Origin of the sequence: Pseudomonas sp. CCC4.1, assembly GCF_035019225.1 — a bacterium.
Lineage (GTDB): Bacteria > Pseudomonadota > Gammaproteobacteria > Pseudomonadales > Pseudomonadaceae > Aquipseudomonas > Aquipseudomonas bubulae.
This window is the reverse complement of sequence record NZ_JASJWL010000016.1, coordinates 1-57,671: the sequence shown is the minus strand read 5'-3', so window position 1 is coordinate 57,671 and position 57,671 is coordinate 1. Positions and strand designations below refer to the sequence as shown.

Below are 57,671 nucleotides of genomic sequence, written 5' to 3'. Positions count from 1 at the left end.
CGGGCGAAGACGTTTTTCAGCTCTTCACGGGTGGTCGGCTTGACCGCGTAGCCCACCGCGCCCATATGCATCGCGGCCTCGACCCGATCCTCGACGGAAATCACATGCACCGGTATATGCCGGGTCGGCGCAAGGGCCTTGAGGCGCTGCAACACGGTGAGCCCCGAGTGGTCCGGCAGGCGCATGTCCAGCAGGATGGCATCGGGAATAAACTGTGCGGCCAGGCTGAAACCTTCGTCGGCACCGTGGGCAACCAGGCAACGATAGCCGAGTTCATGTGCAAGATCGAAGAGGATATGCGCAAAGTTTGGTTCATCTTCAATTACCAGGATGCAACGCGTGGCGAACGGCGCCTGCTCGCGATCATCCATAAAGCGCGCAATCTCTACCGGTGGCATAACGACGGGTAACGGCTGAGACCTGAGGGCCGCGGGTGCTGGCCGTGGCGCGGCAGTGGCGGACAGTTGCGCCAACTCCTCGGCCGACTCCACATATTGCTCCGGCAGCACCAGGGTAAAGGTGCTGCCCTGCCCCGGCTCGCTGCTGACCGTGATCGAACCACCGAGCAAGGTCGCCAGGTCGCGGGAGATCGACAGGCCCAGGCCAGTTCCGCCGTAGCGGCGGTTGCTGGTGCCATCAGCCTGGCGGAAGGCTTCGAAAATGCTTTCCTGCTGATCCGCGGCGATGCCTATGCCCGAATCGGTCACAGCAAAGGCCACTCCTTCTCCCGGCTCACGGGACACGACCAGGCTGACCTGGCCTTTCTCGGTGAATTTGACCGCATTGGACAGCAGGTTTTTCAGGATTTGCTCCAGACGCTGACTGTCGGTGTAGATCATCGGCGGCGTGCCGGGTTGAACTTGCACGTCAAAGCCCAGGGATTTTTCACCTGCCAGTGGCTGAAACATCCCGCGCAAGCCTTCAACCACACGCCCGACGCTGGTGTTCTCGGGGCGCACTTCAAGCTTGCCGGCTTCGACCTTGGAAATATCCAGAATGTCGTTGATCAGGTTGAGCAGGTCATTGCCCGCCGAGTAAATCGACTCGGCAAACTTCACCTGCTCTGCGCTAAGGTTTTGCTGCGGGTTCTCGGACAGCAGCTTGGCCAGAATCAGCGAGCTGTTCAACGGCGTGCGCAGCTCGTGGGACATGTTGGCGAGGAACTCCGACTTGTACTTGCTGGAGCGCTGCAACTCATCCGCGCGGTCTTCAAGCTGGATCTGGACCCGATTCAGCTCGGTGTTCTTGCGATCCATCGCGTCACGCTGGCCAGCCAGCTCTTCGTTGGTCTGCTCAAGTTCGGCCTGCTGGGTTTCGAGGCTGGTTTGCGACTCTTTGAGGATGCGCGACTGCTCTTCGAGCTCTTCGTTGGCGGTTTTCAATTCTTCCTGCTGGACTTGCAGCTCCTCGTTGAGCTGCTGGGTTTCGGCCAGCACTTCCTGCAGGCGCTGACGATAGCGGGCAGCTTCGATCGAGGTGCCGATATTGTCGGCAATCAGTTCGAACAGCTCGATATCGCGCGCGCTCAGCGGGCGCAGAAACCCCAGCTCAATCACCCCGTTGACCCGGTCATCATCACTGGTCGGTACCACCAGCACACTGTGCGGGCTGCCCTGGCCCAGCCCGGAGGTTACTTTGAGGCTGTAGTCGGCAGGCACATTGTCCAGACGAATCAGCTTGTCCTGCTGCGCGGCCTGCCCGACGATGCCTTCGTCGTTGTGAATCAGTTGGTCCTGTACCTCTTGCTCACGGGAAAAACCGTAGCTGGCCACACGCTTCAGGCCGCCATGATCTTCACGCACGTAAACCGCCGCCACCACCGACCCCAAATACTGGGCGCAGAATTGCAAGATATTGCGCCCCAGCATATTCAGGGTCAGACGCCCCAGCACCTGTTCGGCCAGTTCAGTCTGACCGTTGCGTAACCACGCCTGCTGCTCCAGGCGCTGCGCAGTCTTGATCTGCGACTCGAAGACATTGTTGTAACTATTTGAAAGCTCTATTAAATCTCGACGCCCTACATAGGCCAGAAAGCCGCTCAAGCCCAGTACAAAACACAGGTACAGGGCGATACAGATAATCGTGGTACGGCTGACGTCTTCACTGCGCGCCATGCGCAGCTGCTGCTCCATTTGAATAAAATCGTCATATTCCTTACGGATTTCATCACTCAGGCGCTTGCCGCGTCCGGCCTGCACTGCCGAACGGTAGTCACCGTCCTGGCGGCGCAGGTCGACCATCGACTGTGCGTAGACATTCCACTCATCCTGCAACGCTTCAAGACGCTTGAGGCGGTCAATCTGCTGGGGGTTATCGCTGACCAGCTCCTGCAAACCTTTTAATTGCACATTGATTTGCGGCTTGGCGACGGCATAGGGGTCGAGGAAATGCTCATCACCGGTGATGAGAAAACCGCGCATGCCGGTTTCGAGGTCGACGGTCAGGCGCACCGCGTCATTGGCATTGCTGATGACCCGATCACTGTGCTCGACCCACCTGATCACCGACAGCAAATAGCTGACCATAACCACAAACAATGCAGCACTGAGCACACCGACGGCCAAAGGCAAACCGACGTTGCGACTCAGGAGCTTGCGAAAGCTTCGCTCGTCGATTGATGCAGGTGCGTTCATTTTCAGGCCCGTGACAGTCATAAAAAACTGGAGTTTGCCGGATTATCGAGCAATAGTTCTAATTTCTTACCTTTAAATACGTTTTTACACACATAGGGAGGCAGGTGAAGGCTATGCTTACTCGCTGTGGCAACTGCGCTTAAATTTTTATCGAGATCATGATTATGTCCGCAACACCCTCCACCATCCTTGTGGTCGAAGACGACGCCATTGTTCGCATGCTGATCGTTGATGTACTGCAAGAACTGGAGTTCAGCGTGCTTGAAGCCGATGGCAGCGAGCGCGCTCTGGAACTGCTTGAGGACACAGCCCGTAACATTGACCTGCTGATGACCGACGTTGGCCTGCCGGGAATGGACGGCCGCACATTGGCTGCCAAGGCCCGCGAACTGCGCCAGACATTGCCAGTGCTGTTTGCCAGCGGCTACGCCGAGACCCTGGAGATTGCAGAAGGCATGGCGGTGATCGGCAAGCCTTTCTCCATTGACCAACTGCGCGCAAAAGTCAAAAGCATGCTGATCAATGCATGAGAAGTCTGTGGGAGCGGGCTTGCTCGCGATCGCGTCACTGCGGTGCCCCTGAAAGACCGCGTTACCCGCATCGCAGGCAAGCCACACACATGAAAATCAAAAGCCAGGCATACCTCTGCAATTGACGGCCCCACAGGGCTGTGGTTTCCTACACATCTTGTATCAGGTGCCCTTCACAGGGTGAAACGGGAAACCGGTGCGTCAGGCTTTTGCCCTGACAAGTCCGGCGCTGCCCCCGCAACGGTAAGCGAGAGAAACATCACGTCCACTGTGCCACTGGCATGGGAAGGAGATGTTTGCAGGTTCAGCCCATGAGCCCCTCGCAAGCCCGGAGACCGGCCTGATTATTTCGAATAACAAACCCGCGGTGGGCGGGCGCTGTTAAACCCTGCGAGCTTCGTTCGCGGGGTTTTCTTGCGCTTTGCTGCCCGTCGTCCGACCCGAGGCAAGCGCCATGTCCATCAGCACCAGCCGTACCCACTCCGCTGCGAGTAGCACCACCCAAAGCCAACGTATCGTGGCCGCTGTCGGCGCTGCCGTACTGGGCGCTTTCCTCGTTTACTTCGCCGGTTTTTCGCATATCGATGCCGTGCACAACGCAGCTCATGACACCCGTCACAGCTCCGCCTTTCCGTGCCATTGAGACTGCCTGCCATGATCACGCGTATCGCTCGAACGGCAGGCTTTACCGGCCTGCTTTCCGCCCTGCTGCTGACCCTGCTGCAAAGCTTTTGGGTTGCCCCGCTGATTCTGCAGGCCGAAACCTACGAAAAGCCCGCAGCTAGCGAAGTGCACGAACATGCCGACATGGCCATGCCTGCACATGAGCATGACGCCGAGGCCTGGGAGCCGGAAGATGGCTGGCAACGTGTACTGTCGACAACCGGTGGCAACCTCGTGGTCGCCGTCGGTTTTGCCCTGATGCTGGCGGGCCTGTACACCCTGCGCGCACCCGCCCGCACATCCCAGGGCCTGCTCTGGGGCCTGGCCGGCTATGCCGTGTTCTGCCTGGCACCGACCATGGGCTTGCCGCCTGAACTGCCGGGCACTGCCGCGGCGGATCTGTTGCAACGCCAGCTCTGGTGGGTCAGCACTGCAGCCTCGACGGCCGTGGCCATTGCCTTGCTGGTATTTGGCAAGCATTGGGCACTCAAAGTGCTGGGTGTGGCGATTGTGCTGGTGCCGCATCTCTTTGGCGCGCCGCAGCCGCTGGTGCATTCAAGCCTGGCACCTGAGGCACTGGAGTCGCAGTTCAAAATTGCCGCGCAACTGACCAACCTGGCCTTCTGGCTGGCCCTGGGCGTGATCAGCGCCTGGCTGTTCCGCCGCAAGCCTGAAGGTCAGTACTCGGCATGACAGCGACCGGCGCAGCGCCAAGCCTGGTGATTGGCCTGGGTTGTCGCCAGGGTTGCAGCGCACAAGCGCTATTGGCGTTGATCGAAGACAGCCTGAGCCAGGCCGGCATTGCACTGAGTGCGATCCGTGCCCTGGCCAGTATTGACCTCAAGCGCCACGAGCCCGGGCTGCTGCAACTGGCAACAGAGCTAAACCTCGAACTGGAACTGTTCAGCGCCGCGCAAATGGCCGAGTTTTCACCCCGGCTCAGCCATCACTCGGCTACCGCGTTCGCTCAAACCGGTTGTTTTGGCATTGCCGAAAGTGCTGCCCTGGCCCTGGCCACACAGCTGGCCGGGGCACCGGCGACTTTGTTGATCACACGTAAAAAAACCTCCATGGCCACCTTTGCGTTAGCCTGCGCCCGGTAAAACCCGCGATAATCCCCCGCCTCACTATGAGCGTTGTTCACGAACAGCTCTATCTCGACCTTTTCAAGAGACTGCCATGACCGTTTATTTCATCGGCGCCGGGCCCGGCGATCCAGAGCTGATTACTGTCAAGGGCCAGCGCCTGATTCGCAGCTGCCCGCTGATCATTTATGCTGGTTCACTGGTGCCGCAAGCGGTCCTGACAGGCCACCAGGCCGAGCAAGTGATCAACAGCGCCGAGCTACACCTCGAACAGATCATCGAGCTGATCAAGGTGGCCGACGCCAAAGGCCAGGATGTGGCCCGCGTACACTCCGGCGACCCGAGCCTGTATGGCGCGATTGGTGAACAGATACGCTGCCTGCGCGAGCTGGGCATCGCTTTTGAAATCATTCCGGGAGTGACAGCCACGGCGGCCTGCGCAGCCATTTTGGGGGCGGAACTGACCCTGCCTGATATTTCCCAGACCGTGATCCTGACCCGCTATGCGGAGAAAACCGTGATGCCCGCCGGCGAAGAACTGGCCAGCCTGGCACAGCACAAGGCAACCATGGCGATTCATCTGGGGGTCAAGAATCTGGACAAAATCGTTGCCGAGCTGATCCCGCACTACGGTAGCGACTGCCCTATTGCCGTGATTCACCGTGCCAGTTGGCCAGATCAGGACTGGGTGCAAGGTACGCTGGCGGATATTGCGGCCAAGGTTCAGGCCAAGGGCTTCCGGCGTACCGCGCTGATTCTGGTGGGCCGGGTGCTGGCCAATGACAGTTTCGCCGAGTCGTCGCTGTACCGGGCGGGGCATGCACACTTGTATCGACCTTGAGTGCGGCCTGAGGGCTTTTAAACAACCATAAAAAAACGGTGCTCACGGGGCACCGTTTTTTCTTCAGCTTCGCAGCGAACGCCCTGTTAGTAGTAGGCGTTTTCTTTCTGCGAGTGGTCGGTCACGTCACGTACGCCTTTGAGCTCCGGCACACGCTCCAGCAAGGTGCGCTCGATGCCTTCACGCAAGGTCACGTCCGCCTGGCCGCAGCCCTGGCAACCGCCACCGAACTTGAGCACCGCGATACCATCTTCAACCACTTCAATCAGGCTGACCTGACCACCGTGACTGGCCAAACCGGGATTGATCTCGGTTTGCAGGTAGTAGTTGATGCGCTCGTTGATCGGGCTGTCGGCGTTGACCATCGGCACTTTGGCGTTTGGCGCCTTGATGGTCAGCTGACCACCCATACGGTCCGTTGCGTAGTCCACCACGGCATCGTCCAGGAACGGCTCACTGAAAGAATCGATCCAGGCCGTGAAGCTTTTCAGGCCAATGGCGGTGTCTTCAGGTTTGACTTCAGCCGGCTTGCAGTAGGCAATGCAGGTTTCAGCGTACTGAGTACCGGGTTGGGTGATAAAAACGCGGATACCGATACCCGGGGTGTTCTGCTTGGACAGCAGATCAGCCAGGTAATCGTGGGCAGCGTCGGTAATCGTTATGGCGCTCATGGAATCTCCTCGCAGACATGGGACGCAGTTTACGCCAATCGGCGCGCCTGACAAAGTCCTAGTATTTTTGTCAGGAAAGCTGCGTCCCATTCGTTCAATTTCAACCGCCCCTTTACAGGTTTTCGTAGCGGTTCATGTCCAGTACGCCCGCTTCAACCGGGTCGGTTTCGTTGATGTACTGGCCTATATCATGGAAGTACTGCCAAAACTGCGGGTGGCTGCGGCGGATGCCCCAACGCTCGACGATGGTGTCGAACGTTGCCTGATCCTTGCATTGCTCCATGGCCTCGACAAAGGCTTCGACCTGATCCGCAGGGATGTTGAACATGAAATTGGGGTAGCTGCTCAGCACTCCCGGGTAGATGGTCAAGGTGTCCAGCCCCGGCTCCAGGCGGTATTCCTCGCCCAGCATAAAGGCCACGTTGGTGTGAGCACGGTTGCGCAACATGCTGTACATCTCGCGCTTGCCGTCTGCACCTTCGATACGCAGCATGGTGGCTTCAGGCAATTGATTGATCACGTCCAGCCCGGCAGCAGGCCGCGAGGTCAAACGGCTGAGCGCTTGCTCGGTGTATTTGAATTCCTGCGCAATATTGGGCCGAGAGCAGTATGCACCCGAGCAGCGGTTGATCGGGTCGGGGCGCGCATTCAGGGTGCCGGTGCGCTCAATCAGCTTGAGGGCGAAGTCACGCTTGGGGTCGGCCGGGTCGAGCTTCATGCCGGTCGGGGTGTCTGTGTCAATTTTCTGGTAGTCCATCCACATCTTCAGCTTGCCGCTGTTCTGATACCAGTCGCTGAGGATCGACGCTCTGGAATCGGCGGGCATCAGGCGCAGGAAGTTGACTTCGGCACCGTTGCGGATCAAGTCAAAGTACAGACGGGTCTGAGCCTGGTGCGAGACATTGCCGAATACGTCGAAGTTGACTGCCAACTGGTAGTAGGTGCGCTCCAGCAACGGGTAGTCGAACAGCCACATGGTTTGCGGGATCTCGCCGATCAGGCCCTTGCTGACACTGGCGCTGTCAAAGTGGCGGAATACCGTCAGCAAAGCATTGTCGTTGCCCGCCCACAGGGTCGACCAGCTTGGAGGCGGCATATCGGCATAGGCCTTTTGCCGCAGCTTTTCATAGTCGTTACGCTTGTCGCGGTAGTTGTGCCACAGCGAAATAACGCTGCCAACGTCGTCGATCTGCCCGGGCATTGCCAGCAAGGGCGTTGCCAGGCCGCGATACACCGCGTCGGTGACATAACGGTCGCGGGCAGGCTCCTGAAACACGGTCCAGAAGTTGTCGCGGATTACATCGGTGGCAATTTGACCACGGCATACCGGCCCGCGGATAAAGGTGCGCACAAAGTATTCAGCGTTATCGAGCATAAATTGATAGCGCGCGACTGCCGGGATAGCCTCAAAGGTTTCAAACGGATTGGCACGCCCGCGTGGCCCGTAACCCGGCAGTTTGGTGGCATGCCAGTCGCCGCTGTAGAACAGCTGCTTGACCCGCGCCAGCTTATGCGCCCCCATCGGGTAGGTGATATGGGTCTTGTGCACGATCACGCCCTGCACCGGCTGCAAGCGATAGTAAAACGCCGTGCCCGGGTCATCGTTGGGACGACGCGTGGCGATCAGATCAACAGGTTGCCCGCTGGGCGTGCGCGAGCGCACCCATTGGAAATAATGCCCCGGCACACCGTTGTCAAAATAGGTATGGGCAAGAAACAGATGCTCGTACAACCAGCGCGCCACCAGTGCTTCGGTGGAACCCGGACGGTTGAACAGCTCTTCCCACTCGGCAATTTGCGCAGCCTCGATCGGTGTGGGCTTGATGGCCTGCTGATCAACTTTAGCGCCCTGCGCCAGCCAGGTCTGCACGGTGCTGTATTGCTGGTCGGTCAGGCCGGTAACGGCCAGCGGCATACCCTCCCTGGGATGGCTCTGGGCATAGGCATTGAACTCACCGGGTGCGGGGCAGACGTTTTCGCGGTTCAGGCCCAGAACGATGTCTTCGGGCAATTTGGCATTCGGGGTCAACGGTGTGCTATGCCCCAGCTCCAGCATGCGGGCCATCAGGGCTGCTTGAGCGCCCTGGGCGTCGAGCACCGAGTAAAAACCTTTGTTGCGCCATTCATTTGGGCCGCTGGCATCGTAGAAAATCCGCGTCGGCGCAACAGCATCCACCCGGTCGCCCTTGTAGACCGGTACCTTGCTGGCACCGCGGGTCGCGCCCTCTGCACTGCCCAGGTTGAGCTGGCAGGCTGCGTCATTGCAGGCGTGGCAGGCTACGCATTTTTCGGTAAGGATCGGCTGGATGTCCCTGGTGTAGGAAATAGCCGGGCTGACCAACGGGGTCTGTGCCAACGCTGTACTGCACACCACCAGCGTCACGGCGCTGGTGAGTAGGCGAAAAAACATGTGCCATTGTCCTGATATCAAAAATATGTCGCGATTCTACCCGTCGAACAAAGGCCGCAACATGAATCAAATTCATGTAAATCAGCAGACGCTCAAATCCCACGCAGGTTTGTTATGATTTCGCATCTTTTGCATGGCTCTAACAGGTAGTCCTATGTCTGACCGCAGCGCTCGTCTCCAAGCACTTCAGCAAGCCCTCAAAGAGCGCATTCTGATTCTCGATGGCGGCATGGGCACTATGATCCAAAGCTACCGTCTAGAGGAACACGACTATCGTGGCACACGCTTCGCCGACTGGCCGAGCGACGTCAAGGGTAACAACGACCTTCTGGTGCTCACCCGCCCCGACGTGATCGGCTCGATTGAAAAGGCCTATCTGGATGCCGGTGCCGATATTCTCGAAACCAACACCTTCAATGCCACCCAGGTTTCCCAGGCCGACTACGGCATGCAGGCACTGGCCTACGAGCTAAACGTAGAAGGCGCCCGCCTGGCGCGCAAGGTGGCTGATGCCAAAACGCTGGAAACCCCGGACAAACCACGCTTTGTTGCCGGTGTACTGGGCCCGACCAGCCGCACCTGCTCGCTGTCCCCGGACGTAAACAACCCCGGCTACCGCAACGTGACCTTCGATGAGCTGGTGGAAAACTACACCGAAGCCAGCAAAGGCCTGATCGAAGGCGGCGCCGACCTGATCCTGATCGAGACCATCTTCGACACCCTCAATGCCAAAGCCGCGATTTTCGCCGTACAGGGCGTTTTCGAAGAGTTGGGTGTCGAGTTGCCGATCATGATTTCCGGCACCATTACCGACGCCTCCGGGCGTACCCTGTCGGGCCAGACCACCGAAGCGTTCTGGAACTCGGTGGCCCACGCCAAACCGATTTCCGTGGGTTTGAACTGCGCCCTGGGTGCCAGCGAACTGCGCCCGTACCTCGAAGAGCTGTCGAACAAGGCCAGCACCTACGTCTCGGCGCACCCCAACGCCGGCCTGCCCAACGAATTCGGCGAGTACGACGAACTGCCAGCCGAAACCGCCAAGGTCATTGAAGAGTTCGCCCAGAGCGGTTTCCTCAACATTGTCGGCGGTTGCTGCGGCACCACGCCGGGGCATATCCAGGCCATCGCCAACGCCGTAGCCGGTTATGCTCCGCGCCCGATCCCGGACATTCCAAAAGCCTGCCGTCTCTCCGGGCTTGAACCGTTCACCATCGATCGCAGCTCGTTGTTCGTCAACGTCGGCGAGCGAACCAACATCACCGGTTCTGCCCGCTTCGCCCGCCTGATCCGCGAAGACAACTACACCGAAGCCCTGGAAGTGGCCCTGCAACAGGTTGAAGCCGGTGCGCAGATCATCGACATCAACATGGACGAGGGCATGTTGGACTCGAAGAAGGCCATGGTGACCTTCCTCAACCTGATCGCCGGCGAGCCGGATATCAGCCGCGTACCGATCATGATCGACTCCTCCAAGTGGGAAGTGATCGAAGCGGGCCTCAAGTGCATCCAGGGCAAGGGCATCGTCAACTCGATCAGCATGAAAGAAGGCGTCGAGCAGTTCATTCATCACGCCAAACTGTGCAAACGCTATGGTGCCGCCGTGGTGGTGATGGCTTTCGACGAAGCCGGCCAGGCCGACACCGAGGCGCGCAAAAAAGAAATCTGCAAACGCTCCTACGACATTCTGGTAAACGAAGTGGGCTTCCCGCCGGAAGACATCATTTTCGACCCGAACATCTTTGCCGTGGCCACCGGCATTGAAGAACACAACAACTACGCTGTGGACTTCATCAATGCCTGTGCCTATATCCGCGACGAACTGCCCTATGCCCTGACCTCGGGCGGTGTATCCAACGTGTCGTTCTCGTTCCGTGGCAACAACCCGGTTCGTGAGGCGATCCACTCGGTGTTCCTGCTGTATGCGATCCGCAACGGCCTGACCATGGGTATCGTCAACGCCGGCCAGCTGGAAATCTATGACCAGATCCCGGCCGAGTTGCGCGATGCCGTGGAAGATGTGGTGCTCAACCGCACCCCGGATGCCACCGACAACCTGCTGGCGATTGCCGACAAGTACAAGGGCGATGGCAGCGTCAAGGAAGCCGAAACCGAAGAGTGGCGCAGCTGGGACGTCAACAAGCGTCTGGAGCATGCACTGGTCAAGGGCATTACCACCCATATCGTTGAAGACACCGAAGAGTCGCGCCTGTCGTTCAAACGCCCGATCGAAGTGATCGAAGGCCCGCTGATGTCGGGCATGAACATCGTCGGCGACCTGTTCGGCGCGGGCAAAATGTTCCTGCCCCAGGTGGTCAAGTCTGCCCGCGTGATGAAACAGGCCGTGGCCCACTTGATCCCGTTTATCGAACTGGAAAAAGGCGACAAACCGGAAGCCAAGGGCAAGATCCTGATGGCCACGGTCAAGGGCGACGTGCATGACATCGGCAAGAACATTGTCGGCGTGGTGCTTGGCTGTAACGGCTACGACATCGTTGACCTGGGCGTGATGGTGCCGGCAGAGAAAATCCTGCAGGTCGCCAAAGAGCAGAAGTGCGACATTATCGGCCTTTCCGGCCTGATCACGCCGTCGCTGGATGAAATGGTGCATGTTGCCCGCGAGATGCAGCGTCAGAACTTCCACCTGCCACTGATGATCGGCGGTGCGACTACATCCAAGGCGCACACCGCAGTCAAGATCGAACCCAAGTATCAGAACGATGCCGTGATCTATGTCACCGACGCTTCTCGCGCCGTGGGCGTGGCCACGCAATTGCTGTCCAAGGAACTGAAACCGGCCTTTGTTCAGAAAACCCGCGAAGAGTACGTTGAAGTCCGCGAGCGCACCGCCAATCGTAGTGCCCGCACCGAGCGCCTGAGCTACCCGGCATCGATCGCCAAAAAACCGCAGTTCGACTGGGCCGGCTACCAGCCGGTCAAACCGACCTTCACCGGTGCCAAGGTACTGGACAATATCGACCTCAAGGTACTGGCCGAGTACATCGACTGGACGCCGTTCTTTATTTCCTGGGATCTGGCTGGCAAATTCCCGCGCATCCTCACCGACGAAGTCGTCGGCGAAGCGGCCACGGCGCTGTATGCCGATGCCCAGGAAATGCTCAAAAAACTGATCGACGAGAAGCTGATCAGCGCCCGGGCAGTGTTCGGTTTCTGGCCGGCCAATCAGGTTAACGATGACGACCTGGAACTGTACGGTGACGATGGCCAGCCATTGGCCAAACTGCATCATTTGCGCCAGCAGATCATCAAGACCGACGGCAAGCCGAACTTCTCCCTGGCCGACTTTGTCGCGCCCAAGGACAGCGGGGTGACCGACTACGTGGGCGGTTTTATCACTACCGCAGGCATCGGTGCCGAAGAAGTGGCCAAGGCGTATCAGGACGCGGGGGACGATTACAACTCGATCATGGTCAAGGCCCTGGCCGATCGTCTCGCCGAAGCCTGCGCAGAGTGGCTGCACCAGCAGGTGCGGACCCACTACTGGGGCTACGCCAAGGATGAGCAGTTGGCCAATGAAGAGCTGATCAAGGAGCAATACAGCGGTATCCGCCCTGCTCCCGGCTACCCGGCTTGCCCGGACCACACCGAGAAAGGCACCCTGTTCAAGCTGCTGGATCCGGAGGCCGAAGAGATGCGTGCGGGCAAAAGCGGCGTGTTCCTGACCGAGCACTACGCCATGTTCCCGGCGGCAGCGGTTAGCGGCTGGTACTTCGCACATCCGCAAGCGCAGTACTTTGCGGTGGGCAAGGTCGACAAGGACCAGATCGAAAGCTACACGGCGCGCAAAGGGCAAGATTTGAGCGTGACCGAGCGCTGGCTGGCGCCAAACCTGGGGTATGACAACTAACAGGTAGCAACGCTTCCGACACCCTGCAGTCGCTGCCGGATGCGATCGATGACCAATCGATCGCAATGTCCGGCAACGACGACAGTCACTATGGGTTAATCAGGCTGCGTGGACAGCGTTGCGAGAATCTCTCCCGAGAGACGCTCACGCAAAAGTTGCTCTTCGCTGCGCTTGCGCTCATCCAGAGCGCCAAGCTCCTGTTGATACACCTCCCCGAGATCGGCATGTCGGTCTTCCAGCGCTCTATGCTCCACTTCAAAACGCTCCTCCAGGGCCAGGAATTCCTCTGGATACTGGCGCTTGAGGTAATTGATCCAGTAGCCCTGCAGGATCAACTGTTCCATAAAGGCCGGCGAATTTTCGGCTGCCTTTATTTTCAAATAAGCACTTTCAATCTCTTGCTCAGTGACTTTCGCCGCATGGCTGTATTGCATGCCCCTGGGCTGCGCAGGCAGGTCGAGGCGCTCGCTCAGGCTAATGCGATAGGCCAGTCGAACCTCCGCAGCGTCCGCTCCACGGCGTGATTGATAGGCAAATTGCGCGACCTCCTCCACTTGCCCCAAGCGAAACAGGCGCCGGCCCAGCTCGAGCAACGCAGGCCCCTCCTGGCCAGGCACCACTGAGCGCAGGGCATTGAACTCAAACACCTTCACTTCCAGATCGCTGAACAGCAGGATTCGACCATCGCCACAGGTCACATCGGAATGACCGATGATAAACAGCTCGTCGCGTAACTGGCTATCGGATGCAGCTGCCTGCAGCACATTCCAAACCCGCCGGGTCAGGCCCGGTCTGTCCTGGATATAGTCCTGGGTGAATTGCAGCTGATCCAGCAAATAGAACAGCCCCCTGCTCTCCTTTTGCGCCAGCAGGTCGTCCCAGATCACTGGCCTGGGCGAGCCTTGCGGCTCCCCCACACACCAGCGGGCCTTTTGCTCGGCCAGTTGCTCGGGTGTCAGGTGCTCCAGATGATCGAGGTTTTCGTCGACACCACCGGCCCCGTACTCAGGCTCATCACTGCTGAGCGAACCGTTATCGGAGAAGGCCAGGCCGTCTTCGATCTCCTCAAGGGAGCATCCGAGGTCATTGCCCGAAAAGCTCCTGTAGTCTCTTAAGGTTGCATAGCCCGATGTGGAGAGCAGGTTATGGGACAAATCAGTATGAGCCATCAATGCGTCGTTATCGCCCTCAAACAGCTCAACAGGGATCGTATCGATCTGGTTGTTGCTCAGGTTGAGGGTCCTGAGGGTCGGGGTTGTGAGTACCCGGGTCGGCCAGCGCACCAGCCTGTTCCCCCTCAGGTTCAGGGTTTGCAATTCGCTCATGCCAGTAAGGTCAAATGTGTCGAGCCTGTTGTAGCTCAGATCCAGCCACTCCAGGTGCGCCAGTGATTGCAACTGGCGACTCAAGCCCTCCTCGTCCTGCAAGCGGTTGTGGGCAGCCTCCAGTCGGGTGAGGTTTTCAAGCGAGCCGATACCCTCCGGCAAACGGGTCAGCTCATTATTATTGAGGTGCAAGGTGCGCAAGCCGGGAAATTCGCGGATAAACGCTTGCGCGCCCCCGGCAGTAATGCGTACACCGCTGAGGTTCAGTGTGGTGATATGCGTCTGGGGCACATTCAACGGCGGCATATCCCCCAGGCACAGGTCCGAGAAGTCCAGGGTATGCACAGACTCGGGCTGTGCCGTTGTGACGGCCTCCAGTCCATCGCGCCAGGCCTGCATGATCCTGTCAGCCGCGCGCCTGCGATCGACGGCACTGATCCAGCGTCCGTTTTCCCTGTGGCCCGGAATATTGATCCAGCCATTCAGCCGCTGGACCAGAGCGTCGTACTGGTGATTCCACTCGGCAAGCCGGGCGTCGATTTCCAGCACACCCATGCCACGGGTCTGCAGCTGTTCAAGGTATTGCACTGCATCATGCAGGCTCAGATCGGGATGGACCCTTTGCAGCAGGGTGGTCCGGTTCAATTCCGGGGCACCGGGCTGAAATATCGGGGATGGGGTCAACAAGACTTCATCCGTCTTCAGCACTGGAGCGGCCGCCAACAACAGGTCAGGCCTGTCAGCGACAATGGCAGGGAAAAACTCGGGCGTTCCCCCGGTCCTGCGTGCTGCCAATAACCCGATCGCTATATTGCCTGCTGTGTCGCGTCCCGAACGCTGGGCATAAGCCAGCAAATCGGCACAGCTTTGCGCATCCAGCTGGCAACCATTCAACTGCACCCCCTGCATCAGTGCTTCATGACCCACGAGAGCCGTCGCAGGGACCGTCCTGACTGCGCTGTTGCTCATATCCAGAAACCGCAACAGGGGTAGATCAAAAACCCCGGTTGGCCAGCTGCGAATGGCCGTATGACTGAGATCAAGCGACTCCAGCTTGGTCAGCGCCCCGATATCCAGCGCTGTCACCCGGTTGCCCTGCAGATTCAAGCGCACGAGCCCACGCAGGCCACTCAACTGCATCTGCAACGAGGGGCTTATCACCAACTCGTTGTGCGCCAGGTTAAGGTCAGTGAGCTGGCGCAAATCACCCAGAGCATTTGGCAGCAAATCCAGGCCGTTGCGGCTCAGGTCCAACTCCCGGAGCTGGCCGAACGCCTGAAGAAATCGATCCACTTCCTCGACAGCCACCTCCAGCTCGCTCAAGTTAAGGCGATGGACGTGGGCAAACGCCTGCCCCCCCGGCACAGGTGGCAGGGCACTGATTATTTCGCCTGCCAGATCCAGTTCCTGATTTACAGTACTGACCCGCCAGGAAGGCCCGGCGCCGGCATCCTCCAGCCCCAGTCGGGGTGAAATTCCAGCACGCCAGCAGCGCTGAATCTTGTCAGCCGCTTGCCTGCGCAACAGCGTTTGCGTCGTCTCAGGATCCTGAGACACCCAGGCCTCCAGAGCCTCGGCAAACCTGTAGTGCTCTTCATGCAAGCCATTAACGCGCCGCATCAGCTCAGCCACGGCTTGTTCGTCAAGGGACCACCGCGTAATTACCGTACTGGCAAACAGTCGGTCATGGGGCATGAAACGGGTCAGGCAACCTGTGCAGTAAGCGATTGTCCATTTCTCCAGATCCACCGTTCGCACAGGATGGGTACGCAGGCGCTCGTAGGCTCTCATGGCCGTTGACGGCTCAATGCCTGACCAATCCAGAAGCAAGCCCGCCCATAACTGCTGATGTCCGGTGAACAGCTCATCGGGCAACGTTGTTATCGAGGTTCCAAACAGGTCCAGGGTTTCAAGATCAGTGAGATCCAACAGGCCTGCTGGCCACTGAACAAGTCGTCCTTTGACCTGCAATTGCCGCAGCCGCGGCCAGCCACTGACATCCAGCGTTTCCAGTGCCCCCTGCACAGACAGGCATTCGATCTGCCCAAGGGTTGTCAGCCGGTCCATGAACTCACGGGTCAAGCCCTGCCAGTCGGCTTCCAGTGACAGCTCGCTGACCGTGGGCAACTGCGCCAATGCATCGGCAACGGGCATCATCTGTGATCGCTGAAGGCTTATTTCCAGGCGCTCCACGCTGGGGAAGCGCTTGACAAATCCGGCATCGGGCTCGCTCACCATCAGGTCGGCGCTCAGCCGCAATGTCCGCACATGGGAAAAGTCAGCGTCCAATACAGGAAATTCACTCGCCCAGCTAAGGTCAAATTCAAGATCCAGATAAGCAAAAGGTTCAATACGACTCAGTACACCCTCCCGCCAACAACCTACCAGCCGGTCAGCCGTCAAGCGCCGCATCCGTTGGTTAAAGGGCCCGTTGGCTGCGCTCGACCACTGTTCCAGTGTGGTACGCAATGTGTCCAGCTCACGTTGGCGACTGGCTAGAAAATCGAATATATGCTGGGCAGACTCTCCGTCGTCGATGCGCTTGCGCACATAGGCCTCGGCCTGTTCGTCGCTGATCTGCGGGCAAATATCGCGCACACGGCTAATCAACGACGGACTTACGTCAAAGGCTGCCCCTTTGCCCGACAAGGCATAGCCGATCCGACCATTGATTCTCTGCAAGGCGGGTCTTGCTGCCACAGGATGCAATTTCAGCGTGTGGGCCATTTCCCTGCGATGCGAAGTGGCGTAGCGAGCCACTGCAGCCGGGCTGACGACGTCTTGACTGGCGCTCAGGTGCAACATTGCCTCAATGGCCAGACGCTCACTGTCGACATTCGCCAGCCCCGGCACATACAGGCCGGCCAGCGCCCGGTTCAAACGGCCCTGTTGCGCGTACTCACGCGCCAGCCGATCCAGCCGCCTCGACCCCCGACCTGTCCGGCGCAGGCGTGCCACATCATTCTCACCGGCAAGCTCAAGCACTTCCTGAGCCGCAGACTCAGACAGCATGGGAAATCGTCGACGTACTAATTCGACATTCGCATGAGCCGTCCGGCCTGTGCCGGTCAGACGGGCAAGCAGTGCGTGCTTGCCCGCTCTTGTGCCATCGACCAGCATGCCCAGCTCCCGCTCAACCCGCCATTGTTGCAATGTGTCCCTCAACAAAGCAGGCACGGGCAGGCAGTCCACATGCACCCTGCGCAAGGTTGCGTCGCTGACCCCACTGATATCGCCGATCTGCCCCAGTTCTTCATCACCAAACATCCGGGTCACGTGCCCCAGTCGACGCAGCAAGGTCGGGCGCTCCCATTGCAAGGGCTGTTCATGCTCGAGACGCCAGGCTCCTTCATGGTTATGCATGAGGATTGGCTGATAAGCATTTTCGTCGCTCGGATGCTTTATCCTCCAGGCATTAAGCTGCTGATCGAAGGCCTGCTCGTAGAACTGTCGGCCCACCTGGACCCAGGTTTTTCCGTCTGCCCGATACTGGCCCAGAGCATTGGGCTCAAGCCGGGTATTGAGCGGCAACTGGCATTGATAGGCCTCGATTTCGGGCCGCCACAGACGGGTTTCACCGTTGGGCAAGACGATTTGCCTGAACCTGTCGATCCCGGCGGGGTCAGTCGCCAACCTGCCACTGGCTACGTGGCCTGCAACCCCTGTTGCACCACTCAGCACGATATTCAGCGCAACGGACTCCACATGCGACCAGGCATCCTCGACATCGCCTGCCTGCCACGACTCGATGCCCTGGTAGATGTCCATACTCATCTGTAGAGCCATCACTGCCATCATGACCTCCCCTGCACCGGGGATTAAAAACGCTGCCACGTTCAACACATCAAGACCAAGGCCAAGGTAGTCATCAAGACGCTGCTGCAAGCGCTTGCTGTCGGCATCGGCTGTGGGCACTGCAAGTGCCCGGGCATTGGCTTTGAGCCTGTCCAGATGAAGGGTATTGAGGGCCGTGAACAGCCCTGTTGATGACGTTTCGATGCTTACCAGCTCCAGCTTCAGGTCCACCTCATCAACATAATCTGCTGGCTCGATACCTCTCGGATCAGGCGTGGTCTTGTACAACTGATGATTCAATCGCTGCAAAAAAAGTGCGGCGTTTCCTTGGGGGACCAGACTGGCAAACAGCTGCTGATACGCGGGCAGACGCAAATTCAGACCCAGCTCATACTGAAATGCTTCCAGCGAGGGGTATTCTTTGAGTGCCGAGAACGGTGCCCCCGGGATATAGACCACCACGGGTTCAACCTCAGGTTTTTTCATCAGCGGCACACCGCTCAATCCGGTGCGCTCCCATTCCAGAACCGGCCACCTGGAACGATCCGGGCCGATAATCAACACCTCGTCCAAGACCTGGCCATAGAGCTGGAGCTGGCTGAACACTACAGGTTTTGCATATAACGACACGCGCGGTTGCTCCTCCAGCAACGCACTGATCATGGCAAAACCAGAGTCAGTGATATGCCGTTGCAGCAGTGCCCGATGCAAGCGTACGGCCAGCAGTGCTTTTTGCGCCCGGATCATCAGGGCGCGCACCGCTGGTGGGGCAAAAACCCCCTGCAGATGGGCCTGGTACTGCTGCCCCAAATCCAGGGATCTGCACAGCTGTGAGAACACTTCGGGTGACATGGGTAATGTTTCGCGGTAAGCAAAACCGGGAACCGGCCGAAGACTTTCCCACTCCTGTCGGAATCTGTGTGCCACGACCCCAGAACCATGCACCAGGGTGTCCGACACAATGGCCAGTTGATCAGGGCCCTTGTCTGGCTGGAACCGTTCGACAGGTAAAGCGCCCTGCGGCGCCAACGCGCTAAGTTGTCCTGCGACCCTTTGGGAAAAATCTTCACTGGCGTCAAAGTTGAGCAGCGCAGCCTGTAACAGGCTGTGTTGGCGCACGGGCTGATTGCGACGCAGATAAAACAGCCGGTCTGTGTTGACGTCCATTACCCGGCCTTGGCCAAGGTGACTGTGTAATGCCTCCTGCAAGCGGGGCTCGGCAAACTGGGTGATCCCCTGCAGGCCTTTCAGTGCCTTGGCCAAGGCCTGATTGGCAGCCCGGCTGCGAGCCTGGCTGTCGAGCAGGGCCTGACGCAGCCACCGTGGTGCGCGGCCGAGCCCATCGGCTGCTCCAGTCTCTGAAGCATGCGCCGGAAACAATCCCGGCTTGAGGCGTTTGATATCTGCCACAGCGCTGTGTTTGACCCAGGCGGGTATTCTGGATTTTATGAAGGCTGCGTGGGGCCCCGGCCCCGAGACAATGTACGAACTTTCCATGACCGGCTTCTTCCTGAAACGCGTGTGAATGAGCGCCTCAGTACAACCGACAGTGCCCGGGCATGGGTGGTAGATAGTTAATGGGCCTTGAAGTTGACTACGCTATGGGATGTAGCCGTTCCAACCTCAGACAGCCGAGGCATCTATGAACGATCCTGCCGACAACAAGCCGCCGAGCTTCTGGCAAATGCTGCACAGCGTCATGGCCGCTGCCTTTGGCGTGCAAAGCGGAAAAAACAGGACTCGGGATTTTTCCCACGGAAAAGCCTCCCACTTCCTTATCATGGGGCTGCTATTTACCTTGGTGTTTGCCTTGACCCTGTACGGGATCGTCACGCTGGTGGTTCATCTGGCGGGGGTTTAGGGACGCAAATTGGCAGCGCGTACCTGAGTGCCGGGCACGCAAAGGCCTGGGGGGGCCATGCACAACGTTGGCATTGTTGAGCATGCCAACGGCAGCGAGGGCGGCACCAGGTAATGTCGACAAGCTCTTTAGCGGCTACATCCGCCTGATCAGCCTCGACCTTGCACGCTTGCTACTGGTGGCTGACCCAGTACACGGCAGTAGAAACCACCAGAATGATCAGAAAGAAAATGGCCCATGCATCGACCTTGCTGTCGCTTTTACGCGCTTTGACTGGAGTACTCATCGCATCGCCTTTTTTCGGTTTTATGGGTGATTGCTTGAAGTCCTTAAAACAGTTAAGTCCAGCAATGCCCTTCCCACAAGTAAGGGATTGAGAATCAAACGCTTATAGTCGTTTTGGTTCTTTGCATATGCTTAAACATCACTTTTGCGCATAACTACAAACTGGTATCGTGCCCCGCTCCTTGGGGAGTGCGCGGCCGTGCGCGCAGATAAGCTGTTAGCAGCCTGAGAACAGGACCTATATGTACGTATATGACGAGTACGATCAGCAGATCATCGAGGACCGCGTCAAGCAGTTCCGGGATCAGACCCGACGCTATCTGGCAGGTGAGCTGAGCGAAGAAGAGTTCCGCCCCCTGCGCCTGCAAAATGGCCTTTATGTTCAACGCTTTGCCCCAATGCTGCGGGTCGCTGTGCCTTATGGCCAGTTGACTTCGCGTCAGGCGCGAATGATGGCCAAAATCGCTCGTGACTATGACAAGGGCTATGCCCACATCAGTACCCGCCAGAACGTGCAATTCAACTGGGCTGCGCTGGAAGACATCCCGGACATCCTGGAAGAACTGGCCACCGTGCAGATGCACGCCATTCAGACCAGCGGCAACTGCCTGCGCAACGTCACCACCGACCAGTTCGCCGGTGTTGCGGCGGATGAACTGATCGATTCGCGCCCTTGGTGCGAAATCGTGCGTCAGTGGACGACTTTCCACCCGGAATTCGCCTACCTGCCACGCAAATTCAAAATTGCAATCAACGGTTCGACATCTGACCGTGCAGCCATTGAAGTGCATGACATCGGCCTGGAGCCGGTGCTCAACGACGCCGGCGAAGTGGGCTTCCGTGTACTGGTAGGTGGCGGCCTGGGCCGTACCCCGGTAATCGGTGCCTTCATCAATGAGTTCTTGCCGTGGCAAGACCTGTTGAGCTACCTCGAGGCCATCCTGCGTGTCTACAACCGCTATGGCCGTCGTGACAACAAGTACAAGGCGCGGATCAAGATTCTGGTCAAGGCGCTGACGCCTGAAGTGTTCGCCGAGCGTGTTGAGGCCGAAATGGTTCACTTGCGCGGCGGTTCGAACACCCTGACCGAAGCCGAAGTGCAGCGTATCGCCAAGCACTTCGTCGATCCTGACTACAAAGCCCTGCCCGACTTCGGCGCCGAACTGGCCGAACTCGACAAGCAGCACCCGGGTTTTGCCCGTTGGCGCGTACGCAACACGTTGGCCCACAAAAAACCGGGCTATGTCGCCGTTACTTTGTCGCTCAAACCTACAGGTGTAGCCCCGGGCGATGTGACCGACAAGCAGTGGGATGCCATCGCCGACATGGCCGACCGTTACAGCTTTGGCCAACTGCGTACTTCCCACGAGCAGAACATTATCCTGGCCGATGTCGAAGAGAGCCAGCTGTTCACCATGTGGGGCGAGTTGCGCGAAAATGGGTTCGCCACGCCCAACATCGGTTTGCTGACCGACATGATCTGCTGCCCTGGTGGTGACTTCTGCTCCCTGGCCAACGCCAAGTCGATCCCGATTGCCGAATCGATCCAGCGCCGCTTTGAAAACCTGGACTACCTGTTCGATATTGGCGAACTGGACCTGAACATTTCCGGTTGCATGAACGCCTGTGGTCACCACCACGTCGGGCATATCGGTATTCTCGGCGTAGATAAAAAAGGCGCCGAGTTCTATCAGGTATCCCTGGGTGGCAGTGCCAGCCGTGATGCCAGTCTCGGCAAGATTCTGGGCCCGTCCTTTGCCCAGGACGCCATGCCGGATGTGATTGAAAAGCTGATCGACGTCTATGTTGAAAAACGTACCGAAGACGAACGTTTTATCGATACCTACCAGCGTATCGGCATTGACCCTTTCAAGGAGCGCGTCTATGCAGCGAATAATTAAGAACAACCAGGTCATCGATGAAACCTGGCACTTGCTGCCCAAGGAAACCAGCTTTGACGAAATCTCCAATTGCGACGACCTGATCGTGCCTTTGGTGATGTGGCGCGAACACGGCCACGCACTCAAGGCCCGCGACGGCGGCCTGGGCGTGTGGCTGGACAGCGACGAAGAAGCTGAAGAGCTGGGCGAGGACGTGGCGAACTTTCAGGTTATTGCCCTGAACTTCCCGGCTTTCACTGATGGCCGCAGTTATTCCAACGCCCGTTTGCTGCGTGACCGCTATGGTTATAAAGGCGAACTTCGCGCCATTGGCGATGTTCTGCGCGACCAGTTGTTCTATCTGCATCGCTGTGGCTTTGACGCATTCGCCATCCGTGCCGATAAAGACCCTTACGAAGCGCTGGAAGGCCTCAAGGACTTCTCGGTGACCTACCAGTCTTCAACCGACGAGCCGATGCCGCTGTTCCGTCGTCGCTGATGCTGTGGCTGGCCCTGGTTACCCAGGGCCAGCGCCTGCATAACCCTGCGCAGGGTCAAGATTGCTCCTGCTCGAAAGGGTGTTTTTCAACTTCTTCACGGGTCAACTGGCTGATCAGTTCTTGCCTGGCCAGCAAACGACTTTCCCCTACAGCTTGGGTTTTCGACACATACTCCTGACTGGACAGCCTCTCCCTAGCCAGGTAAAGCCCCTGCATGCGTTCATGCAGCGGTGAGTCAACCGACTGAAAATGCTCGGGGTATTTCTTCTCCAGAAAGCGCTCCCAGAACCCCTGCTTTTCAATGTAAGCAATCCTCGCTTGCGCTGTATCCTCAGTCAAAACATACAGCTTGGCGGCTTCAAGCTGCTCGAGCGTGACATTGGCGACTCTTTCAAAAATCATGCTCTTGGGCCGCGCCGGCAAGCCAAGGTCAGCAGCCAGTTTGACCTGATAAAACATCTGTATCTCCAGCGGATCAACCTTTGCAATTCGCGCCTGCAAATCAGCCGGGCTGAGCCTCTGCGCCAGACGCAGCGCTTGTGCCGAACCCAAACGATAGGCCACACCCTGTTGTTCCTCCGCCGTCATGTTCGCCAAGGGCTCAGATGCAAAATCCGGGCTGACCTCATCGATCAAGCCCTGCAATTGGCGCACGTACTCTGATTGCTCGGCATGGACTGCAGCAATTCGCGCCTCAACAACCCCCTGTACATGTTTATCCAGCAGTTCGATCCGCAGAAGTCCTTGTGCCAGTTGCAGCAGCTCTGCTTCGGCATTGACCGAGCTTTGCGCAATAAAGATCCGGTAACGAAGTTCAAGATCCGAAAAAATCATCGGAATCCCATCGGCGCAGGTATTGGGATTGGCTGAAACCTCAAACAGCTGGTTACGTAATTCGCTGAAATCGTGCATGGCATTGAGAACTTGCCAGACCCGTTGGCTTAAACTTTCACGTCCATGCAAATACTGGGAGGACGCACTGAGGTCTTCCAGCACGCGAAAAAAATCACTCGACCCGGCGATATCCCTCAAGCTGTTCCATACACGCGTCTCTGAGAACGTTGGCCGGGACGCCCAGTGAAAGATGCCGCGTACCTGGTCAACATGCCGACGTCGCGGAGCAATACCAAAACTGATGCCGTACTCTCGCCGATAATTCTCAAGGCGGCGTAACGAGTCGGCACTCAAAGGATTGTCATGCAGGTGAGTAACACTATTGATCGCTGTTCTGCCAGGTGACAAAACCTCCAGTGGAATGCGACTAATATTGTTGTCACGCATATCCAGGGTCTGCAGGTGGCTGAGCGACTCAACCCCTTCAGGCCAAGTCAGCAGACCACTGTAGCGTAGATACAAACGCTCAAGGTCAACCATGCGAGTCACCGAAATACGCCTGCCCAAGGGATTTCCCGTTAAATTCAAAGATTTCAACCGGGTCAGTCCCGCCAGAGCCGAAGCGGTTCGCCCGCTCAATACAATATGATTGTCCTGCAAGTTCAAGTTGACCAATTCGGACATACCGGCAATTTCCACGGGCAACTCACTGAGCTGGTTACTTTTCAGGGACAGGATGCGTAAGTTGGGAAACTTTTCCAAAAATGAACCGGGAAACTTTCCATTGGGTGAGTTGCTCAAGTGCAGTGCACTGACATGGGAAAAATCTGCCGATATCTCAGGCAAGCAATCAACTGGCCAACTATTGAGGTTCAGCACATATCCGGTGTGCTCACCCACGCTCACGGTTGCGGTCTGTCGGCGCCAGACATGGAGCAAAGCCTGGCTGATTGCACGCTTGTCCTGGGTCGTCACCAGTACCCGCGGGCCATTGCGCCGCTGACTCCAGACCGGCGAGTCCACCCAGCGCTCAAGATCGCTACGCAAGGTTTGAAGTTCGGCCTTGAACCTGGCCAGTACCCGGGTTTTCAACGCAGGTGAAAGTTCAAGATGGTATAAAAACTGGCTGACCGTTTCCTCACTCATCAACGGAAAAAGATCCATCACAAGATCCTTTATCACCAATGGCCTGCTCGCTTGCGCGGCATGGCCTGAGCGACCGCTGAGCCTGTAGCCTGCCCGCCCATCGGCCAGGCGCATGGGCGATTTGAACCAGGGTTTAACCTGCTGCATCCCCAGCGCATTGGCACTTTGCGCGCGATGACCGGCCGCATGGGATGCAATTTTCCAGCTTAAAAACACCCCCGGGTCAGTGTCGGGAAGCCCAAGTGACATACGCGCGGAAGACGGCAAGGCTTTGGCCACACATCTGCAAAGATAAGGGCTGCTGTATATATCATCTGTCGCGAGGCCCAAAAAATGGTACTCGCCCGCGCTTTTAAAAATCTCCTGGCTGTATCTGGACAACGGATTACCTACGGAGCTCAGTACTTGACCTGTGGCTCTGTCGCGCAATACCAAGCGCTGACTGGTCGGCCAATCAGGCAAGTGGGTAAGGGTTTGCCATGCCAATGTATTGCTATCAACGTTACTTAGAGCCTCGAAATAGAGTCCCTCCAGTGCCCGGTTCAAACGCAATACCTGCGTGTAGCTGCGCGCCTCTTCCAGAATATGCAGCGGCAGGCGCCCGGTGCTCTGCACTGTTGCCATTTCGGCCGGGGCAAGTTGATCCATCAACTCGCCCATCACACTTGCCGGCAAACTCGGAAACTGTTTTTGCAACAGCTCCATCCGGGCTGTCACCACCTCGCCCCGTTTATACAGATGCGAGAACAGGTCAGACTTTGTAGCTTGGGCAAAGCGACCCAACTGGCGCGCCAATGCCTGTTCCTGTTGCTCAAGGCTATCGACAGATTGCCCCAACAAAACCTCGATTTGCGCCGAGGAGAAAGACTCCAGCGTGGTCTTGAGCAATTCTGCGTTCTTGATCTGGGCTTCGGTAACTTGCAGGCGGGGATGCGAAGACTCCACTTCAGGCCCGTACTCCATGACCATGGACCCGCGCATGTTCACCACGCGTAAAACTCTGTCCGCAGGCCAGCCCTCAAGACGAGTCAACAGCTCCAGTTGCAATTGCGCAGTATCGGTAGACACTTTGCCCCCCTGCTGCATTTGTACGATGAAGCGTTCGATCATTTGACTCAACTGCACGCGCCTCATGCTGTCTGCCAACGCAGGAGGTGGCGGCAGGTTATCCATGTGCAGCCTGCGCAACGCATCATCACTGGTATTGGATGCAGCCAGCACACGCTCGACCATAGCGTCCGATAACCCTTGGGCCGCAGGGCCCAACCGACGGAACAACTGCATACGCGACATTTGTATCGGATCATCGAGTTCATGCACCCACGCACCGCTGCCGTTATGCCTGACGCGTGGTGTGTAGGTGTACGGCTCGGTTGGGTGCTGGATATGACACCTTTGTGTCGCAGTATCGATTTTGACCTGATACACCTTGTCTTCCAGCTTGATAAACTGCTTGTTACCCATGCTATAGAGCCCTCGCGCATCGGGCTCGGCATCACCCAGCGCAAGGTTTGGGTATTGGTAGGGCCTGAGATCCGGCCGCCACAATCGTTTTTGACCTTTAACTGACGTGACTGCAACCAGTGCATCCACGACCGGCGATGGCCTGAGTGCTTTTGCCGCTGCAGTGCTGCTGGCAGCCAGCGCAAAATTCTCGGCAACATCGAACAAGTACTCCAGCGCGGCGGCCCGGTCTCCCCGCTGCCACGCCTTGATACCGTCATACACCTCAACCCCCAGTTGCATGACACTGGTTACCAGCAAGATCTCACCCAGAACCGGGACAAAACCCAACGCAACCATCAACAAGCTCACCCCCAGATTCAAGAAAGAGGCCTGACGTGCCAAACGACTTTTAGAGTCTTCATCTTCCGTGGGGACGATCAGCAACCTGGCATCATCTTTAATCTTGGCCAGCTGCAGCCCCCAGGCAATCAAAAATGGATCGTCAAACTTGGGCAGATGCCGGGTTTCGGACATCAATGCAGGTTCATTGATGATCGGTGGGCGGCGTAACAACAACGAATCCCAGGTTATATTTTTCAAGTCCGTGCGCCGCATAAACTCGGCGCGGTAACGCAAGGGAACCAAGTGAAAGAAATACGTGGCAAAGACGCTATTTTTTAACCACTCGCGCAGCGTCGCCTTTAATAAATCAAACGACTCGAATTCGTGAAACGCCGTGCCGGAACTGTTCGGCAAATAAAGTATGCAGGGCTGCGCCTCTTCGGCCGGTTTTCTCTGCGGCCAAAAAACAATAACTCCGGGAACCTCAAAGCCCATGATTTGAAGCGTGCTATGACCTGAGTGAATATACGAAAAGAGAGCACCCGGCGGAATCAAAAAATTCAATATATAGTTATATGATTGTGTCGTGACCTCCGCCTTCATATAGGCCACATGCAAGGCGCAGGCAAATTCCTGGCGCAGATTCTGCACAAATACAGCTTGCAACTTATACGCCTTTGAATTGGCATTGTCGGCAGGCCAATTATCATCCGCCGGTTCAAACACACGCGTCAAATGCCATTGATATTGCATGCCCAGGTTCAGGTCACGGCAGATCTGCGCAAAACCTTCGGGCTTTAATTCGGCCTGTTCAATCTGCTGCGTACCTCTGAGTGCATAAATGCACGACCCCTGGTCGAAGCCGCCTTCAACAGCCTCAAAAGCCTCATAGTTCTGCAACGCTGCCTGCAGCAGGCTGTGATGACTGACGCTCGATACCAGGTTCAGCTCCAATGACTCAGGTGTGAACTTCTCGGGCAAGGCAAGCTGGATCAGAGAATCAACTAGCCTGAATTGTTGCCGAGCAAAAAACAGCAACAGATTACTCAACAAGCGAACCTGTTTTATGCCATACCTCTTGGGGTCAGCATCTGTCCAGCCACGTGCCTTCAGCGCCTCCTTGAGCAACGGCTCGGCGAACGACTCTATCGGCTTGATTTGGGCCAGCACGCGCGCGACCTCGCGCTGAGCCATTTGCCCTAATTTGAAACTGTTAAGTAATCTTTCGCGCAACATCGGCGACGCATATTTAAACCAAGGTGCAAGCAACCCCGCAATATAGGTTTCGTGCTGGTTTTCAACCGGCACATTCGCCAATCGACGGGCATAGTCGACAACGGATCGTTCAGACTCTGATAACGGATAACTAATAGCATCGGTCATGGTAAAGGCTCGATAGGGATTCGTGCCTTCAGCTTATAGACAACACTAAAAAATAGTCGGCTGAATACTTGATAAAGAATCAGGTTATTTATTAAAAAACATGTTTTAAACGATAATTAACTACCGCACCAGACACAGACGCAGGCGCTGTTGTAAAACTTACAACAGCGCCTGACTAATCACCAGAAACGTGATTGGGTCAAACGACTCCACAATGAGTCAACAACATGTTCCGCCGAACTGCTGGCAGCCAGCCCCACACGCTCCTGCAAACTTTTGCGCTGGGCATAGTGCAGGTGATACAGCTGTGCATTCGCGGCCCGCTCGGACAAATACTCATCGCTGGTTTTCAATTCGTCGACCAGCTGTTTATCGACCGCAGCAACGCCCAGCCACACTTCGCCGGTCGCCACTTCATCAATCGCCAGCTGCGGGCGGTACTTGGACACGAAGTTCTTGAACAGCTGATGGGTGATATCCAGGTCCTGCTGGAACTTTTCACGACCTTTTTCAGTGTTTTCGCCAAATACCGTAAGCGTTCGCTTGTACTCGCCCGCCGTCAGCACTTCATAATCAATGTCGTGCTTTTTGAGCAGGCGATTGACGTTGGGCAACTGCGCCACCACACCGATGGAACCCAGAATTGCAAACGGTGCACTGATAATCTTCTGGCCGATACAAGCCATCATGTAGCCACCGCTGGCAGCAACTTTATCGATGCAGATCGTCAGCGGAATGCCTGCCTGACGGATACGTGCCAATTGCGACGACGCAAGGCCATAGCTGTGCACCATGCCACCACCACTTTCCAGACGCAGCACCACTTCGTCAGTCGGCCTGGCCAGGGTCAGCAAGGCAGTAATTTCATGGCGCAGGCTTTCTGTCGCCGAAGCCTTGATATCACCGTGAAAATCCAGCACGAAGACATTTGCCTTGGTTTCTGGCTGTTTTTTCAGTTTTTTGTCGGCCTTGGCAGTCTGCTTGCGCAGTGCCTTGAACTGGTCTTTGGACAGCAGCGATTGCTCCAGGCGTTCACGCAGGCCCTTGTAGAAATCATTGAGCTTGGTGACCTGCAATTGCCCGGTAGAACGGCGCCCTTTGCCACGCAATGCAGCAACAGTCACCAGCACCACCACAATGGCGACCACCAGAGTCACGGTTTTAGCCAGAAAACTGGCGTACTCGGCAAGAAATTCCACAGCCTCTCCTTGAAAACGATTGCAGCCCGAGGGTCAGGGCCGCGCAATGGCAACCAGCATACCGACGCCAACCGGGGCCTGCCAGCCGTGAAACACCTTGATCAGGGGCATTGGCAGCAATTCAAACAAGCGTATGTTTTTTCATTGACAGCCACTTGCCATCCTCCTAACCTCGCCTGACTTTCAGTGCTCAGGAATGACGCGCACGTGGGCAGCATCTATTTGATCAGACATGGCCAGGCCTCCTTTGGTGCAGATGACTACGACAAGTTGTCACCACTGGGCGTGCACCAGGCGCAAATTGCCGGTCAGCATCTGGCCGAACTGAATTTGCGCTTTGACCGTTGCCTGGCCGGTGATCTGACACGTCAGCAAGACACCGCACGCCATGCCCTGGCACAACTGCACGCCGCCGGGCTGCCCGCCCCTACACTGGAAACAGACGCTGCCTTCAACGAATTCGATGCTTACGCCATCCTTGATGCCCTGCTTCCCGGCTTGCTGCCGGACGAGCCAGAGGCCCTGACGGCGATGAACAATGCCGCCCACAATCCGGCCGAGTTCCAGCGCATTTTCGAACTGATCATCGAGCGCTGGCTCAGTGGCACTTACGATACCCCTGGACTGGAAACCTGGCTGGGCTTTGTCGAACGGGTCCAGCGCGGACTGAACAGCCTGCTCGACCTTGCCAAGGGCCAGCAGAACATTGTCGTGTTCACTTCTGCAGGCACCATTACGGCCCTGGTCCACATACTGACCCGAATTCCGGCCACCGATGCCTTCAAGCTCGGCTGGCAAATCGTCAATACCTCGCTCAGCCAGCTCAAGTTCCATGGCCGCGAGGTCACCCTGGCTTCCTTCAACAGTCATGTGCATTTGCAACTGTTGAAGACGCCGTCACTCATCACCTATCGTTGAGCGTCGGCAACCGTGGCCTTCGGGCCGCCGTACTCCACCCTATATAAGGATCGAACCATGACTTCTGTAGCTGATGCCGTTCAAGCAATGAAAGCCAAATTCAACCCAGCCGCTGCTGCAGGCCTGGACCTGGTTTTTGGTTTCCGCATCGATGAAGATAAACACTTCTCGCTGATCGTTAAAGACAGCACTTGTGAACTCAAAGAAGGTGAAAACCCTGACGCCCAGGTCACCCTGGTGATGGACGGCGAGACCCTGGAAGGCATCGTTAGCGGCGAAACCGATGGCATGCAGGCATTTATGGGCGGCAAACTGCGCGCTGAAGGCGACATGATGCTGGCCATGAAACTGAGCGAACTGTTCCCGGCCTAAGCCACACGCAGCACCGAAAACCGAAGCCCACGCGCTTCGGTTTTTTTTGCCCTGCGGTTTATTGAGGCAGTGGCCATCAAAGACGCTGATCCCCTGCTAACAGCCCTGCCTATTAAGGCAGCAGCCGACTTGTCGAGACCCGGGCCTCCCATTAGATTAGCGAATGTTGTCAGGCCTCAACTATAAACAGAAGAGATAAACATGGCGCTTACCGACTCGTCCACCCGCATCCGCACCGGCGAAGAACTCGACGCCAGCCGCATTGACCCTTACCTCAAGGCAAATATTCCTGGCCTTGTGGGGGAACCTGCGATCAGCCAGTTCCCCGGCGGCGCCTCGAACCTGACTTACCTGATTGAATACCCGGGTCGAGAGCTGGTGCTGCGCCGCCCGCCCTTTGGCCAAAAGGCCAAATCGGCGCACGACATGGGCCGCGAGTTTCGCATCCTCAATCAGCTCAAGGACGCCTTCCCCTACTGCCCCAGGGCCTACGCCCACTGCTCCGACGAAAGTCTGATCGGCTCCGGGTTCTATGTCATGGAACGGGTCAGGGGCATTATCCTGCGCTCGGATCTGCCGCAGGAACTGGCATTGGGCGCCGACGCCACCCGAACCCTGTGCAAGAGCTTTATCGACAAACTGGTCGAGTTGCATCGCGTTGACTACAACGCCTGCGGCCTGGCCGATCTGGGTAAGCCGCAAGGCTACGTGCAGCGCCAGATCAGCGGCTGGAGCGAGCGCTACGAAAAGGCCCTGACCCCGGATGCACCCCATTGGCACGCAGTAAAAGACTGGCTGCACGCCAAAATGCCAGCCGACTACCCGACCCCGGCTATCGTTCACAACGACTACCGCTTTGATAACGTGATCCTCGATCCCGCTAACCCGATGCAGATCATCGGCGTGCTGGACTGGGAGCTGACTACGCTAGGTGATCCGCTGATGGACCTGGGCAACACCCTCGCCTACTGGATCGAGGCGGATGACCCGGCACCGGTGCAACTGATGCGGCGCCAGCCGAGCAACGCTCCGGGTATGTTGACCCGCCGCGAATTTGTGGATTACTACGCCGAGCGTTCCGGGATTCAGATAGACAACTACGATTTCTACTACACCTACGGCCTGTTTCGTCTGGCGGGTATCGTTCAACAGATCTACTACCGCTACTACCACGGCCAGACCGCAGACAAACGTTTTGCCCAGTTCATACAAATGAACGCTCTGCTGGAGCAGATGAGCCTCAACGTCATTCGCCGCTCCAGCCTCTAAGCCCCAGATAACAGGGAATCAACATGTCCAGGACTCAACTGTTCGACCTTGATGGCAAAATCGCTTTTGTTTCCGGTGCCAGCCGCGGCATCGGTGAAGCCATTGCCAGGCTGCTGGCCCAACAAGGTGCCCACGTCATTGTCTCCAGCCGCAAACTCGAAGGCTGCCAGCCAGTGGCCGATGCAATCATCGCCGAGGGCGGCAAGGCCACTGCCATCGCCTGCCATATTGGCGAAATGGAACAGATCACTCAGACCTTTGCGCGCATACGCGCAGACTTTGGCCGCATCGATATTCTGGTCAACAACGCCGCGACCAATCCGCAGTTCTGCAACGTACTGGACACCGACCTTGGCGCTTTCCAGAAAACCGTCGATGTAAATATTCGCGGCTATTTCTTTATGTCCGTGGAGGCAGGGAAGCTGATGCGCGAGCACGGCGGCGGCAGCATCATTAACGTAGCCTCGATCAACGGCGTATCACCGGGAGTGTTCCAGGGTGTGTATTCGATGACCAAGGCAGCGGTGATCAATATGACCAAGGTGTTTGCCAAGGAATGTGCAGGGTTCGGCATTCGTTGCAATGCGTTACTACCGGGGCTGACCGACACCAAGTTTGCCTCGGCGCTGGTCAGCAACGACGCCATTCTCAAGACCGCCCTGCAACACATCCCGCTCAAACGCGTCGCCGCCCCCGGCGAGATGGCCGGGGCTGTGCTGTATCTGGCAAGCGATGCATCGAGCTACACCACGGGTATCTCGCTGAATGTAGATGGCGGATTTCTGTCCTGATGCCAAGCGCTGCCACGATGATCTGGCAAGCCTCAGACAGCGTGGGCAGCACAATGCCTGCGGTGCAGGCAGCGTGGCGTATCACACCAAACCGGAGCACTATCATCGCGAACAGGCCCGCCGCCGCAGGTTATCCATCATCAGTGCTTGACCGGTCTCCAACGCTTGAACAGGCTGTTGTAACCACTTCTGGCCGTTTGCAGCAAAAGCCCACGCACCTCGGTCAGTGCCGATACCGCCCCTTTGGCAGCCCCCACCCAGGCCCTGGCCCGTGAACTTTGCTGCGCTATCGGCGAACCTGTGACATACGCGGCGATGGCCTCGATCCCGACCCCGGCCCAGTAAACCCACGTCTGATTGAACATCCTGCTCATGCCTCCATGAAACGTGGCCATCCCTGGCGGGATCTGCAGCGTATTCACGTGACGATCCATCTGAGCAGATTGATGGCCTGCGCGAATGTAAGTACCCGCCGCCCCGTCATAAGCCTCGATCACAGGGGCTATATTCGGCTGCAGTGGCCCTGGCACAAACTGACCATAGACCGCGTTGGGAACAGTAGCCAGGCCATAGGCACCTGCGCTCATCATCGTTCGCATGACTCTGGAGCTTACCGGGGTCTGGCCCCAGGACACGCTGTCACCGTAACCTCTCAAGGTCTGCTGCAGGACTTCACGTGTAAGTGAGCGCACATGCCCCGCCAGCCTCACTCGAGCCACGGGATCCCAAACCTCATCAGAACCCGCCCCCTCGCTGGCACCTCGCATTTCAAAGCCCCTGTGCGTAACGTTTGCGGCAATAAAACCGATAAAGGGGCTCCAGTGAGTCAAGTTTGCAAAAAGCCCGGTACCCATGTGCATGACAGCCAGTGCATCAATGGCATTTACCGTACTTCGCAAGGCAACATTGAGCCCGTGAGTCGGTTGACGACCCTCAAACAGGGCCAGGTCGACCCCCACCCCGACAACATTACTGATCCAGGTTGCCAGCCCATCACGAATCGCGGCGGCACTCGAAGCCTGCCACCGCGACCTGATCTGCCTGGACAGCCCGGAGATGGCCGAGTGCAATCCGGCAAACCGGCCAATAGCCGCCTCCGAACTCAGCAGGCCCTGCTCGTCGACCCTGCCGACGGGATTGCCCAGCGCCATCGCGTACAGGTTCATGCCATCAATATCATCGCCCGGATCGGCGCTGATCCAGCGCGCCAGCCACGGTGCGTAATACCGCAAGCCGTAATAGTAAAGCCCGCTGGCATCGCGCTCCTTGCCCGAATAGCGAATAAATTTATAACGGGCTTCAAGGGTATTTTTCGTCGCCCACCAGGCAGTGGCTCCATAGGGGTAGTAGCTTTCCTGACTGAGTAACCGCCCAGAGCCATCCAGCTCCAGCATGCTGCAGCCCAGATGGTCCGAGAGGCTCAAACGCATGTGTTCGTTATCGATGCTTTCGGGGCGCCCCTTCTCCCACTGCAATATGCTCGCGCTATTGAGATCACCGACCACCATCAGCACATTCACCCATTCGCCCGTGGCGCTGTTGCGCCGGACTTCGAGACCGGGCAAGTAATACACCTCTTCACGACGGGGCTGACGATGGCCATGGGACTGTCTGATTTTAAGCGCCCTTGCCCCGCTGCTGTCGTAGACATAGGCCTCATCATCGTTGGCACCGTCCTGGCGTGTGACACGGGTAACTCGCTGCAATTGATTGCGCAGGGTCCAGCTCAGCCACTGCCCCGGTTCGAGTACCTGCTGGTTGCCATTCGCGTCAAAGCCGCTTGCCAGCCCGGGGCGGGCGGGCAGCCCCGACTTTTGTTCAAGGCCGTGATTGCTGTGGTCAGCCACGTTCATCTGTCGCGTATAGCCAGAACCGTGGCTGGGCATGTGTTGCAGCCGGGCAAGATTGCCGCCTGCATCGTAGGTATACGACTGACGGTAGTTACGCATACGCTGACCGTTGGCCGCACCCAGGCCCGCAGCAACGGGCAGCTGCGGGCCATTGAGATTGCTGGCGTTTTCACGGCCCGTGGCTTCTATCAGCTGGTAGAGCGAGTCGTAGGTATAAGTGCTCAATGCTTGCAGCCGGGTATTATCAGACCACAGCACAGGTTGCGCTGCATCACGGATATTCAGCACATTGCCAACCCGGTCATAGACATAGTTCAAGTCCTGCAAGGCTTCACCCGGATTACTGGTGCGCCATGTTTTCAGTTGCTGCAGGCGGTCATCCAACGGGCTGTAGGCCAGGGCACGCACTACCCCGTTGCCCGACCGTTCAACTTCTATCTGGCCGCTCGCGTTATAGGATCTTTGCTGCACCACACTGTGCTGGCGACCGCTGCCGAGATTGACCATCACCGCAGCCAGCAGACCGTCCACATCATGGCGCATACGCTGCCGATTGCCCTGGGCATCGATTTGCTCAACCAACTGGCCCACAGCATCACGGCGCCATTGAGTGCGCCAGCTTCGGGATTCAAGGTGCTGCTCACGCAACCCGGCCTGCGGCGACCAGTTGGGCGCTTGGGATGCGTCACGTACGAATCGCCGTGACTGACTCGTCACCTGCCCCAGCAGGTCATAGCCCTCAAACCACAGCGTGCCGGCAGGGTCGTCATGACGGATCAGCCGGGCGCAGACATTTTGGCGCGCATGCACAGCGCTGTTGTCGGCATAGGTCAGACGCTCGACACAATGCGCACCCTCAGTTCCGGCGCCCTGTTCGAATACGGCGCTCAGGCGCAGCAGTTCATCGTATTCCCAGATGCTGCGCGTACCCCGGGCATCCCAACTAAAGCGCAGTTGCCCGCCCGCTCCTGCCAGGCTGATACGCACGCCGCGGTCAACACTGTCGCTGCGCAGCAGGCGCCCCGACAGCGAAGATCGATTGCGCTGATTGGGCACCGTAGTCGGATTTTTACGGCGCAATGCCACCAGACGCGGATCCCACTGTTCGGTCAAAAAACCGCTGGGGCCAAACACCTGGCGGCTGATCCGCGCTTCAGGTTCCTGCGCCGCAGTGCGCCGATGACAGGCCACCGTGCAGATGGCCAGCCCGCGAGGGTCATAAGCGGTTAGCAAGGGAGTATGGCGATGCAAGGCTTGGGGCATAAATCAGCTTCCTGAACTGCACAATAATTAAAAAGTGTAGTGATCAGAATGCTTGCCCCACGGGCCAGAGCGGACAGGCTTTGTATCCAGATAAGTTAAATTACAGAATAGCCAGCCGTTTCAGATGGCTGCCGCTTCCCCCGCCTTACAGCGCGCTGCCTGATGACGTGCATTCACCGCTATCAGGCAGCGCTCGGCCTCTTGCACCATCTCGTCGATCAGGCTCTGGCAACTTTTCAGTTCGCCAATGGCAGCGGCCACCTGTCCGCTGGACAAAATCCCCTCATCCGGTACGCCATCCACCATCGAGCGCTGCAACAGCACCGGCTGATTGGCCGCCATCACCGTCTGCGACAGCGCCGCAGGGTCTTCTTTTATTGATTTGGCAAAAACACCGAGCATATGCCCAAGGCTCATGCCGGTGTATTGCTTCCAGTGCCAGGCACTGCCCAGGGCAATGCGCAGGCGGCCAAAGGCACCGGCTTTTTCCAGGCGATTGATAAAAGCGTTTTCGATCATGCGGTGGCGCATGCCATCCACTGCCGTCGTCACCCGAATCTGCTGTGGGTCGGTCACTTTCACGTAGCGCTCCAGCGTTGCGATCGGGGTGGGCGACTCCTGGGTCATCAGGAACCGCGTACCCATGGCCACCCCGGCCGCACCTGTGGCCAGCGCCCCGGCCAGCCCGCGCCCGGTGGAATAGCCCCCCGCGGCAATCACCGGCACCCGCACCGCATCCAGCACCTGCGGCAGTAAAATGGTGCTGGGCACGCCCCCGGTATGCCCGCCACCCTCGCCGCCCTGTACGGTGACCATGTCTGCGCCCAGTTCCACGGCCTTGAGTGCGTGTTTAAGCGCACCCACGGTGGGAATGCACAACACCCCGGCCTTTTTGAAACGCCCGATGGTCTGGCGGTCGGGGCCGCGGCCATAGCTGACGGCTCGCAGGCGGTACTTGATGGCCAGGTCCACGCACTGCGCGGCGTTTTCCTGGAACATATGGAAATTGAGGCCGAAATTACTCCCCCCCGTGGCCTCGATCACCCGCAGGATTTGGCCCTCCAGCTGATCCGCCGCAATGGTCGCTCCGGCCAGAAAACCGAAGGCCCCCGCACGGGTACTGGCGATCACCAGATTGGCGTCCGCTACCCAGCCCATCGCGGTTTGCACTATGGGGTAACGGCAGCCCAGGGCATCGGTCAATGCCGTTTGCAGATAGTCACTCATCCACGCTCTCCCGCAGCACTCTTGTTCGCTTCAATCATGGCCTTGGCGTCATAGCCGCCCAGCTTGTCCCCGGACAGCAGCTCGTTATGGCTATGGGCGAAGTGATGCCAGGCAAACACCGCGTCCATAGCCGTACGCTTGCCCTGCAAGTCCTCGACGTGATTGATCGCCTGCTTGGTCAGGGCCAGGCCCATGCGCGGCTGTTTGGCGATGGCCGCTGCCAGCGCATAGGTACCGGCCTCCAGCCCTTCGCGGGTAAACAGGCGATTAACCATGCCCATCTGGTAGGCGCGTTCGGCGCTCATACGATCGCCAGTAAACAGAAACTCCTTGGCAATGCGCGGGTTCAGTTCATAGGGGTGGGCAAAATACTCAACCCCCGGAATGCCCATGCGTACCACCGGGTCCTGAAAAAAAGCATCGTCACTGGCCACGATCAAATCACAGACCCAGGCCAGCATCAGCCCGCCGGCAATGCACGCCCCCTGCACCATGGCAATGGTCGGCTTGGGCAGTTCGCGCCAGCGCCGGCACATGCCCAGGTACACCTCTTGCTCGCGGGCATAGAGGTACTCGCCGCCCGGCTTGTTGGTGTGGTCCCACCACAGGCTGGCGCGCTCAAATTCCTTGTTGATATCGCGCCCCGGCGTGCCGATATCGTGCCCTGCGGAAAAATGCTTGCCATTGCCGCGCAGCACAATGACCTTCACCGCATCGTCATTGACGGCACGGCGCAAGGCGTCGTCCAGGGCGTAGGTCATCTGTGAGTTTTGCGCGTTATTGACGGTCGGCCGGTTCATGGTCAGCGTGGCGATACCATCGGCCACCCCATAAAGCACCGGGTCCTCGGTTTCATACACAGCGGTGTCAGCCCGCTGCACAAATTCGCTGTCGCTGCTCATATGAACTCCTGGCCATCAGGCCTGACGAATGCCGGGCGGGTTGCCCTTGAGCGCAGAGGCGCGATAGTCACGGGGATCGAGGCGGCGGATCAGCGCCAGTTGCTCCGGCGTCGGCGCCACGGTCTGCTTGAGGTCGGCGGCCTTGAGCAGCGGGAAGCCGGTTTTCTCCTGTACCTCTTCAAAGCTCACGCCCGGATGCAGGGAACGCACCTGCACGGCCCGGTCCGGTCCGCCGAAGTCCATCACACACAGGTCGGTGACGATCAGGCGGATGTCCATCAGGTCGCTGCGCATGCCCTCTTCCCAGCGCTCGGGCTTGAAGCCGACACCCGAGACCATGTCCACTTCCCCGGCGACAAACGCCCGGGTGTTGTGCGACGGCACGAAGAACGAGTTGATATGGTTGATGCTGTTGCCCGGCAAACCGCGCACCCCGAGCATTGCCACCTTGGGCTTTTGGTAGTCGCCAATGCACGACAGGTTGGTCTGGCCCCAGCGGTCGATCTGGGTCGGACCGATCATGGCGTGGCGACGCCCGCCCCACACGCACTCGAACACCCGCTCGAACGACAGATAGCCCGAATAACGCGGTACAAAATCTCCACGCGGCCCCAGGGGGATAGGCTCTTCCACCAGAAATGCCTCGCTGTCGGTCATCAACAGTTCCGGGCTATGGGTCAGTTTGGCCAGGCTCGCGCCCAGGCGCGGGATTACCCCCAAGCCCGAAGCAATCACTTCGCCGTTACCGCGCCAGGCTTCACAGGCGGCCACGATCAACAGTTCAGCCAGGGTAAATTCGCTAGTAGCAGTCATGTCCACACTCCTCAAAACACGGGCAGCGGCAAAGCGCTCAATCGATCGACCCCGCCATTGCTGGCCTGGTAGGCGCTTTCGCCCGGGGTCACAAACTCGGCTACATAACCTTCCCAGCCACCTTCTTCGGCAGCGCTGGCGCTGTAGCGTTTCAAGTGGCTAAGGTCCCAGCCGTAATCGGAGGGGCAGGCTGTTGGATGCGCACCAAAGGGTGCATGCACCACGCCGCTGACCAGATAACGTTCGAAGGTGTTGAAGCGGGCCTGGGCAGCATCCAGGTTCAAGCGCTCCTCGATCCGCTCACAGGAGACAAAGCACTGTTTGGCGGCACGGGCATACAAATGATCGAAATAAGGATCGGGGCCCGTTACCAGGGTATTGCCCAGGCGGTCGGCAACGTTGACGTGCAAAAAGGCGATATCCAGATTCAGCGCCGGCATGGCCAGCAACACCTCGCCATCAGCATAGGGCGACTGCACCTGCTTGATCCCGGGGTTCAGGCGGCTGACATCGGTGGCCAGGCCACAACGGGTCGGCAAGAACGGAAGACGCATGCCGGCGGCCCGCAGGCCCCATTGCAGCATGCCCTCGTCCAGTTCCATCAGCTCCAGTTCTCCGGCCTCGCGGGCCTTGCGAAAGTAGGCTTCGAGCGGGATGGCATCGAGGGTGGCAAAGCCGAAAATCAGTTTTTTGACCTTGCCGGCAGCGCAGAGCATGCCGACCTCGGGACCGCCATAGGCGACCACGGTAAGATCCTTGACGTCAGAACGCAGGATCTCGCGCACGATCGCCATGGGCTTGCGCCGCGGGCCCCAGCCGCCGAAGCCGATGGTCATGCCGTCGCGCAGTTGGCCGACCACGTCTGCCGCTGTCATTTGCTTGTTCATGTAGTGCTCCTTACGACTGTCCTGCAGAGAAGTCATGGCCCCACAGGCTTACCCGGGTGAATTCAAAAGCGCTGTGGTCCTGCCAATCCACCAGCAAGCCGCCATAGCCATACTCCAGGTCAAAACCTGAAGGGGTTTTCATATAGAAAGAGGTCATGCGGTCATTCAGATGCTGGCCGAGGGTGGCCGACAGCTGTACGTCATGCGCGATGCGCCGGTCATGGGCGCGGCCCACTTCAGTCATCGACTCGACCTCGACCATCACATGCACGCAGCCGGACGGCACCGGGTACTCGGCCAGGGCCAGGCTGTGGTGACGGCTGTTTTTGCAATGCAGAAAATGGATGCGGATCGGTGGTGCCGAAGGGTCGGGACGGAAGTTGAAAATATCCGACAGTTCAAAGCCCAGCACATCCTTGGCAAACGCCAGGGTGGCATCGAAATTTGGCGCGGGCAGTACGGTGTGGCCCAGGCCCATATCACCGGTGACAAAACCCGGCACTCCCTGGGGCGAGACAAAGGGCTGGCAATCGGAGCGATGGCCCCAGCTCAATTCATGGCGGTTACCTGAAGGGTCGGTGACGTGCAGCAGTGCTTGCACACCGCGCTGACCGCACTGTTCGGCGCTGCCCAGGCGCCAGTTGACGTCGGCCTGATCCAGCACTTCGATCGCGGCGTTGAAAGCCTTTTCGCCGGCCAGCTCCCAACCGGAAGCCAGATACCGCGACTCACCGCCCGGCACGATAAGCATGCGATACGGACGCTCATCCATCTTCACGTACAAGCCGCCGGCGGGTGCTTCGCTGACCATCATCCCGAGCACGTCTTCGGCGTAACGCTGCCATTGAACGGGATCTGCAGACTCTGCAACGAAGTAGCTCAAACCACGAATGTCGATCATGTGCCTGCTCCTCAATGCCTGTATTTATTGGCTTGGAGGAGTATGGGAAGGATGGGGGTGGGGTTCATCGTCCGTTGAGACTAAAGCGCTCGGGTGGGGCGCCTTAAACCGGTGGGAGCGGGCTTGCCCGCGATGCAGGCGGCGCGGTGTGTCATTAAAACCGCGTCGATAGCATCGCGGGCACGCCCGCTCCCACAGGGCATCACATATACAAAATCACCAGTTCATTGATCACCGACGGCCGCTCGCTGCCCAGCACATGGGTATTGAGTTCCAGGGTCAGCTGAGTACCGCTTCTGACCCGCTCTACCCGCTTGACCCGGGCCCGCGCATGGATGGTCGAGCCCGCCGGCACCGGTGCCGGGAAGCGCAGGCGATCCGAACCATAGTTGACCATATTGGTGAACCCGGTGATCTCATAACCCAGGTTGAGTTTCATCCGTGACTGCAGGATCTGCACCAGCGCACCGTGGGCGATGGTCCCGCCAAACGGGCTTTGCTTGCGCGCACGTTCCGGATCGGTGTGGATCCAGTAATCATCCCCGGATAACTGGGCAAAGCTGTCAATCAGGCCCTGATCGACCACCACCTGGTTGCTCCACGGGCTGAACTCGTCGCTGACCAGCGCCTGCAGGCCCTCTTCGTCATCCAGGGCAATCTGGCGCACTGGCACTGCGGTTTCTGGCACCGGTTGCTCAACCGTACGCAGCGTCTTCAACGCCTCGGCATCCTTGTCCAGCCCGGTAAAACGCAGCAGCCGGTTGCCCTTGGCATCGACCTCGGCAAATACCGGTTGCAGGCGCATGCCCACTTTCACTTCAGACTCGTCCAGCCCGACCAGATTGGTATTGATGCGCACACCCTGATCCAGCTCGACCACCGCCAGTATCTGCGGCATTTCATCGGCAAAGTCCGGCAGGGTCGCGATGCGGGTCACGGTAAAGCTGTACAGCGTCGCGCCACCACTGACTTCACGCCAGGTCAGGGCATGGGTAAAGCACGCCGGGCAGTGCCTGCGCGGGTAAAACACCCAGTGGCTGCATCGTTCACATTGCTGAATCAGCAGGCGCTCGGCCTTCAGGCCTTCCCAGAACGGTGCAGAAATCTCGGTCGGAACCGGCATTGGTTTGTTGTTCGACATCGGATTTATGCTCCCTGAAGTATCAATGCGCCCTGCTCACTCATCACCCCACCGGTGCCTGAGACATATACCGTGTCGCAGCGTTTGAGCTGGCGCTCGCCCGCTTCACCGGCAATTTGCGTCACCGCCTCGATCACCTGACTCATCCCCCCCGCCGCGCCGGCCTGGCCAAAGCTGAGCTGGCCGCCGTGGGTGTTCATCGGGAAATCGCCGCGCCAGGTCAGGTCGTGTTCACGGACAAAGTTCATGCCTTCGCCCTTGGCGCAAAAACCGGCGTCTTCCAGGGTCAGCAAGGCGGTGATGGTGTAGCAGTCGTAAATTTGTGCCGCATCCACATCGGCCGGTTTGAGCCCGGCCATTGCGAATGCGCGCTGCGAGGCAGGCCCGATAGGTGTGTGCAGCATGTCCTGGGCATAGGACGGCGACTTGAACGCCAGGTGCTCGCCGAAGCCGGTGATCCACGATGGCCGCTTGCGCGCCCGTGCTGCCACCTCTTTGGAGGCGATAATCATCGCGGCGCCACCGGCCACCGGCATGACGATTTCCAGTACATGCAGCGGGTCGGCAACTTTTTTACTGGCCAGCACTTGCTCGATGGTCAGCGGCTGGCCGTAAAACATCGCTTCTGGGTTGTACTGCGCATTGGTGCGCTGATCGACCGCGATTTTTGCCAGTGCCCGCGGGTCATAACCATATTGCGCGGCATAGCGCTGGGCGATCATCGCGTAGCCGGTGTTCTGGCCCATATGCCCATACGGCAAGTCGAACTCGGCTTCAGGTGCACCGAACGCTGTGCTGTGGCCGCCAAAGCGCATGGCCCGGGCCATCCAGCTGGCGTCTTCATCCGGGCCCATGGGCGCCATGCGTGCGGGCAGCACACACAGCACCGCCTGGCACAAACCCAGCTCAATCGCAGCGGCAGCGCGCCAGACCATGCCCACCGAGGTACAGCCGCCAAGGTCGACCACTTCGGCAAAATTCAGGCGCAAGCCCAGGTACTCGGCGGCCATGGCCGGGACGAACACTGAGGCTTCATGAAAATGCGGGCCATTGATCACCAGCCCATCGAGATCCGATGCCTGCAAGCCGGCATCCTGTAACGCCCGGGCCGCCAGGTCAGCCACTTGTTCCAGATGGAACATGCGCGGGGCCGTGGCGTATTTCTCCGGTTTGTACTGAGCGCTGCCAACAATGGCGGCATGACCTTTAAGACCCATGGTTTTCTCTCTTTAAAAGTGCAAATCAGGCCGTTCCGTGGGAGCGGGCTTGCTCGCGCTGGCACCGACGCGGTTCTGCTGCAAAACCTCAGTGCCTGTATCGCGAGCAAGCCCGCTCCCACACAGGGGCAGGCAAGTCGTCAGAACGTGTATTTCATCGAGAACGTGGCGTAGTCACGGTCTGCCAGCGGGCGGTAGATCGGGTCGGGGGAGCCCAGGTACCCGATATACCTGAGCGATACTTCCAGGTTGCCCAGGTATTTGAAGGTGGTACCCGCACTCAGGCGCCTGTCCCCCGCCACCCCGGCAATGGTTCCCGACATCGGTGCCGCACCGCTGAATACGTTGGAGAAGGTGAACGGCACTTCAAGGTCCCAGCCCTGGAATACGCCCGGGTAACTGAACGAGGCGCCCACGGTGTACGCGCTTGAGGAGCGGGTACGCCAGGCCGTGGCCGTTTTGTAGGTGTACTGATCGGACGGTTGCACGGACGGCACCAGCGACGGCAACAGGCCCACACCTTCAAGGTTCGGCGCGGCAGAGGTTTCGTCGGCGTGGTCGGCACGCACCGTGACAAACTCACCGGTCAGAGTGGTCTGGCTGGCCCAGGGGCGGTCCCCCAGGATGCGCATGGCCGACAACTGGAACTGTTGGCCCTTACCCTTGGCCGGCACCGGGCCCAGACCGGTATTGACCATCACCGGAGCACCGTCGCGGTACGACCACTCCGCACCAAGCTGGTACTCGCCAAGCTTGGTGGTGGCACTGATACCGGTGAGTTTGATGTCTTCAAAATATTTGACCCGGTAGCCGTTGGCCTTGTAAGCCAGGCCACCGGGGCCTGCCGGTATCGGGTCCCAGCCCACCAGCGCAGTGGCCGGGTTTTTGTCGTGGTACACAACATGGAACAGTGAAACTTCGAGGTCGGTAATCGGCCGGTAGCGGACCTGAGCACCCCACTGGCCGCTGTCGCGCGGCTCGTCGGTGCCCAGGTAAGGCACCTTGTTGGCGCCCATATACAAAAATTCGCGGCCCGGGCCGATCACGTCGGAAGTCGACAAAAAGCTGCCCACCGGCGGCAGTTCGGTGCCCTTCCACTCGTACTGCACATAACCGCCCAGGGTAATTTGCGGGTTGATCCGGTAAGACGCCGAGAACTGCCCCACCGGCAGCAGCACCTCTTTGACCTCAACCCCCGGCTGCGCGGCCTTGACCGCATCGGACGGGTTCTGCACGCCGTTGACGCCAGGGTAGTAAAGGCTCTCGCCCCATGACTCGATATGCCGACCCGCTTTTACGTCGAGCATGGTGTCGTTTTCAAAACGCCAGCCGCCAAACACATAAGCGTCGAGCAGGCGCGTGCGGCCACCGCTGTAGTAGCGGGTGTCACTGGTGAACTCGTCGTTGTCGCCGTATTTGTTGACGGTGGCTGGTGAATCGTTGTCATTCTTGCGGTGATACACATCGTCGTAAAAGGTACTGGCGCGCACCACCGCACCGTAGTTGTCTTTGCGCAGGATCATTTCGCCCAGCGCGCCCACCCGGTTGGTGGTGAGGCTGTGCTGATCAAAGTTGCGGTTCGGATCATCGACGTTGACCCCCATCAACCGGCCGCTGGGATTGCCCAGCCGCGTACCGATGCCATAGCTGGTGGTGACCGACCAATCAATCGTGGTGCCGTCATCGAACTCGATGGTGTCCCCTGCCCACAGCGGGCTGCAGACCAGCGCCACGGCAACGGCCAGGCCACTGGCCTGGAAGTTGTGCGGGCGCTGCCCTGAACAATTATTGTTATTTTTATTGATCACTCTGCCTCTCCTGATTAGCGACTCGGTGGCCGCTTCGATGGGTTCAAGCGTCATTGCGTTGTGTTCAAAGCAACTCAAGCGGGTCGAACTTCACGACTCCTGTCGGGGCCTGTCGATAACGATGCAGCCCTCCTTCTTCCTCACGAACGAGCGCCCCCTCGGCCATAAGGTAATTGGCATGCGCCAACGTCTCGCCTAGCGCCATCAGCTCGTCGAAACGGCCTGACAGTTTCTTGAACAGCACCCCCATCATTTCCAGCCCGGTGCGCGGTTGTTCGCACGCTGCCAGCAACTGCTGCAAGTGCTGGCGATGGTGGTCGCGCAACTGGTCCAGGCGCAGATGCAGGTTGTAAAACGGCCGTTCATGGGCCGGCAGCACCAGTACGTGGTCGGGGATCGTGCGCAACCGTTCGATCGAGTCCAGCCAGTCCCGCAAAGGGTTGGCCTGAGGCTCGCTGACATACACGGCAATGGTGGAAGTGATGCGCGGCAACACCTGGTCGCCGGAGATCAGCAAACCATCGTCCGGCGCATACAGACAGGCGTGTTCCGGTGAATGACCGTTCCCCATCACCACCTCCCAGCGCCGCCCGCCGATGGTCAACTGGCTGCCCTGGTTCAGCCGGGTAAACCCCGCCACCAGTTGCGGGCGAAAGTGCTCGCCCTGGATCAGCGGCAGCAACGCCGTCGCGCGCTCGGCGCTGAAGCCGGCCTTTTGATAAAAATCCAGAAACGCCCAGTCCGGTGCCGTCGCTCGCGGCGGGCCATGGTGCAGCGCCTCGAACTCGCCATGGGTCATCAGCACCGGGCAACGAAATCGCTCGGCCAGCCAACCCACCACACCGGTGTGGTCACTGTGAAAATGGGTGCAAATGACCGCCTTGAGGGGCAAGCCAGCCATGGCTTCGACAAACACCTGCTCCCACACGGCGCGACATTGATCGCTGTTCAGCCCGGTATCCACCGCCACCCAGCCGTCACCGTGACGCAGCAGATACAGGTTGATGTGATCGAGGCCAAACGGCAGCGGCATGCGCAGCCAGAGCACGCCCTCGGCCACTTCCTGCACCTGGCCGCTGGCCGGGGCCTGTGGCCAGGGGTAGCGCAGGCCGTCACGCCATTGATGGCCTTGAGCGTCGAGTTCACTCATGGCCGGCACCTGCAAACGGCAGCAGACCGTTACGGGCCAGCACTTGCAGGGAGTACGGCTGATAGGTGCGGCTACTTTCATCGCGCACAAACAGCGGATCGGCAAACAACTGCGGCGCGTAACCCTGACGCTGCAAATCAACCTTGCGCAGCTTGAAGGTGCTGGTCAGGTCCGCCGCCAGAGTTACCCGTACAAACACCGGCGCGGCATAACGCGGCAAACGGGTTTGCGTCAGCTCATAAAAAGCCTGCGGGTCAAAGCTATGCCCGGGCTGCATCAAGATCGCCGCCATCCCCGCACGGCCTTCGTGTTCAGGTACCTGCACGCCGTACACGTTGATCAGTTCAAGCCCCGGCATATCACTCAGGGTGTCGGCCACTTCCAGGGTCGAGACGTTCTCGCTTTTCCAGCGGAAGGTGTCGCCGATGCGGTCGACAAAATAGAAATAGCCGTCGTCGTCATAACGCAGCAGATCGCCCGAACTCCAGTAGGCATCACCACGTTGAAACACATCGCGGCGGATCTTGCTCTCGCTGGCCGCAGTACTGGTGTACCCCTCGAAACGCCCACCGCCTATCTGCGGGTGATCAACGATAAAGCCCATTGCCTCGCCGATTTCTCCCGGTTGGCACAACTGGTAAAAACCGTTTGCATCCCGCGGATGGCTGTCGCTTTCCACGTCGTAACGCACCAGGCGCAGATTGGTGCGGCTCCAGTCCGGCACGCGACCACAGGAGCCCACATAGTTGTCGACATTGATCAGGTTGGCGTTGGCTTCGGTGGCACCCCAGCCCTCGAACACCTGGATCGGGCCAAAACGCTCCAGCCAGCGCTGCCAGGATTCAGGCGTGAGCCCGGCACCGAGCATATGGCGCAAACTGTGCTCGCGCTCACCGGTCACCACTGGCTGGTTGAGCAGGTAGCGACAGATCTCGCCGATGTACTGGAACACGGTAATGCGGTTGCGGCGCACATCCGGCCAGAACTCACGCACGCTGAACTTGCGCCGCAACACAATGCTCGCACCTGCGCGCAGTGCCGTGGACGTCACCGAAGTGGCCGCCGCGCCGTGGTACAGCGGCAGGCAGCAGTAAAATACGTCGTCACAGGTGGCCCCCAGGGTGACTTCCATCACGTCACCCGAGGACAACCAGCGCATATGGCTATAGCGTGCCGCCTTGGGCAGGCCGGTGGTGCCCGAGGTAAATATCAGCAGTGTGGTGGTTTCGGCCGTAATCGCCGCACGCACGTCACGGGCGAAGACCGTGGCCGGGGCAGCGGCGACGTGCTGTTCAAAGTCAATATCGACAATGGCCGGCAGCTCGCCGTCAAAGGGGTTCAGTGCATCGTTGACCAGCCACAGCGGGACATCGGGCAAACCTTGAGTGCCCAGCAGATTGGCCAGGCATTCTTCGCCCACCACCACCGCCCTGGCCGCCGTGGATTGTAAGGCATGCACCAGTGGCTTGCCACTGACCTGGGTGTTGATAAACGCCACCACCACACCGAGCTTGACCAGTCCGAACCAGCTGTAGAAGAACTGCGGACGGTTCTCCATGGCAATCGCGCACACATCCCCGGGGCGCAGACCCTTGGCATAAAACACATGGGCCATGCGATTGGCCTGGGCTTCCACGGCGGCGTAGGTGATACGCTGCTCGCCGTCGATCAAAAAAGGCCGATCGGGGAATGCACGGGCCTGCCCTTCAAGACGGTCGGCCAGGGTATACAGGTCCGCCGGTTTGATCTGGCCGCTGGCCGCAGAACGCAAATCCAGCAGTGCCTGGGTCTGATCACGGGGCACGGGCTGTTGTCTGACTGCCGTCAGGGTGCTGATGCGGGACATGTCGTTCATGGCGCCACCGCCTCGGCCAGCGGGTAATCGCTGTAGCCTTCCGGGCCTGGTGAGTACAGGGTCTTGCGGTCGAAGCGGGCAAGGGGCAAGCCCTTGCGCAAGCGCTCGACCAGGTCCGGGTTGGCAATAAAGTGCCGGGCAAACGACACCGCATCGCCCTGCCCGGCCTGCAGCGCGGCTTGTGCCGATTCGCCGTCAAAACCGTCATTGAGGATCAGGCCGTTGCTGCAATGACGCTGGGCCAGGGCAAAGGCATCCAGTTCCGCCAGCGGTGAGCGCATGATATGCACATAAGCCAGGCCCATCGGCTCGGCGGCCTTGCACAGGGCAACTGCGGTGGCCAGCGGGTCTTCGTCATCGATATCGTTGAACGGATTGCCCGGGCACAGGCGCAAGGCGACACGCCCGGGGCCAATAGCCGAAGCCATCGCTGCCAGCACCTGCTGCGGGAAACGCACGCGATTTTCGACACTGCCACCGTACTGGTCTTCACGCCGGTTGCTGCCCGAGGCCATGAATTGCATCGGCAGATAACCGCTGGTGCAGTGCAGCTCGACGCCATCAAAACCGGCCTGGCGTGCATTGAGTGCGGCCTGGCGGTAATCTTCGATGACCTGTTCGATGTCGTGCGGCGACAAGGCCTGCGGCTCGTCGGTATCGACCATCCCGGCAGTGTCGGTAAACAGCTGGGTGCGGGCGCGCAAGGCCGACGGCGCTACCGTGGCGGCGCCTGCCGGTTTGTTGTGGGCGCTGGCTGCACGCCCCACATGCATCAGTTGCAGCACAATCAGGCCACCTTCGGCATGCACTGCATCGGTCACGGCTTTCCAGGCGGCAATTTGTGCCGGGGAGTAAATCGCCGGGGTGCGACAGTAGCCCAGGCCACTGGCCGAGGGCGCCGTGCCTTCGGCGACAATCAACCCGGCAGAAGCGCGCTGACGGTAATACTCGACCATCTCGGCCGTCGGCACCCCGTGTTGATCGGCGCGGCTGCGGGTCATGGGCGCCATGACGATACGGTTGGCCAGTTCAAGCTCACCCAGGCGCACGGGTTCAAACAGAATGCTCATGGTATTTCCTCAGCGCACGCGGATTTTCGGTGCGCCAGCCCCACGGCGCAGGGTGGCAAGAAAGTGCTCGAGCGGAGCCGCTGTCGCCACTTGCGGCAGTTGCTCCTTGTCCGGGCGGCTGGCCCAGAACTCGGTCCACGACGGGAACAGATCGTGGAACGTACCGGCGTAGGGTTCGCGCCCCGGCCAGCGCATTTTTTGCGTGCCGATCGGCGGTTTGTTGAGGTCACTGGCGTACCAGTAGCACGGCAGGCGACGGCGGAAATACCAGCGCCCCTGCATGCGCTCATAGTCATCCCAATAGAGCATTTGCATGGTCACCCACTCGGGGCCGGTCTCGTGCTCGTTCTTGGAATACACCACGCCCACGGCATGGTCCGGGTCGGTGAACTCGATCAGGTGCTGGCCCAGGTGATGGGAAGTGCCATGAAACTGGTCGCGTAACGTGTCGTCGACCCAGGCCTTGAGGTGCGCACGCCCGGTTTTCTCGCGGCCTACGCGAATGTCTTCGGCAAACAGATTGACGTGGGCATCGAGGTCACGCATGTCCAGCGACAACGAATATTTACCAGCCAGCTGGCGGATCTCATCAATCGATTCCAGCCGATCGAGACGGGCTAACAAAGCGCTCTGTTCCATAAAAGGGTCCTTATTCCAATACCGTGTACAGCTCACTGCTGCGTCCGCCATCCACCGGCAGGCAAGCACCGGTGATGTATGAAGCTTCGTCACTGGCCAGGAACAGAATGGCGTTGGCCACTTCCACCGGCTGGCCGACGCGCTTGAGCGGGATCAGTTTTTCGGTATTGGTGCGCGTCTTGTCATCGGTGAGCATGCCTGCCGTGGCCGGTGTCTCGACCACACCCGGGCTGACCACGTTGCAACGGATGTTGTGGCTGGCACCTTCACTGGCCGCAGCGCGGCTGAAGTTGATCACCGCGGCCTTGGCCGCCGAGTAACCGGCCATCCACGGCGTACCGAACTGCCCGCAGATCGAGGCCAGGTTGATGATCGAACCGCTGCCCTGGGCGCGCATCAGGCCCATGGCCGTGCGTGTGCCCCAAAAGGTGCCGTCCACCGTGGTGGCGAAGTTCGAATGCCAGTCAGCGGTCGAGGTGCTGTCAATCGCGCCCCAGCTGTAGGCCATGGCGTTGTTGACCAGAATATCCAGACGGCCGTGGCGCTGTGCCGTCTCGCTGATGGCGCCGACATAAGCGGCTTCATTGCTGACATCGGCCACCGCGCATTCGGCACGGCCGCCGCTGTCACGGATCTGTGCCGCTACGGCTTGCAGCGGCTCGATGCGCCGCCCGCACAGCACCACCAGCGCGCCTTCTTCGGCAAAGCGCAACGCCGTGGCCGCGCCGATGCCTGAACCGGCGCCGCTGATAAAGGCAATTTTGTCTTGTAAACGAGTACCCATGATCTGCTCTCCCATTGCTGTGCGCGGCACTCAGATAAACGCCATGCCGCCGTTGACCGCGAGGTTCTGACCGGTGATGAACGCTGCGTCATCACTGGCCAGAAAGGCCGCGACGCGAGCGATTTCATCGGTTTCACCCATGCGACCCAGGGGGATGGCCTTGAGCATGCTTTGCATCCAGTCGTCCGGGATGTCAGCCATCATCGGCGTGTTGGTCGGGCCGGGAACGATGGTGTTGACCCGTATGCCGTTGCCTGCAAGTTCGCGCGCCATACTGCGGGTCAGGCCCATTACCCCGGCCTTGGCTGCACAGTAATGGCTCGGACCTTCGCCCGTCAGGGCGGCGGTGCTGGAGATATTGATAATCACGCCGGGCGTGGCAGCGGCGAGCATCAGCTTCACCGCTTCACGACTGCAGAAAAACGGCCCGGTCAGGTTGACCCCGATCACTCGTTGCCAGTGTTCGTCCGGGGTTTGTGCGAAGGCATCGATGGAGCCGATACCGGCATTATTGACCAGCACATCGAGGCTGCCGAAATGTGCATGCACGGCAGCCATCGCGGTGGCGACCGAGTCGCTGTCAGCGACGTTACAGGACACTGCCAGGGCCTTTTCGCCCAGCCCTTCAATACTTTGACGCGCGGCATCGAGGTTGATGTCGGCGGCGACCACCTTGGCCCCCTGCTCGGCAAAGTGACGAACAATCGCTCGTCCCATGCCCTGGCCTGCACCGGTTACAAACGCCACTTTGTTAAGCAATTTCATCCTGTTCTCCCACCTGCCCGAAGTCGGCCCGCCGGTAAGCCCGGACGGTGTATGGGAGCAATCATTGACTGCGGCTAAAAGCTGAACATCGTCCGATGGGACTAAGCAGCTCAAGAGCGGATGACGACGGTAGCAGCTGACGAGCAGGCTCGCTCCCACAATAGGGCTTGACCTGCAACAGAGTATCTACAGCTTTCATCCCCAGAGAGATTCTGTGCATGACCGGCTGGTCTAAATGGACGATGTTCATCCAGCCGGTTCGTGGAATAACTCACTCACTAGAACAAAAACCGGGAGACCCGTCGTGTCCATACCCTTGCGCCCCACCTGGCGAACCCATTACGCACTGGGCGTATTGGCAGCCATCTATATCTTCAACTACATAGACCGGCTGCTGATGGCCATTTTGATCGAACCGGTAAAGGCCGAGTTCGGCATTTCCGATACCGGTATAGGTCTGCTTTCAGGTGTGACCTTTGCCGTGTTCTACACCCTTTTCGGCTTTCCGCTGGGGCGCCTGTCCGATCGGATCGGGCGCAAAAAAGTCATCGCCTTCAGCTGTATTGCCTGGAGCGTCATGACCATTTTCTGCGGCTTTGCCGCCAGCTTTACCATGCTGGTGATCGCCCGGATCGGGGTCGCTATCGGCGAAGCCGGGGGCACCGCGCCGTCAATGGCCATGGTCTCGGACCTCTACCCGCCCGAACGCCGCTCGACCGCCCTGTCGGTGTTGATGCTGGGCTCAAGCCTGGGGGCGATTTTCGGCCTCGGTCTGGGCGGCTGGATTGCCCAGCATTACGGCTGGCGTTTCGCTTTTGTGGTGATCGGCGCACCGGGGATTTTGCTCGGCCTGATCCTGCTGTTTACCGTGCGGGCACCCAAGCCGGCGATGCTGGTCAGCCCCAATCTGGTCGCGCAAGACCACTGGCTGGTCACGGTTCGCGAGTTGTTCCAGACACCGTCCTTTCTCTGGCTGGTGTGCACCGGCGGCTCGGCGGCCATTGCCGGTTATGCCATCGGTACCTGGAGCCCGAGCTTCCTGATCCGTTCCCACGGCCTGAGCTTGCAGGACGCGGGCCTGCTGGCCGGGGTCGCAGGCGGTGCCGGGGCAACCATCGGCACCCTGACCTGCGGCATTTTGTGTGATCGCCTGGTGCGTCGCGACAAGGGCTGGCAAATCGGGGTGCCGCTGCTGGGCACGCTGATCAGCATCCCGTTCGGTCTGGCGTATTTCCTCTGGCCAGTGGGCACTGCATTTTATATGGGCAGCACACCCATGCCGACCGCGTTTCTGTTTTATTGCGTATTCAGCTTTTTTGGCACCTGGTGGGCAACGCCCTGCCTGGGCGCCATCTCCCATCTGTTTCCAGCCACCCGCCTGGCCCAGGCCACTGCAATTTTTGTAATGGCCATGACCCTGCTCGGGGTCGGTGTCGGGCCGCTGCTGATCGGCATGCTCAGTGACGGCTTTGCCCATACCCTGGGCAACGAAGGCCTGCGCTATGCCCTGGCTTCCTGTATCTCGCTGCTGGTTCTGGCCTCGGTGTTTCTGGCCATGGCCTTGCCGCGCTACCGCAACCACCTGATGAACAAGACCCCGACCCCAGCACCGCTGGCTGACGCGGCCACTGCCTGACAACTGGAGATTGAGTGATGACCGAACAAGACCTTCCCCTGCCCATCGGCCACTTTGTGACACTGGACAGCGGCCTGCGCCTGCACTTTCTCGACGAGGGCAGCGGCCCGGTCGTATTGTGGTTGCACGGCAGTGGCCCGGGCGCCAGTGGCTACAGCAACTTCAAGGGCAACTATCCGCAGTTTGTGGCTAACGGCTTTCGCAATCTGGTGGTGGATTTGCCGGGCTTCGGCCGCTCCGACAAACCGGAAGATGTGAACTACGACCTGGCGTTCTTCGTCAACGCCATGTCGGGCTTTCTCAAGGCAGTGGGGGTCAAGCGCGCCACCTTGCTCGGCAATTCCCTGGGCGGTGCGATTGCCCTGGGCCTGGCGCTGGCTGAGCCGGAGCGCGTCGAAAAACTGATTCTCATGGCGCCAGGCGGTGTTGAAGAGCGCGAAACCTACTTCAAGATGATCGGCATCCAGCGCATGGTCGAGCTGTATAACGCAGGCCCGCTGGGCATCGAGCAAATGCGCCGGATCATGAGCCTGCAACTGTTCGACACCGCGCTACTGGACGACAACCTGCTGGCCGAGCGCGTGGCCGTGGCCGTGCATCAGCCGCGCAATCTGTTCAGCACCATGATGGTGCCCAACATGACCGAGCGCCTTGAAGAGCTGCAGGCACCGATCCTCGGGTTCTGGGGCACCGACGACAATTTCAACCCCGCATCCGGCGCGCTTAAAGTGCTGACCCACGCTCCCAATGCGCGTTTTATCATGCTCAATCAGTGCGGCCACTGGGTACAGGTCGAACACCGCGACATGTTCAACAAGGCGTGCCTGGAGTTCCTGCGCGGCTAACCGTATACCTGCATGACCTGCGGCTGCCTGCGGGCGGCCGTAGCCCTTCCAGACACCCGCTCGGGCTGAAATAACAATGACAAAATACCCTCAGTTACTGGCACCCGGTCGCATAGGTTCTCTTGAACTGCGCAACCGCATCATCATGGCGCCCATGGGCTCCAACTTCGCCGAGGCCAATGGCCAGTGTGGCGAGCGCATTCAGGCCTATTACGAAGCCCGCGCCCGTGGCGGCGCCGGGCTATTGATCATGGGTGTGTGCTCGGTGGCGTTTCCGGCCGGGACCGCCGAGCCATTCCAGGTCGGCGTTTCCAGCGATGACTTTATCCCCGGTTTGAGCCGGCTCGCCGAGCGCGTCCACCAGCACGGCGCAAAAATTGCCATGCAGTTGCAGCACGCCGGCAAGACGGCAGTGCGCGACATGGCCGAAGGCCGGCAACTATGGGTGCCCTCGGTGCCACCGGTGCTGCAAAGCGACATGATGGCCGCGCTGACGCCCGAAGAACTGGCCAATTTTGTCAGCTCCATGAAGCGTCGCGCCGAAGGCTCACCGATCCGTGTAATGGACAGCGCCGATATCGCGCAGATGATCGAGTGGTTTGCCAGTGCCGCCGACCGCGCCAGGCGAGCGGGTTTCGACGGTGTGGAAATCCATGCGGCCCACGGCTACATCATCGCCGGTTTCCTCTCCGGCTATTACAACCAGCGTGAAGACGAGTACGGCGGCTCGCTGGAGAACCGTGCCCGGCTGCTGCTGCAAATCATCGCTGCAATACGGGCCAAAGTCGGCCATGAATTTGCCGTATGGCTGCGCCTGGATGCCGAAGAACTGCACACCCCCGGCGGCATCAATCTTGAAGATGCCATCGCCGTGGCACGCATGGCCGAGGCGGCAGGTGTAGATGCGGTCAGCGTTTCGGCCACTGCGCGCATCACCAGCGGCGTGGTGTTTACCGAGGCGCCATTGGTGCACAAGCCCGGGGGGTATCTGGAATGGACCGCTGCGCTCAAGCGTAGCGTGCAAGTCCCGGTGATTGCCGTGGGGCGGATCGAGCCGGAGGTCGGTGAAGCCGCCCTCAAGCGCGGCGACTGCGACTTCATTGCCATGGCCCGCAAGTTCCTCGCCGATCCGGACCTGCCCAACAAATTGCTCAACGACCAGGAAGCGAGTATCCGCCCGTGCATTTACTGCTACGTGTGCGTGAGCCAGATTTTTATCAACGAGCGGGTCAAATGCGCGGTCAACCCCATGACCGGCCATGAGTTCGAATACGTCATCGGCCCCACTGCCACACCCAAGCATCTGGTGGTGGTGGGAGCCGGGCCTGCCGGGATGGAAGCCGCACGCATCGCCGCGTTACGCGGCCATCGCGTGACCCTGCTCGAGCGCAGCGACCGCCTCGGTGGCACGTTGTTTTTCGCCGGCCTCGCCTATGCCGAAAACGCCCGCCTGCTGGAAAATCTCAAGGTGCAGGTGCAGCAGTCGGCGATTGATATCCGCCTCAACACCCTGGCCAGCCCTGCCCTGCTGCGCGACCTGGGTGCCGATCAGGTGCTGGTGGCCGTAGGTGCAGAACGTGCTGCACCGGCCATCCCCGGCGCCGATCAGGACCATGTCTGGAGTGGCGACGAACTGCGCCGTTTGATGACGGGTGACCGTGCTGAAGAAATAGCCAAACGCAAACTGTCCTTCACCCAGCGTGCACTGATGAAGGCCGGCAGCCTGACTGGCGTGACTGATAGCCGTGAAGCCATGGAAAAACTGTCGCGGGTGTGGATGCCGCTGGGCAAGCGCGTGACCATTATCGGTGGCGGCCTGGTAGGCCTGGAGCTGGCGGAATTTTTGATTGCCCGCGGACGTCAGGTCACCGTACTGGAAAGCGGTACTCACCTGGGCCGGGAGCTGGCCATTGTGCGGCGCTGGCGGGTGCTGCATGAAATTCGTGTGCATGGCGGCGAGTTGATCACCGGGGCCAGCGTTACGGCGATCGACGGCCACAGCGTGCGCTATCAACTGGCCGATGGCACTTCGGCGCAGAGTGACGCCGACTCCGTGGTACTTGCCATCGGCGCCCAGCCCGATACCGGACTGCTCGACGAACTGACCCGAGCGGGGTTGAGCGCCAGCAGCATCGGCGACTGCCACAGTATCGGCTATATCGAAGGCGCAATCAGCGCCGGGCACAAAGCCGGACGCGAGGCCTAGCGGTTCATCTGTGGGAGCGGGCTTGCTCGCGATGCAGGCGGCGCGGTATAGCGGTTGAACCGCGTCGATGCCATCGCGAGCAAGCCCGCTCCCACAACCGCGATTACCAGGTTCTTTCCAACAAGCTGTCGAACATCGCCTGGGCCGCCGACGAAAGCTCATGGCCTGGCTTGGTCAAAACGCCAATGGCCCGCTCCACCACCGGCTCATGCAAGGTGATGCAGCAGGCTCCCAACTCACGCATCTGTTCGGCACACAGGGCCGGCACCACGCTCACGCCCAGCCCGCTGGCGACCATGCGGCCCACCGTGGCCAACTGATGGCTTTCAAATTCAACCGGCAATTTCATCTGCCGCGCCTGCAAGTGTTCTTCCAGCAGCACCCTCACCGCAGACGGTCGTTGCAGAGTGATAAAGGGCTGTTCCAGCAGGGTCTGCCAGTCGATCAAGTCAAGCCCGGCCAGTGCCGAGTCACGGGGCACCACGGCGACAAAACGGTCCAGATACAGCGGGGTGAACGTCAGCGACGAAGCGCCTGCCGGCTCGAAGGCCACACCCAGCTCCACCTCCCGGTCACGCACCATCTCCAGTACCTGCTCGTTGATCACATCGTTGACCGTGACGTTGACCTTGGGATGCCGCGCACGAAAATTTTTCACAATGGCCGGCAGCAAGTTGCCCGAAAACGACGGGATGGCGGCCAGGGTGACGCGCCCGCGCTGCAGGGTGAAGCGCTGGCGCATTTGGTCTTCGACATTGTCCCAGTCAGCAATCAAACGCCGGGCCAGCGGCAACAGCGACTCGCCCTCCGGGGTCAGGGCGACATTGCGCGTGGTGCGACTGAACAATCGCCCGCCCAGGCCCTGTTCCAGCGCCTTGATGGTCAGGCTCAGGGCCGACTGCGACAAATGCAGACGTTCGCAGGCCACGGCAAAACTCAGGCTTTGGGCCACCGCAAGAAAGGCACGGATTTGTTTTACGGTCATGGCCAGGCCTCAGGCTTATTGATTTGTTTTATCTATTAATCCGACGCAAAAATCAACTTATCAAATCAATGATACGCAGTAACACTCATGACCAATGGCTGAGCACAGCCGGCGAACAATAAAAGAGGTGCATATGGCAGGTTTCGACAAGCGTGTGGCGTCCTATGAAGAAGCCCTGGCCGGGCTCAAGGATGGCATGACCGTGATCTCTGGCGGCTTTGGCCTGTGCGGCATCCCGGAGAACCTGATCAACGAGATCAAGCGCCAGGGCATCCGTGACCTGACCGTGGTATCCAACAACTGCGGAGTCGACGGTTTCGGCCTTGGCGTACTGCTGCAAGACCGTCAGATCCGCAAGGTCATTGCCTCGTACGTCGGTGAAAACGCCCTGTTCGAAAAACAGTTGCTCAGCGGCGAAATTGAAGTGGAGCTGACCCCGCAAGGTACGCTCGCGGAAAAAATGCGCGCCGGCGGCGCCGGTATCCCGGCATTTTTCACCGCGACCGGAGTGGGTACACCCGTGGCAGACGGCAAGGAAACACGTGAATTCAAGGGCCGTGCCTACCTGATGGAAGAGTCCATCACCGGCGATTTTGCCATTGTCAAAGGCTGGAAAGCCGATCACTTCGGCAACGTGATTTATCGCCACACCGCGCAGAACTTCAACCCCCTGGCCGCCACGGCCGGCAGGATCACCGTGGTCGAAGTCGAAGAAATCGTCGAGCCCGGCGAACTGGACCCGACGCAGATCCACACTCCCGGCATCTACGTCGACCGGATCATTTGCGGCACGTTTGAAAAACGCATCGAACAGCTCACTGAGCGCGACTGATCCTCAGCCCCCCCTGCCCCAAGCTTTTGAACCTGAGCACGGAGAACAAAAATGGCTCTTACCCGAGAACAAATGGCACAGCGCGTCGCCCGTGAAATGCAGGACGGTTTCTACGTCAACCTGGGTATCGGTATTCCGACCCTGGTTGCCAACTACATCCCCGAAGGCATGGAAGTCATGCTGCAATCGGAAAACGGCCTGCTCGGCATGGGTGCCTTCCCCCGCGTCGGTGAAGCCGACGCCGACATGATCAACGCCGGCAAGCAGACTGTGACTGCGCGCACCGGGGCGTCGATTTTTTCCTCGGCAGAATCCTTCGCAATGATCCGGGGTGGCCATATTGATCTGACCGTGCTCGGCGCATTTGAAGTCGATGTACAGGGCAATATCGCCTCCTGGATGATCCCCGGAAAACTGGTCAAGGGCATGGGTGGAGCGATGGACCTGGTGGCCGGTGCCGAGAACATCATCGTCACCATGACCCATGCGTCCAAGGACGGCGAGTCCAAACTGCTGGCGCGTTGCAGCCTGCCACTGACCGGCGCCGGATGCATCAAGCGCGTGCTGACCGACCTGGCCTATCTGGAAATCGACAACGGCGCCTTCATCCTCAAAGAACGTGCCCCGGGTGTCAGTGTTGAAGAAATCGTCAGCAAAACCGCCGGCAAACTGATCGTCCCCGAGCATGTGCCCGAGATGCAGTTTTAACCGAAATTCCTGTAGCTACTCTGTTACCGGTCAAGGGCTCTGTAACAGCTGACTCGCGGCCTTCGTTCCTCAGCAGCGACTACAGAAACACTGCAACTGTGGGAGCGAGCCTGCTCGCGAAGGTCTGTCTCTTATACACATCT

General features: G+C 59.1%; 40 protein-coding genes and 1 riboswitch (1 of these 41 running past the window's edge). Of the genes, 18 read left to right on the top strand and 22 right to left on the bottom strand.

What is annotated here, in order from left to right; genetic code table 11:
* Nucleotides 1-2,633 carry the 5' portion of a response regulator gene (locus QN377_RS09215; protein WP_322212974.1) on the bottom strand. Its footprint begins 844 nt before the window's first position, so only the first 2,633 of its 3,477 coding nucleotides appear in the window; it begins with the start codon at nucleotides 2,631-2,633; its stop codon lies off the left edge, out of view.
* A gap of 164 nt (nucleotides 2,634-2,797) precedes the next feature.
* Here QN377_RS09215 and QN377_RS09210 point away from each other — a divergent pair, with 164 nt between their 5' ends.
* The 5 genes from QN377_RS09210 (at nucleotide 2,798) to cobM (ending at nucleotide 5,752) form a co-directional block, all read left to right on the top strand.
* A complete protein-coding gene (locus QN377_RS09210; protein WP_095024740.1) occupies nucleotides 2,798-3,163 on the top strand; it encodes a response regulator in 366 nt (121 codons plus the stop codon).
* A 147-nt stretch (nucleotides 3,164-3,310) separates the two neighbouring features.
* Nucleotides 3,311-3,522: riboswitch (cobalamin riboswitch) on the top strand.
* A gap of 95 nt (nucleotides 3,523-3,617) precedes the next feature.
* Nucleotides 3,618-3,806, top strand: coding sequence for a CbtB domain-containing protein (locus tag QN377_RS09205; protein ID WP_095000396.1), 189 nt, complete (start codon nucleotides 3,618-3,620; stop codon nucleotides 3,804-3,806).
* Between the two features lie 11 nt (nucleotides 3,807-3,817).
* Nucleotides 3,818-4,519 (top strand): CbtA family protein, encoded by a 702-nt coding sequence (locus QN377_RS09200; RefSeq protein ID WP_095000397.1) that lies wholly within the window; start codon nucleotides 3,818-3,820, stop codon nucleotides 4,517-4,519.
* Nucleotides 4,516-4,929, top strand: coding sequence for a cobalamin biosynthesis protein (locus QN377_RS09195; RefSeq protein ID WP_322212977.1), 414 nt, complete (start codon nucleotides 4,516-4,518; stop codon nucleotides 4,927-4,929). Before QN377_RS09200 ends, QN377_RS09195 begins: the two co-directional genes overlap by 4 nt.
* A gap of 76 nt (nucleotides 4,930-5,005) precedes the next feature.
* Nucleotides 5,006-5,752, top strand: coding sequence for a precorrin-4 C(11)-methyltransferase (gene cobM, locus QN377_RS09190; protein ID WP_095000399.1), 747 nt, complete (start codon nucleotides 5,006-5,008; stop codon nucleotides 5,750-5,752).
* 86 nt (nucleotides 5,753-5,838) lie between these two features.
* On the opposite strand, the gene nfuA is transcribed toward cobM, so the two are convergent.
* Nucleotides 5,839-6,423, bottom strand: coding sequence for a Fe-S biogenesis protein NfuA (gene nfuA / locus QN377_RS09185; protein ID WP_016781101.1), 585 nt, complete (start codon nucleotides 6,421-6,423; stop codon nucleotides 5,839-5,841).
* Between the two features lie 112 nt (nucleotides 6,424-6,535).
* Nucleotides 6,536-8,833, bottom strand: a complete 2,298-nt coding sequence (locus tag QN377_RS09180; protein ID WP_095018028.1) for a fatty acid cis/trans isomerase — start codon at nucleotides 8,831-8,833, stop codon at nucleotides 6,536-6,538.
* 154 nt (nucleotides 8,834-8,987) lie between these two features.
* Here QN377_RS09180 and metH point away from each other — a divergent pair, with 154 nt between their 5' ends.
* Complete coding sequence (gene metH, locus QN377_RS09175) at nucleotides 8,988-12,698, top strand: methionine synthase (protein WP_095018029.1); 3,711 nt, start codon at nucleotides 8,988-8,990, stop codon at nucleotides 12,696-12,698.
* 95 nt (nucleotides 12,699-12,793) lie between these two features.
* Here metH and QN377_RS09170 read toward each other — a convergent pair whose 3' ends face one another.
* Entirely contained in the window at nucleotides 12,794-19,315 is a 6,522-nt protein-coding gene (locus tag QN377_RS09170; RefSeq protein ID WP_095018030.1) for an NEL-type E3 ubiquitin ligase domain-containing protein, read from the bottom strand.
* A gap of 145 nt (nucleotides 19,316-19,460) precedes the next feature.
* On the opposite strand from QN377_RS09170, the gene QN377_RS09165 reads away from it, so the two are divergent.
* The 3 genes from QN377_RS09165 to QN377_RS09155 all read left to right on the top strand — a co-directional run bounded on the left by QN377_RS09165 (nucleotide 19,461) and on the right by QN377_RS09155 (nucleotide 22,343).
* A complete protein-coding gene (locus QN377_RS09165; protein WP_095000403.1) occupies nucleotides 19,461-19,679 on the top strand; it encodes a DUF2970 domain-containing protein in 219 nt (72 codons plus the stop codon).
* Nucleotides 19,680-20,206: 527 nt separating this feature from the next.
* On the top strand, nucleotides 20,207-21,865 hold the full coding sequence (locus QN377_RS09160) for a nitrite/sulfite reductase (RefSeq protein ID WP_322212978.1): 1,659 nt from the start codon (nucleotides 20,207-20,209) through the stop codon (nucleotides 21,863-21,865).
* Nucleotides 21,849-22,343 (top strand): DUF934 domain-containing protein, encoded by a 495-nt coding sequence (locus QN377_RS09155; protein ID WP_095000404.1) that lies wholly within the window; start codon nucleotides 21,849-21,851, stop codon nucleotides 22,341-22,343. The genes QN377_RS09160 and QN377_RS09155 overlap by 17 nt, the downstream gene beginning before the upstream one ends.
* A 55-nt stretch (nucleotides 22,344-22,398) precedes the next feature.
* Here QN377_RS09155 and QN377_RS09150 read toward each other — a convergent pair whose 3' ends face one another.
* On the bottom strand, nucleotides 22,399-27,495 hold the full coding sequence (locus tag QN377_RS09150; RefSeq protein ID WP_323567621.1) for an NEL-type E3 ubiquitin ligase domain-containing protein: 5,097 nt from the start codon (nucleotides 27,493-27,495) through the stop codon (nucleotides 22,399-22,401).
* A gap of 179 nt (nucleotides 27,496-27,674) precedes the next feature.
* On the bottom strand, nucleotides 27,675-28,694 hold the full coding sequence (gene sohB / locus QN377_RS09145; RefSeq protein WP_095000406.1) for a protease SohB: 1,020 nt from the start codon (nucleotides 28,692-28,694) through the stop codon (nucleotides 27,675-27,677).
* A gap of 207 nt (nucleotides 28,695-28,901) precedes the next feature.
* Between sohB and QN377_RS09140 the strand changes: the two genes are divergently transcribed.
* The 4 genes from QN377_RS09140 (at nucleotide 28,902) to QN377_RS09125 (ending at nucleotide 32,044) form a co-directional block, all read left to right on the top strand.
* Nucleotides 28,902-29,612 carry a histidine phosphatase family protein gene (locus QN377_RS09140; protein WP_095018032.1) on the top strand — a complete coding sequence of 237 codons (711 nt, stop codon included), beginning with the start codon at nucleotides 28,902-28,904 and terminating at the stop codon, nucleotides 29,610-29,612.
* Between the two features lie 57 nt (nucleotides 29,613-29,669).
* The gene (locus QN377_RS09135) at nucleotides 29,670-29,984 is read left to right on the top strand and encodes an SCP2 sterol-binding domain-containing protein (protein ID WP_095000408.1); all 315 of its coding nucleotides are present in this window, start codon (nucleotides 29,670-29,672) and stop codon (nucleotides 29,982-29,984) included.
* 201 nt (nucleotides 29,985-30,185) lie between these two features.
* Nucleotides 30,186-31,253 (top strand): phosphotransferase family protein, encoded by a 1,068-nt coding sequence (locus QN377_RS09130; RefSeq protein WP_095018033.1) that lies wholly within the window; start codon nucleotides 30,186-30,188, stop codon nucleotides 31,251-31,253.
* A gap of 23 nt (nucleotides 31,254-31,276) precedes the next feature.
* The gene (locus QN377_RS09125; RefSeq protein WP_095018034.1) at nucleotides 31,277-32,044 is read left to right on the top strand and encodes an SDR family oxidoreductase; all 768 of its coding nucleotides are present in this window, start codon (nucleotides 31,277-31,279) and stop codon (nucleotides 32,042-32,044) included.
* A gap of 140 nt (nucleotides 32,045-32,184) precedes the next feature.
* Here QN377_RS09125 and QN377_RS09120 read toward each other — a convergent pair whose 3' ends face one another.
* The 15 genes from QN377_RS09120 to QN377_RS09050 form a co-directional block, all read right to left on the bottom strand.
* Nucleotides 32,185-35,157: an RHS repeat-associated core domain-containing protein gene (locus QN377_RS09120; protein WP_322212983.1), complete on the bottom strand. Its 2,973-nt coding sequence runs from the start codon at nucleotides 35,155-35,157 to the stop codon at nucleotides 32,185-32,187.
* A 120-nt stretch (nucleotides 35,158-35,277) separates the two neighbouring features.
* Complete coding sequence (locus tag QN377_RS09115; protein ID WP_095018036.1) at nucleotides 35,278-36,384, bottom strand: NAD(P)H-dependent flavin oxidoreductase; 1,107 nt, start codon at nucleotides 36,382-36,384, stop codon at nucleotides 35,278-35,280.
* Complete coding sequence (locus QN377_RS09110) at nucleotides 36,381-37,286, bottom strand: enoyl-CoA hydratase (protein ID WP_095000413.1); 906 nt, start codon at nucleotides 37,284-37,286, stop codon at nucleotides 36,381-36,383. The genes QN377_RS09115 and QN377_RS09110 overlap by 4 nt, the downstream gene beginning before the upstream one ends.
* Nucleotides 37,287-37,301: 15 nt before the next feature.
* A complete protein-coding gene (locus tag QN377_RS09105; protein WP_095018037.1) occupies nucleotides 37,302-38,099 on the bottom strand; it encodes a CoA-transferase subunit beta in 798 nt (265 codons plus the stop codon).
* Between the two features lie 11 nt (nucleotides 38,100-38,110).
* Complete coding sequence (locus tag QN377_RS09100) at nucleotides 38,111-38,986, bottom strand: CoA transferase subunit A (RefSeq protein WP_095000415.1); 876 nt, start codon at nucleotides 38,984-38,986, stop codon at nucleotides 38,111-38,113.
* Nucleotides 38,987-38,996: 10 nt separating this feature from the next.
* Nucleotides 38,997-39,887: a VOC family protein gene (locus QN377_RS09095; RefSeq protein ID WP_095018038.1), complete on the bottom strand. Its 891-nt coding sequence runs from the start codon at nucleotides 39,885-39,887 to the stop codon at nucleotides 38,997-38,999.
* A 202-nt stretch (nucleotides 39,888-40,089) separates the two neighbouring features.
* Nucleotides 40,090-41,028: an OB-fold domain-containing protein gene (locus tag QN377_RS09090; protein ID WP_095020036.1), complete on the bottom strand. Its 939-nt coding sequence runs from the start codon at nucleotides 41,026-41,028 to the stop codon at nucleotides 40,090-40,092.
* A gap of 5 nt (nucleotides 41,029-41,033) precedes the next feature.
* Nucleotides 41,034-42,245, bottom strand: a complete 1,212-nt coding sequence (locus QN377_RS09085; protein ID WP_095000418.1) for a thiolase family protein — start codon at nucleotides 42,243-42,245, stop codon at nucleotides 41,034-41,036.
* 140 nt (nucleotides 42,246-42,385) lie between these two features.
* Complete coding sequence (locus QN377_RS09080; RefSeq protein ID WP_095023571.1) at nucleotides 42,386-44,053, bottom strand: DUF1302 domain-containing protein; 1,668 nt, start codon at nucleotides 44,051-44,053, stop codon at nucleotides 42,386-42,388.
* A gap of 64 nt (nucleotides 44,054-44,117) precedes the next feature.
* On the bottom strand, nucleotides 44,118-45,203 hold the full coding sequence (locus QN377_RS09075; RefSeq protein ID WP_322212989.1) for an MBL fold metallo-hydrolase: 1,086 nt from the start codon (nucleotides 45,201-45,203) through the stop codon (nucleotides 44,118-44,120).
* On the bottom strand, nucleotides 45,196-47,058 hold the full coding sequence (locus QN377_RS09070; RefSeq protein WP_095018043.1) for a long-chain-acyl-CoA synthetase: 1,863 nt from the start codon (nucleotides 47,056-47,058) through the stop codon (nucleotides 45,196-45,198). Before QN377_RS09070 ends, QN377_RS09075 begins: the two co-directional genes overlap by 8 nt.
* On the bottom strand, nucleotides 47,055-48,128 hold the full coding sequence (locus QN377_RS09065) for an alkene reductase (RefSeq protein ID WP_095000422.1): 1,074 nt from the start codon (nucleotides 48,126-48,128) through the stop codon (nucleotides 47,055-47,057). The genes QN377_RS09070 and QN377_RS09065 overlap by 4 nt, the downstream gene beginning before the upstream one ends.
* Nucleotides 48,129-48,137: 9 nt before the next feature.
* Nucleotides 48,138-48,767, bottom strand: a complete 630-nt coding sequence (locus QN377_RS09060) for a nuclear transport factor 2 family protein (RefSeq protein ID WP_095000423.1) — start codon at nucleotides 48,765-48,767, stop codon at nucleotides 48,138-48,140.
* A 10-nt stretch (nucleotides 48,768-48,777) separates the two neighbouring features.
* Nucleotides 48,778-49,551 carry an SDR family NAD(P)-dependent oxidoreductase gene (locus QN377_RS09055; RefSeq protein WP_095000424.1) on the bottom strand — a complete coding sequence of 258 codons (774 nt, stop codon included), beginning with the start codon at nucleotides 49,549-49,551 and terminating at the stop codon, nucleotides 48,778-48,780.
* A gap of 30 nt (nucleotides 49,552-49,581) precedes the next feature.
* Nucleotides 49,582-50,316 carry an SDR family NAD(P)-dependent oxidoreductase gene (locus tag QN377_RS09050; protein WP_095000425.1) on the bottom strand — a complete coding sequence of 245 codons (735 nt, stop codon included), beginning with the start codon at nucleotides 50,314-50,316 and terminating at the stop codon, nucleotides 49,582-49,584.
* A gap of 304 nt (nucleotides 50,317-50,620) precedes the next feature.
* Here QN377_RS09050 and QN377_RS09045 point away from each other — a divergent pair, with 304 nt between their 5' ends.
* The 3 genes from QN377_RS09045 (at nucleotide 50,621) to QN377_RS09035 (ending at nucleotide 55,003) form a co-directional block, all read left to right on the top strand.
* Nucleotides 50,621-51,952 (top strand): spinster family MFS transporter, encoded by a 1,332-nt coding sequence (locus tag QN377_RS09045; RefSeq protein WP_095018045.1) that lies wholly within the window; start codon nucleotides 50,621-50,623, stop codon nucleotides 51,950-51,952.
* A gap of 17 nt (nucleotides 51,953-51,969) precedes the next feature.
* Nucleotides 51,970-52,797, top strand: coding sequence for an alpha/beta fold hydrolase (locus QN377_RS09040; RefSeq protein WP_095000427.1), 828 nt, complete (start codon nucleotides 51,970-51,972; stop codon nucleotides 52,795-52,797).
* Between the two features lie 76 nt (nucleotides 52,798-52,873).
* The gene (locus QN377_RS09035; protein WP_095018046.1) at nucleotides 52,874-55,003 is read left to right on the top strand and encodes an FAD-dependent oxidoreductase; all 2,130 of its coding nucleotides are present in this window, start codon (nucleotides 52,874-52,876) and stop codon (nucleotides 55,001-55,003) included.
* 103 nt (nucleotides 55,004-55,106) lie between these two features.
* On the opposite strand, the gene QN377_RS09030 is transcribed toward QN377_RS09035, so the two are convergent.
* A complete protein-coding gene (locus tag QN377_RS09030; RefSeq protein WP_095000429.1) occupies nucleotides 55,107-55,988 on the bottom strand; it encodes a LysR family transcriptional regulator in 882 nt (293 codons plus the stop codon).
* 133 nt (nucleotides 55,989-56,121) lie between these two features.
* Between QN377_RS09030 and QN377_RS09025 the strand changes: the two genes are divergently transcribed.
* Nucleotides 56,122-56,820: a CoA transferase subunit A gene (locus tag QN377_RS09025; RefSeq protein ID WP_095018047.1), complete on the top strand. Its 699-nt coding sequence runs from the start codon at nucleotides 56,122-56,124 to the stop codon at nucleotides 56,818-56,820.
* 51 nt (nucleotides 56,821-56,871) lie between these two features.
* Complete coding sequence (locus tag QN377_RS09020; RefSeq protein ID WP_095000431.1) at nucleotides 56,872-57,528, top strand: CoA transferase subunit B; 657 nt, start codon at nucleotides 56,872-56,874, stop codon at nucleotides 57,526-57,528.
* Nucleotides 57,529-57,671: the final 143 nt, after the last annotated feature.

Coding starts and splice junctions, on each gene's coding strand:
- QN377_RS09210 (WP_095024740.1), top strand. CDS start 2,798: ATGTCCGCAACACCCTCCACCATCCTTGTGGTCGAAGACGACGCCATT.
- QN377_RS09205 (WP_095000396.1), top strand. CDS start 3,618: ATGTCCATCAGCACCAGCCGTACCCACTCCGCTGCGAGTAGCACCACC.
- QN377_RS09200 (WP_095000397.1), top strand. CDS start 3,818: ATGATCACGCGTATCGCTCGAACGGCAGGCTTTACCGGCCTGCTTTCC.
- QN377_RS09195 (WP_322212977.1), top strand. CDS start 4,516: ATGACAGCGACCGGCGCAGCGCCAAGCCTGGTGATTGGCCTGGGTTGT.
- cobM (WP_095000399.1), top strand. CDS start 5,006: ATGACCGTTTATTTCATCGGCGCCGGGCCCGGCGATCCAGAGCTGATT.
- nfuA (WP_016781101.1), bottom strand. CDS start 6,423: ATGAGCGCCATAACGATTACCGACGCTGCCCACGATTACCTGGCTGAT.
- QN377_RS09180 (WP_095018028.1), bottom strand. CDS start 8,833: ATGTTTTTTCGCCTACTCACCAGCGCCGTGACGCTGGTGGTGTGCAGT.
- metH (WP_095018029.1), top strand. CDS start 8,988: ATGTCTGACCGCAGCGCTCGTCTCCAAGCACTTCAGCAAGCCCTCAAA.
- QN377_RS09170 (WP_095018030.1), bottom strand. CDS start 19,315: ATGGAAAGTTCGTACATTGTCTCGGGGCCGGGGCCCCACGCAGCCTTC.
- QN377_RS09165 (WP_095000403.1), top strand. CDS start 19,461: ATGAACGATCCTGCCGACAACAAGCCGCCGAGCTTCTGGCAAATGCTG.
- QN377_RS09160 (WP_322212978.1), top strand. CDS start 20,207: ATGTACGTATATGACGAGTACGATCAGCAGATCATCGAGGACCGCGTC.
- QN377_RS09155 (WP_095000404.1), top strand. CDS start 21,849: ATGCAGCGAATAATTAAGAACAACCAGGTCATCGATGAAACCTGGCAC.
- QN377_RS09150 (WP_323567621.1), bottom strand. CDS start 27,495: ATGACCGATGCTATTAGTTATCCGTTATCAGAGTCTGAACGATCCGTT.
- QN377_RS09135 (WP_095000408.1), top strand. CDS start 29,670: ATGACTTCTGTAGCTGATGCCGTTCAAGCAATGAAAGCCAAATTCAAC.
- QN377_RS09130 (WP_095018033.1), top strand. CDS start 30,186: ATGGCGCTTACCGACTCGTCCACCCGCATCCGCACCGGCGAAGAACTC.
- QN377_RS09125 (WP_095018034.1), top strand. CDS start 31,277: ATGTCCAGGACTCAACTGTTCGACCTTGATGGCAAAATCGCTTTTGTT.
- QN377_RS09120 (WP_322212983.1), bottom strand. CDS start 35,157: ATGCCCCAAGCCTTGCATCGCCATACTCCCTTGCTAACCGCTTATGAC.
- QN377_RS09115 (WP_095018036.1), bottom strand. CDS start 36,384: ATGAGTGACTATCTGCAAACGGCATTGACCGATGCCCTGGGCTGCCGT.
- QN377_RS09110 (WP_095000413.1), bottom strand. CDS start 37,286: ATGAGCAGCGACAGCGAATTTGTGCAGCGGGCTGACACCGCTGTGTAT.
- QN377_RS09105 (WP_095018037.1), bottom strand. CDS start 38,099: ATGACTGCTACTAGCGAATTTACCCTGGCTGAACTGTTGATCGTGGCC.
- QN377_RS09100 (WP_095000415.1), bottom strand. CDS start 38,986: ATGAACAAGCAAATGACAGCGGCAGACGTGGTCGGCCAACTGCGCGAC.
- QN377_RS09095 (WP_095018038.1), bottom strand. CDS start 39,887: ATGATCGACATTCGTGGTTTGAGCTACTTCGTTGCAGAGTCTGCAGAT.
- QN377_RS09090 (WP_095020036.1), bottom strand. CDS start 41,028: ATGTCGAACAACAAACCAATGCCGGTTCCGACCGAGATTTCTGCACCG.
- QN377_RS09085 (WP_095000418.1), bottom strand. CDS start 42,245: ATGGGTCTTAAAGGTCATGCCGCCATTGTTGGCAGCGCTCAGTACAAA.
- QN377_RS09075 (WP_322212989.1), bottom strand. CDS start 45,203: ATGAGTGAACTCGACGCTCAAGGCCATCAATGGCGTGACGGCCTGCGC.
- QN377_RS09070 (WP_095018043.1), bottom strand. CDS start 47,058: ATGAACGACATGTCCCGCATCAGCACCCTGACGGCAGTCAGACAACAG.
- QN377_RS09065 (WP_095000422.1), bottom strand. CDS start 48,128: ATGAGCATTCTGTTTGAACCCGTGCGCCTGGGTGAGCTTGAACTGGCC.
- QN377_RS09060 (WP_095000423.1), bottom strand. CDS start 48,767: ATGGAACAGAGCGCTTTGTTAGCCCGTCTCGATCGGCTGGAATCGATT.
- QN377_RS09055 (WP_095000424.1), bottom strand. CDS start 49,551: ATGGGTACTCGTTTACAAGACAAAATTGCCTTTATCAGCGGCGCCGGT.
- QN377_RS09050 (WP_095000425.1), bottom strand. CDS start 50,316: ATGAAATTGCTTAACAAAGTGGCGTTTGTAACCGGTGCAGGCCAGGGC.
- QN377_RS09040 (WP_095000427.1), top strand. CDS start 51,970: ATGACCGAACAAGACCTTCCCCTGCCCATCGGCCACTTTGTGACACTG.
- QN377_RS09035 (WP_095018046.1), top strand. CDS start 52,874: ATGACAAAATACCCTCAGTTACTGGCACCCGGTCGCATAGGTTCTCTT.
- QN377_RS09030 (WP_095000429.1), bottom strand. CDS start 55,988: ATGACCGTAAAACAAATCCGTGCCTTTCTTGCGGTGGCCCAAAGCCTG.
- QN377_RS09025 (WP_095018047.1), top strand. CDS start 56,122: ATGGCAGGTTTCGACAAGCGTGTGGCGTCCTATGAAGAAGCCCTGGCC.
- QN377_RS09020 (WP_095000431.1), top strand. CDS start 56,872: ATGGCTCTTACCCGAGAACAAATGGCACAGCGCGTCGCCCGTGAAATG.